General features: G+C 36.9%; 61 protein-coding genes and 2 pseudogenes (2 of these 63 running past the window's edge). 3 read left to right on the forward strand and 60 right to left on the reverse strand.

The annotated features are described in order from the left end of the window. The 13 genes and pseudogenes from murA to QSJ81_RS12430 form a co-directional block, all read right to left on the reverse strand. A protein-coding gene (murA, locus tag QSJ81_RS12370) for a UDP-N-acetylglucosamine 1-carboxyvinyltransferase (protein WP_285717683.1) crosses the window boundary here: on the reverse strand, nucleotides 1–335 show its beginning. The gene continues 919 nt to the left of window position 1, outside the view; the window shows 335 of its 1,254 coding nt (coding positions 1–335); the start codon lies at nucleotides 333–335; its stop codon lies off the left edge, out of view. A gap of 300 nt (nucleotides 336–635) precedes the next feature. Next, on the reverse strand, nucleotides 636–2,015 hold the full coding sequence (gene murC / locus QSJ81_RS12375) for a UDP-N-acetylmuramate--L-alanine ligase (protein WP_285717684.1): 1,380 nt from the start codon (nucleotides 2,013–2,015) through the stop codon (nucleotides 636–638). 98 nt (nucleotides 2,016–2,113) lie between these two features. Next, the gene (murG, locus tag QSJ81_RS12380; protein WP_285717685.1) at nucleotides 2,114–3,229 is read right to left on the reverse strand and encodes an undecaprenyldiphospho-muramoylpentapeptide beta-N-acetylglucosaminyltransferase; all 1,116 of its coding nucleotides are present in this window, start codon (nucleotides 3,227–3,229) and stop codon (nucleotides 2,114–2,116) included. A gap of 89 nt (nucleotides 3,230–3,318) precedes the next feature. After that, nucleotides 3,319–4,422: a stage V sporulation protein E gene (gene spoVE / locus QSJ81_RS12385; RefSeq protein ID WP_285717686.1), complete on the reverse strand. Its 1,104-nt coding sequence runs from the start codon at nucleotides 4,420–4,422 to the stop codon at nucleotides 3,319–3,321. A gap of 44 nt (nucleotides 4,423–4,466) precedes the next feature. Next, a complete protein-coding gene (gene murD / locus QSJ81_RS12390; protein ID WP_285717687.1) occupies nucleotides 4,467–5,822 on the reverse strand; it encodes a UDP-N-acetylmuramoyl-L-alanine--D-glutamate ligase in 1,356 nt (451 codons plus the stop codon). Next, the gene (mraY, locus tag QSJ81_RS12395; protein WP_285717688.1) at nucleotides 5,823–6,797 is read right to left on the reverse strand and encodes a phospho-N-acetylmuramoyl-pentapeptide-transferase; all 975 of its coding nucleotides are present in this window, start codon (nucleotides 6,795–6,797) and stop codon (nucleotides 5,823–5,825) included. 86 nt (nucleotides 6,798–6,883) lie between these two features. Continuing rightward, the gene (locus tag QSJ81_RS12400; RefSeq protein WP_285717689.1) at nucleotides 6,884–8,242 is read right to left on the reverse strand and encodes a UDP-N-acetylmuramoyl-tripeptide--D-alanyl-D-alanine ligase; all 1,359 of its coding nucleotides are present in this window, start codon (nucleotides 8,240–8,242) and stop codon (nucleotides 6,884–6,886) included. After that, entirely contained in the window at nucleotides 8,242–9,735 is a 1,494-nt protein-coding gene (locus QSJ81_RS12405) for a UDP-N-acetylmuramoyl-L-alanyl-D-glutamate--2,6-diaminopimelate ligase (protein WP_285717690.1), read from the reverse strand. The genes QSJ81_RS12400 and QSJ81_RS12405 overlap by 1 nt, the downstream gene beginning before the upstream one ends. Nucleotides 9,736–9,948: 213 nt before the next feature. Then, entirely contained in the window at nucleotides 9,949–12,036 is a 2,088-nt protein-coding gene (locus tag QSJ81_RS12410) for a stage V sporulation protein D (protein ID WP_285717691.1), read from the reverse strand. Nucleotides 12,037–12,057: 21 nt separating this feature from the next. Beyond that, entirely contained in the window at nucleotides 12,058–12,477 is a 420-nt protein-coding gene (gene ftsL / locus QSJ81_RS12415; RefSeq protein ID WP_285717692.1) for a cell division protein FtsL, read from the reverse strand. A gap of 59 nt (nucleotides 12,478–12,536) precedes the next feature. After that, nucleotides 12,537–13,475, reverse strand: a pseudogene (rsmH, locus tag QSJ81_RS12420) (16S rRNA (cytosine(1402)-N(4))-methyltransferase RsmH). A gap of 53 nt (nucleotides 13,476–13,528) precedes the next feature. After that, nucleotides 13,529–13,960, reverse strand: a complete 432-nt coding sequence (gene mraZ / locus QSJ81_RS12425; protein WP_038671262.1) for a division/cell wall cluster transcriptional repressor MraZ — start codon at nucleotides 13,958–13,960, stop codon at nucleotides 13,529–13,531. Nucleotides 13,961–14,127: 167 nt separating this feature from the next. After that, nucleotides 14,128–14,943, reverse strand: coding sequence for a polysaccharide deacetylase family protein (locus tag QSJ81_RS12430; RefSeq protein WP_285717693.1), 816 nt, complete (start codon nucleotides 14,941–14,943; stop codon nucleotides 14,128–14,130). A gap of 281 nt (nucleotides 14,944–15,224) precedes the next feature. Between QSJ81_RS12430 and QSJ81_RS12435 the strand changes: the two genes are divergently transcribed. Further along, nucleotides 15,225–15,428: a DUF1858 domain-containing protein gene (locus QSJ81_RS12435; RefSeq protein WP_285717694.1), complete on the forward strand. Its 204-nt coding sequence runs from the start codon at nucleotides 15,225–15,227 to the stop codon at nucleotides 15,426–15,428. Between the two features lie 93 nt (nucleotides 15,429–15,521). On the opposite strand, the gene QSJ81_RS12440 is transcribed toward QSJ81_RS12435, so the two are convergent. From QSJ81_RS12440 to QSJ81_RS12455, 4 genes are all read right to left on the reverse strand, one after another. Then, nucleotides 15,522–15,755: a FeoA family protein gene (locus QSJ81_RS12440; protein ID WP_285717695.1), complete on the reverse strand. Its 234-nt coding sequence runs from the start codon at nucleotides 15,753–15,755 to the stop codon at nucleotides 15,522–15,524. 41 nt (nucleotides 15,756–15,796) lie between these two features. Next, a complete protein-coding gene (locus QSJ81_RS12445) occupies nucleotides 15,797–16,369 on the reverse strand; it encodes a nucleoside recognition domain-containing protein (RefSeq protein WP_352230891.1) in 573 nt (190 codons plus the stop codon). 209 nt (nucleotides 16,370–16,578) lie between these two features. After that, nucleotides 16,579–16,707, reverse strand: coding sequence for a hypothetical protein (locus QSJ81_RS12450; RefSeq protein WP_285717697.1), 129 nt, complete (start codon nucleotides 16,705–16,707; stop codon nucleotides 16,579–16,581). A 229-nt stretch (nucleotides 16,708–16,936) separates the two neighbouring features. Next, complete coding sequence (locus QSJ81_RS12455) at nucleotides 16,937–17,749, reverse strand: YitT family protein (RefSeq protein ID WP_285717772.1); 813 nt, start codon at nucleotides 17,747–17,749, stop codon at nucleotides 16,937–16,939. Nucleotides 17,750–17,991: 242 nt separating this feature from the next. Here QSJ81_RS12455 and QSJ81_RS12460 point away from each other — a divergent pair, with 242 nt between their 5' ends. Beyond that, nucleotides 17,992–19,443: a recombinase family protein gene (locus QSJ81_RS12460; protein WP_285717698.1), complete on the forward strand. Its 1,452-nt coding sequence runs from the start codon at nucleotides 17,992–17,994 to the stop codon at nucleotides 19,441–19,443. A 4-nt stretch (nucleotides 19,444–19,447) separates the two neighbouring features. Here the strand turns inward: QSJ81_RS12460 and QSJ81_RS12465 are convergent, their stop codons facing one another. The 4 genes from QSJ81_RS12465 to QSJ81_RS12480 form a co-directional block, all read right to left on the reverse strand. Further along, nucleotides 19,448–20,695 carry a FeoB small GTPase domain-containing protein gene (locus QSJ81_RS12465; RefSeq protein ID WP_285717773.1) on the reverse strand — a complete coding sequence of 416 codons (1,248 nt, stop codon included), beginning with the start codon at nucleotides 20,693–20,695 and terminating at the stop codon, nucleotides 19,448–19,450. A gap of 123 nt (nucleotides 20,696–20,818) precedes the next feature. Further along, nucleotides 20,819–21,142, reverse strand: a complete 324-nt coding sequence (gene trxA, locus QSJ81_RS12470; RefSeq protein WP_285717699.1) for a thioredoxin — start codon at nucleotides 21,140–21,142, stop codon at nucleotides 20,819–20,821. Nucleotides 21,143–21,146: 4 nt separating this feature from the next. Beyond that, nucleotides 21,147–21,539, reverse strand: coding sequence for a CoA-binding protein (locus QSJ81_RS12475; protein ID WP_285717700.1), 393 nt, complete (start codon nucleotides 21,537–21,539; stop codon nucleotides 21,147–21,149). A gap of 68 nt (nucleotides 21,540–21,607) precedes the next feature. Then, nucleotides 21,608–22,432 carry an RMD1 family protein gene (locus tag QSJ81_RS12480; RefSeq protein WP_285717701.1) on the reverse strand — a complete coding sequence of 275 codons (825 nt, stop codon included), beginning with the start codon at nucleotides 22,430–22,432 and terminating at the stop codon, nucleotides 21,608–21,610. Between the two features lie 195 nt (nucleotides 22,433–22,627). Between QSJ81_RS12480 and QSJ81_RS12485 the strand changes: the two genes are divergently transcribed. Continuing rightward, nucleotides 22,628–22,966, forward strand: coding sequence for an arsenate reductase family protein (locus QSJ81_RS12485; protein ID WP_285717702.1), 339 nt, complete (start codon nucleotides 22,628–22,630; stop codon nucleotides 22,964–22,966). Between the two features lie 95 nt (nucleotides 22,967–23,061). Here the strand turns inward: QSJ81_RS12485 and QSJ81_RS12490 are convergent, their stop codons facing one another. From QSJ81_RS12490 to QSJ81_RS12680, 39 genes and pseudogenes are all read right to left on the reverse strand, one after another. Beyond that, nucleotides 23,062–24,765, reverse strand: coding sequence for a proline--tRNA ligase (locus tag QSJ81_RS12490; protein WP_285717703.1), 1,704 nt, complete (start codon nucleotides 24,763–24,765; stop codon nucleotides 23,062–23,064). A gap of 4 nt (nucleotides 24,766–24,769) precedes the next feature. Beyond that, nucleotides 24,770–25,837: a flavodoxin-dependent (E)-4-hydroxy-3-methylbut-2-enyl-diphosphate synthase gene (gene ispG / locus QSJ81_RS12495; protein WP_285717704.1), complete on the reverse strand. Its 1,068-nt coding sequence runs from the start codon at nucleotides 25,835–25,837 to the stop codon at nucleotides 24,770–24,772. Between the two features lie 78 nt (nucleotides 25,838–25,915). Further along, nucleotides 25,916–26,947 (reverse strand): RIP metalloprotease RseP, encoded by a 1,032-nt coding sequence (rseP, locus tag QSJ81_RS12500; RefSeq protein WP_038671289.1) that lies wholly within the window; start codon nucleotides 26,945–26,947, stop codon nucleotides 25,916–25,918. 33 nt (nucleotides 26,948–26,980) lie between these two features. Continuing rightward, nucleotides 26,981–28,138: a 1-deoxy-D-xylulose-5-phosphate reductoisomerase gene (locus tag QSJ81_RS12505; RefSeq protein WP_285717705.1), complete on the reverse strand. Its 1,158-nt coding sequence runs from the start codon at nucleotides 28,136–28,138 to the stop codon at nucleotides 26,981–26,983. A 78-nt stretch (nucleotides 28,139–28,216) separates the two neighbouring features. After that, nucleotides 28,217–29,041, reverse strand: a complete 825-nt coding sequence (locus QSJ81_RS12510; protein WP_285717706.1) for a phosphatidate cytidylyltransferase — start codon at nucleotides 29,039–29,041, stop codon at nucleotides 28,217–28,219. An 18-nt stretch (nucleotides 29,042–29,059) separates the two neighbouring features. Beyond that, entirely contained in the window at nucleotides 29,060–29,827 is a 768-nt protein-coding gene (gene uppS / locus QSJ81_RS12515) for an undecaprenyl pyrophosphate synthase (RefSeq protein ID WP_285717707.1), read from the reverse strand. Between the two features lie 224 nt (nucleotides 29,828–30,051). Continuing rightward, complete coding sequence (locus QSJ81_RS12520) at nucleotides 30,052–30,255, reverse strand: hypothetical protein (RefSeq protein ID WP_285717708.1); 204 nt, start codon at nucleotides 30,253–30,255, stop codon at nucleotides 30,052–30,054. Beyond that, complete coding sequence (frr, locus tag QSJ81_RS12525; protein ID WP_285717709.1) at nucleotides 30,252–30,812, reverse strand: ribosome recycling factor; 561 nt, start codon at nucleotides 30,810–30,812, stop codon at nucleotides 30,252–30,254. The genes QSJ81_RS12520 and frr overlap by 4 nt, the downstream gene beginning before the upstream one ends. 3 nt (nucleotides 30,813–30,815) lie before the next feature. Further along, nucleotides 30,816–31,535, reverse strand: coding sequence for a UMP kinase (gene pyrH / locus QSJ81_RS12530; protein ID WP_285717710.1), 720 nt, complete (start codon nucleotides 31,533–31,535; stop codon nucleotides 30,816–30,818). 186 nt (nucleotides 31,536–31,721) lie between these two features. Beyond that, the gene (gene tsf, locus QSJ81_RS12535; RefSeq protein WP_038671303.1) at nucleotides 31,722–32,369 is read right to left on the reverse strand and encodes a translation elongation factor Ts; all 648 of its coding nucleotides are present in this window, start codon (nucleotides 32,367–32,369) and stop codon (nucleotides 31,722–31,724) included. 77 nt (nucleotides 32,370–32,446) lie between these two features. Further along, nucleotides 32,447–33,148 carry a 30S ribosomal protein S2 gene (gene rpsB, locus QSJ81_RS12540; RefSeq protein ID WP_285717711.1) on the reverse strand — a complete coding sequence of 234 codons (702 nt, stop codon included), beginning with the start codon at nucleotides 33,146–33,148 and terminating at the stop codon, nucleotides 32,447–32,449. Between the two features lie 153 nt (nucleotides 33,149–33,301). After that, on the reverse strand, nucleotides 33,302–33,871 hold the full coding sequence (locus QSJ81_RS12545) for a hypothetical protein (RefSeq protein ID WP_285717712.1): 570 nt from the start codon (nucleotides 33,869–33,871) through the stop codon (nucleotides 33,302–33,304). A gap of 35 nt (nucleotides 33,872–33,906) precedes the next feature. Then, nucleotides 33,907–34,242 (reverse strand): hypothetical protein, encoded by a 336-nt coding sequence (locus tag QSJ81_RS12550; RefSeq protein ID WP_285717713.1) that lies wholly within the window; start codon nucleotides 34,240–34,242, stop codon nucleotides 33,907–33,909. A gap of 72 nt (nucleotides 34,243–34,314) precedes the next feature. Beyond that, a complete protein-coding gene (locus tag QSJ81_RS12555) occupies nucleotides 34,315–35,940 on the reverse strand; it encodes a flagellar assembly protein A (RefSeq protein WP_285717714.1) in 1,626 nt (541 codons plus the stop codon). Nucleotides 35,941–35,963: 23 nt separating this feature from the next. After that, the gene (locus QSJ81_RS12560) at nucleotides 35,964–36,722 is read right to left on the reverse strand and encodes a FliA/WhiG family RNA polymerase sigma factor (RefSeq protein WP_285717715.1); all 759 of its coding nucleotides are present in this window, start codon (nucleotides 36,720–36,722) and stop codon (nucleotides 35,964–35,966) included. A gap of 31 nt (nucleotides 36,723–36,753) precedes the next feature. After that, nucleotides 36,754–37,074, reverse strand: a complete 321-nt coding sequence (locus QSJ81_RS12565) for a hypothetical protein (protein ID WP_285717716.1) — start codon at nucleotides 37,072–37,074, stop codon at nucleotides 36,754–36,756. A gap of 17 nt (nucleotides 37,075–37,091) precedes the next feature. After that, entirely contained in the window at nucleotides 37,092–37,577 is a 486-nt protein-coding gene (locus tag QSJ81_RS12570) for a chemotaxis protein CheD (protein WP_285717717.1), read from the reverse strand. After that, nucleotides 37,577–38,197, reverse strand: a complete 621-nt coding sequence (locus QSJ81_RS12575; RefSeq protein ID WP_038671319.1) for a chemotaxis protein CheC — start codon at nucleotides 38,195–38,197, stop codon at nucleotides 37,577–37,579. The genes QSJ81_RS12570 and QSJ81_RS12575 overlap by 1 nt, the downstream gene beginning before the upstream one ends. A gap of 30 nt (nucleotides 38,198–38,227) precedes the next feature. After that, nucleotides 38,228–38,692, reverse strand: a complete 465-nt coding sequence (locus QSJ81_RS12580; RefSeq protein ID WP_285717718.1) for a chemotaxis protein CheW — start codon at nucleotides 38,690–38,692, stop codon at nucleotides 38,228–38,230. A gap of 14 nt (nucleotides 38,693–38,706) precedes the next feature. Next, nucleotides 38,707–40,743 (reverse strand): chemotaxis protein CheW, encoded by a 2,037-nt coding sequence (locus QSJ81_RS12585; RefSeq protein WP_502929653.1) that lies wholly within the window; start codon nucleotides 40,741–40,743, stop codon nucleotides 38,707–38,709. A 14-nt stretch (nucleotides 40,744–40,757) separates the two neighbouring features. Further along, on the reverse strand, nucleotides 40,758–41,798 hold the full coding sequence (locus QSJ81_RS12590; RefSeq protein ID WP_285717774.1) for a protein-glutamate methylesterase/protein-glutamine glutaminase: 1,041 nt from the start codon (nucleotides 41,796–41,798) through the stop codon (nucleotides 40,758–40,760). A gap of 11 nt (nucleotides 41,799–41,809) precedes the next feature. Next, nucleotides 41,810–42,463 carry a flagellar brake protein gene (locus QSJ81_RS12595; protein ID WP_285717720.1) on the reverse strand — a complete coding sequence of 218 codons (654 nt, stop codon included), beginning with the start codon at nucleotides 42,461–42,463 and terminating at the stop codon, nucleotides 41,810–41,812. Nucleotides 42,464–42,496: 33 nt separating this feature from the next. Continuing rightward, nucleotides 42,497–43,384, reverse strand: a complete 888-nt coding sequence (locus QSJ81_RS12600; RefSeq protein ID WP_285717721.1) for a MinD/ParA family protein — start codon at nucleotides 43,382–43,384, stop codon at nucleotides 42,497–42,499. 1 nt (nucleotide 43,385) lies between these two features. Beyond that, nucleotides 43,386–44,480 carry a flagellar biosynthesis GTPase FlhF gene (flhF, locus tag QSJ81_RS12605; RefSeq protein WP_285717722.1) on the reverse strand — a complete coding sequence of 365 codons (1,095 nt, stop codon included), beginning with the start codon at nucleotides 44,478–44,480 and terminating at the stop codon, nucleotides 43,386–43,388. Next, on the reverse strand, nucleotides 44,481–46,553 hold the full coding sequence (gene flhA, locus QSJ81_RS12610) for a flagellar biosynthesis protein FlhA (RefSeq protein ID WP_285717723.1): 2,073 nt from the start codon (nucleotides 46,551–46,553) through the stop codon (nucleotides 44,481–44,483). It lies immediately after the preceding gene. Nucleotides 46,554–46,571: 18 nt separating this feature from the next. Next, nucleotides 46,572–47,719: pseudogene (gene flhB, locus QSJ81_RS12615) on the reverse strand (flagellar biosynthesis protein FlhB). Beyond that, nucleotides 47,673–48,452: a flagellar biosynthetic protein FliR gene (fliR, locus tag QSJ81_RS12620; protein WP_285717724.1), complete on the reverse strand. Its 780-nt coding sequence runs from the start codon at nucleotides 48,450–48,452 to the stop codon at nucleotides 47,673–47,675. The pseudogene flhB and the gene fliR overlap by 47 nt, the downstream one beginning before the upstream one ends. Nucleotides 48,453–48,469: 17 nt before the next feature. Then, complete coding sequence (fliQ, locus tag QSJ81_RS12625) at nucleotides 48,470–48,739, reverse strand: flagellar biosynthesis protein FliQ (RefSeq protein WP_285717725.1); 270 nt, start codon at nucleotides 48,737–48,739, stop codon at nucleotides 48,470–48,472. A gap of 11 nt (nucleotides 48,740–48,750) precedes the next feature. Next, a complete protein-coding gene (gene fliP, locus QSJ81_RS12630; RefSeq protein ID WP_502929654.1) occupies nucleotides 48,751–49,497 on the reverse strand; it encodes a flagellar type III secretion system pore protein FliP in 747 nt (248 codons plus the stop codon). Nucleotides 49,498–49,520: 23 nt separating this feature from the next. Beyond that, nucleotides 49,521–50,087, reverse strand: coding sequence for a flagellar biosynthetic protein FliO (fliO, locus tag QSJ81_RS12635; protein ID WP_285717727.1), 567 nt, complete (start codon nucleotides 50,085–50,087; stop codon nucleotides 49,521–49,523). A 2-nt stretch (nucleotides 50,088–50,089) separates the two neighbouring features. After that, on the reverse strand, nucleotides 50,090–50,452 hold the full coding sequence (locus QSJ81_RS12640; RefSeq protein ID WP_285717728.1) for a response regulator: 363 nt from the start codon (nucleotides 50,450–50,452) through the stop codon (nucleotides 50,090–50,092). 62 nt (nucleotides 50,453–50,514) lie between these two features. Beyond that, entirely contained in the window at nucleotides 50,515–51,621 is a 1,107-nt protein-coding gene (gene fliY, locus QSJ81_RS12645) for a flagellar motor switch phosphatase FliY (RefSeq protein ID WP_285717729.1), read from the reverse strand. Beyond that, a complete protein-coding gene (fliM, locus tag QSJ81_RS12650; protein ID WP_285717730.1) occupies nucleotides 51,614–52,618 on the reverse strand; it encodes a flagellar motor switch protein FliM in 1,005 nt (334 codons plus the stop codon). The genes fliY and fliM overlap by 8 nt, the downstream gene beginning before the upstream one ends. A 60-nt stretch (nucleotides 52,619–52,678) precedes the next feature. Then, nucleotides 52,679–53,152 carry a flagellar basal body-associated FliL family protein gene (locus tag QSJ81_RS12655; protein WP_038675172.1) on the reverse strand — a complete coding sequence of 158 codons (474 nt, stop codon included), beginning with the start codon at nucleotides 53,150–53,152 and terminating at the stop codon, nucleotides 52,679–52,681. Nucleotides 53,153–53,340: 188 nt separating this feature from the next. Further along, nucleotides 53,341–53,535, reverse strand: coding sequence for a flagellar FlbD family protein (locus tag QSJ81_RS12660; RefSeq protein WP_285717732.1), 195 nt, complete (start codon nucleotides 53,533–53,535; stop codon nucleotides 53,341–53,343). Between the two features lie 59 nt (nucleotides 53,536–53,594). Next, on the reverse strand, nucleotides 53,595–55,547 hold the full coding sequence (locus tag QSJ81_RS12665; RefSeq protein ID WP_285717733.1) for a flagellar hook-basal body complex protein: 1,953 nt from the start codon (nucleotides 55,545–55,547) through the stop codon (nucleotides 53,595–53,597). Between the two features lie 78 nt (nucleotides 55,548–55,625). Further along, the gene (locus QSJ81_RS12670; RefSeq protein ID WP_285717734.1) at nucleotides 55,626–56,024 is read right to left on the reverse strand and encodes a TIGR02530 family flagellar biosynthesis protein; all 399 of its coding nucleotides are present in this window, start codon (nucleotides 56,022–56,024) and stop codon (nucleotides 55,626–55,628) included. 24 nt (nucleotides 56,025–56,048) lie between these two features. Beyond that, a complete protein-coding gene (locus tag QSJ81_RS12675) occupies nucleotides 56,049–56,693 on the reverse strand; it encodes a flagellar hook capping FlgD N-terminal domain-containing protein (RefSeq protein ID WP_285717735.1) in 645 nt (214 codons plus the stop codon). A 17-nt stretch (nucleotides 56,694–56,710) separates the two neighbouring features. Further along, nucleotides 56,711–57,671, reverse strand: the 3' portion of a protein-coding gene (locus QSJ81_RS12680) for a flagellar hook-length control protein FliK (protein ID WP_285717736.1). It continues 428 nt past the right edge of the window; the window shows 961 of its 1,389 coding nt (coding positions 429–1,389); its start codon lies off the right edge, out of view — the gene reads right to left on this strand; its stop codon occupies nucleotides 56,711–56,713.

The following is a 57,671-nucleotide window of genomic DNA, read 5'->3' on the forward strand; positions in this document are numbered from 1 at the left end:
TATGACATTCTTACTTTGTGAAATCTACCTAGCATTGGTCCCATTAGAAAGACGGATGCACGCATCTCTCTCATTAAATGTTCTGGAATTTCCGTATCTTGTATAATAGTTGTATCAATTACTAATGTATTCTTTTCTCTAGTAATCTTCGCACCTAGTAATGCTAAGATGTCCTGCATGACTTTAATATCCCGTAAATAGGGAACGTCATGAATAATACTTATTCCGGAACATAAAAGTGTTGCTGCCATAATTGGTAATATGGCATTTTTAGCTCCACTCATTCTAATTGTTCCATTTAATTGTACCTCTCCCTTGACGATAAATTTCTCCATCGCCTACCCCTCCTAGAAAAGTACAATCACCCTATATAACATTGAAAATTAGATATGTCTAAGCCTCAGCAAGACATAACTCTTAGTTATGTAAAAGTTATCAACTTATTTACATAAATTTATATAGTTTATACATCATAGAATCTGTCTCAAAATACCCATTTATGTTCACCATATATTTTTATTCAAATGTAGCTCATACCTAGCCTTTGGGCATGATAACACAGTCTTGTCTTACTAAAAATGCATATTTTTGTACTCTCCAATAGAGAGAATCCTCTTAAGCCATAAAACCTGCTTTTACTGTTCTTGAACTAAATTTTCTATTAGTTCTTCTCCTACACGATAAACATTTCCAGCTCCCATAGTTATAACTAAATCACCAGGTTCAATAATTTCTTTGAGATACCTAGCTATCTTATCTTTATCTGCGATATAAATTACTTTCTTACCTGTTTGGTTCTCAACCTCCTCTTTCAAAACCTCACCAGTAATTCCTGGAATCGGGGTTTCGCCAGCTGCATAAATATCAGTAAGTACTAGTATATCACTAGAGCTAAAGGCACTACCAAACTCATTTTGTAAGAAAGCAGTACGTGAATAACGGTGAGGCTGAAATACGCAAATCAACCTCTTTGGCTCAGTCTGACGCGCTGCTAACAAAGTAGTGGCTATTTCTGTAGGATGATGTGCATAGTCATCTATAATCCAAACTCCATTAATTCTTGCCTTCGTTTGAAAACGACGCTTAGCTCCTTGAAAATAGGACAATCCTTCAACAATTTGTTCAAAGGTTAGGCCAACACGTAAACCAACAACAATTGCAGCTAAAGAATTAGATACGTTATGCTTACCGGGAACATTAATTTTTATATTACCGAGTAACTTATCTTCATGATAGACGTCATATGTTGTCACTGCTCCCTGGGTCCTAAGGTTACGTGCCCTATATTGGGCTTCATGATCAATAGCATAAGAGATATAAGGGCGATCTACATCATTGACTAATCCACGGATATGTGCGTTATCAAAGCACAAAATTCCAAGTCCTGTATCAGATGGTAAGTTACGCAAAAACTTCTTAAACGTATGTAAAACATTATCCATCGTTTTGTAATAATCCATATGATCATTTTCAATATTTGTAACTACAGCAATATGAGGTGAAAACTTTAAGAAAGAGCCATCACTCTCGTCAGCTTCGGCTACTAAATATTCTCCCAGCCCTAATTTTGCGTTGCCATTTAAGTAATCTACTTCACCACCAATTATCACTGTAGGATCCACCCCAGCATGCTCAAGCATAACAGCAATCATAGACGTAGTCGTTGTTTTACCATGGGCACCAGCAACAGCAATCCCCTTGTATTGCAGCATTAAATAGGCAACGATATCGGCCCGATGAAAAATAGGAATCTTTTTTTCTCCTGCCAACTTAACTTCAGGGTTGGTTTCTGGAATAGCTGTTGAAACTACGATAGCTTGGGTATCACAGAGATTTTCACCACTATGCCCTAAAAATACACGAGCCCCCATACTTTCTAATTTATTTGTTGTTTCCGTTTTAGCAAGATCAGATCCGGAAACACTATACCCCATTTCTAACAAAACTTTGGCAATTGCGCTCATACCAGCGCCACCAATACCAACAAAATGAATTTTTTTTATGTCCTTTAGCAAAAAACTTTCTCCCCTTTCTTGGGCACCCTATCTACCTACCAGCTCTTATGCGTGTTTTATTGTATGCAGATACTAACGAGGGTGTTACAGCTTACTATTTAATGTTGTTTAATAAGACTAAGAGCCATATTAGCAATACTTTCAGCGGCCTCTGGACGGCCTATCTTTTTGCTGGCTATCGCCATAGTCTCTAACCTTTCTGGACTGTTTACTACATCATTAATACTTTTAATTAATAAGTCACCATTTAATTCTGTATCACGAATAAGAATAGCAGCCCCTTGCTGCTCCATAACCCTAGCATTAAATTCTTGATGATTTTCAGCAGCATATGGATAAGGAATTAATATAGATGGGATCCCTCTAGACGTTAATTCTGCTAACCCAATGGCACCTGCTCGAAAAATTGCAAGATCCGCTGCTGCTAATGCTTGCGGCATATTGTATAAATATGGTTTGATGATACTATTTCCAGCTGTTGTTGTATCTATACCACATTGGCTAAGATTTCTAACTATGCCATTATACTCGCTTTGCCCGGTAACATGCAAGAGTTGTATCTCTTTGCTGTCGGCAAAATATTGGTGTACTTGTAACATAGCTTGGTTAATGCTGCGGGCCCCTCTACTGCCGCCAGATATTAAAATAGTCCGCTTAGTTTTATCAAGACCAAGAGCAACTATACTTTCCTCACGTTTAAATCGCATCACTTCATCACGTATAGGATTACCGCTAAAAAATGTCTTATTAGGATTAGGAAAATTTTTTTTTGCCTCAGCGTACCCTAAGGCAATCTTATCTACAAAGCGAGATAAAATTTTATTGGTGATTCCTGGAATTACATTTTGTTCTTGAATCATTGTAGGAATTCCCATTAGGCTTGCTGCCAACAAAACAGGTCCACAAACATAACCCCCAGTTCCAATAACCAGATCAGGCTTAAATTTCTGAATGATTTTTCGTGACTGCCAGACACTCCCTATTGTTTTCATGATTGTCTGTATATTTTTCACCGACAGACGCCGTTCAAACCCCGCTACATTAATAAACTGAATCTCCAAACCCTCTTTTGGTATAATGTCAGCTTCCAGTCCATGCTCTGTACCAATAAATAGTACCTCAGAAAAATTCACTTTTTCTTTAATCGCTTTTATTATAGTAATAGCGGGGTAGATGTGACCACCTGTTCCCCCGCCAGACACAATAATTCGCATACCTTACTTGCCCCCTTAAGTCAGAAGAATTAATTTAGGATTGGCTCTAGAGTAATACGGCGGGCCGCTTTACATTACCCTCTATTACTTTACTTGTTCTGCACGTACCTTGATATATTAAGCAATATCCCTACCCCAATAAGTGTAAAAATTAATGCTGAACCGCCAAAACTAATAAATGGTAATGGAATGCCTGTAACTGGCATCGAAGCAGTAACTACTGAGATATTCATCAGTGCTTGCATAACAATCATAGTTGTTAAGCCTGTTGCTAACATGCTACCATAAATATCAGGTGCAGAAATGGCTATCTTAAATCCACGCCATGCAAACAAAAAGAATAATAATATTACCGTTATTGTACCGATGAAGCCCAACTCTTCACCAAGAATTGCAAAAATAAAATCAGTATGAGGCTCAGGTAAATATAGAAATTTTTCACGGCTACGTCCAAGACCTACTCCAAATAAACCACCCGACCCCAAAGCATATAGGGATTGAATAATATGATACCCTGTATTTAATGGGTCAGACCATGGATCACTAAAAGCTAATAGCCTCTTGAGACGATACGGCTCGAGAATTATAGCCGCAATAATACCAACAACACCAACACTGCCTAATGACCCCAAGTGGGATAACTTTGCACCTGCAGTAAATAACAACACAAAAATTGTTCCACCGATTGCCAGAGCAGTTCCAAGATCAGGTTCTTTTAGTATTAAGCCAAATACAACCAACAATATAAATAGCTGAGGAACAAGCCCTTTTAAAAATGCAGTTATCTTCTCTTGGTTCCTTGCTAAACTAGCCGAAGAAAATAACACCATACTTAATTTTGCAATTTCAGATGGCTGTAAATATAATGAACCAAATCCAAGCCATCTACGAGCTCCATTTACGACTTTTCCTAGTCCAGGTATTAATACTAAGATTAAAAGAATGAGTGTGGATATTAATATTGGTGTAGCTAATTTACGCCACACATGATAATCCATATTTAACGTTAATAGCATGGCTATTACACCAAGTGTAACCCAAATGATTTGGCGCTTTAAAAAATAGTAACTATCATTAAAATTAACGTAGGCTGAGACTGCGCTCGAACTATAAACCATTACAACACCAAAAATCAATAATGCTATAACAGCAAAAAACAGAACAAAATCTGGCGACTTAGGTCTTACCGCCAAAAGAGCTCCCCTCCTAACGTAAAATGCTATTTAGCCACTCGATCTTATAATTCATAAACTAATTTCTTAAATAATTTGCCACGTTCTTCATAACTAGCAAACATATCATAACTAGCGCATGCGGGAGAAAGTAAAACAACTTGTGTTTTTTTTGCAATTTGCTGTGCTAATTGCACAGCAGCAGCTAAACTAGTCACACTGTGGATTTGATTAACCCCTTGTGCAATAGCTGCCTCTTCAAACCTTTCTTTAGCTTCACCCAACAAAATTAAATGATCCACTTTTTCCTTTATTAATTGCATAAAAACAGTTAGGTCCGTATTTTTATCCCTTCCCCCAGCAATTAATATAATGTTTTTATCAAAAGCCTCTAACGCTTTAATAGATGACTCAGGGTTCGTAGCTTTAGAATCATTATAATAAGTAACACCATTTATCGTAGATACCATTTCAATACGATGCTCTACCCCAGTAAAATTAATTAAAGTTTTTACCATCGCTGATAAGGAAACTCCTGCAAAAAAAGCAACACCACAAGCGGCTAGTACATTTTCAATATTATGTCCACCTCTTAGCTGTATTTTGCTAACAGGAACTACTGCATAATTCTTCCCTTGCCACTTTATAATGATCATGCCATCTTTAACAAAGATTCCAGACGTTAATTCCGTCTGTCGACTAAAGAAGAATACTTTGGAAGGTACTTTACTAGCCATTTCCCTTACAGTCAGATCATCATAATTTAAAACGATATAATCATCACTTGTTTGATTTGCGAAAATCCGTTCTTTCATGGCGATATAATTCTCCATCGAATGATGACGATCAAGGTGATCAGGAGTAATATTTAAGATAGCAGCCACCCGAGGTCTAAAGTCAATACTTCCTTCTAGTTGAAAACTTGAAATTTCGGCCACTACAATGCCTTTTTCACCAACTTCTGCTACTTCTTGCGATAGGGCCAGACCGATATTCCCGCCAACTACCACATTTCGGTCTGTTGTTTTCACCATTTCACCAATCAATGTAGTAGTAGTAGTCTTACCATTGGTACCAGTAACAGCCAAAATTGGAGCAGGGCATATTTGATATGCTACTTCAATTTCACTCATAACTTTTATATTTCTACTTTTAGCACTTTTAATTAGTGGAATATTAATTGATATCCCTGGTGAGACTACCACCCAGTCTACACCTTCTAATAACCCTTCATCTTGCCTACCTAAAGCTAGTGTTACACCACTTTCATGTATACACGAAAAATCCTTATTTTTTAGTAATTCTTGCGGTTTTGAATCACTTAATGTTACTTGTGCACCACGATTCTGTAATACACAAGCAACGGATATTCCACTAATACCAGCACCAAGAACCAGGACTCTTTTTCCAATGAAATCCACTTATATCCCTCCAGTCTGACTAACAACTAAAATAACTAATGCAATGGCGCTAAAGACAACCCCTGTTAACCAAAATACAGTAACTACTTTCGACTCAGACCAGCCCGCTAGTTCAAAGTGATGATGTATTGGACTCATACGGAATACACGCTTGCCTGTTAATTTAAAGGAGATTACTTGAATGATCACAGACAAGGCCTCAAGTACAAACACGCCACCAACAATAACAAGCAGTAACTCAGTTTTCGTCAGAACAGCTACAGTAGCTAATGCCCCTCCAAGGGCTAATGATCCTGTATCTCCCATAAATATTTTTGCCGGATGAGCATTGTACTTTAAGAAACCAAGGCTTGCACCAGCTAATGCTACACAGAAAATAGCCAAGTTAGTTTTCGCAAAACTCATAGCAATTACGGCATAAGCTACCGCTGCAATCGTAGTAGTACCAGCGGCTAACCCATCGAGACCATCTGTAAGATTTACAGCATTCGTAGTACCCACCAGTACCAAAAATATTAATACATAGTACAGCGGGCCAAAGTCAACTGTAATTCCCAGTAAAGGCACCCATAAATCAGTACCCCGTCCCATATAATTCGTAGCAATGTATGCTAACGCTACAGCCATAATAATCTGACCTAAAAGCTTTTGTTTTGCTTTTAATCCTAAAGAACGCTTTAAGACCACTTTAATAAAATCATCTAAAAAACCAATTAAACCATGACCTAAGGTCACAAACAAAGCTAACCAAATTTCTGAACTCTTCCCCCCAAAGATAACAACTGGTATGATAAGGGCGATTAGAATGATAATCCCCCCCATAGTCGGCGTACCCGCTTTGGCGTAATGACTTTCAGGGCCTTCCTGCCTAATGCTTTGCCCAAATTTCAATCCTCTAAGAACAGGAATTATCATGGGTCCAATTAGTAAAGCTATAATGAATGCCATTGCTGAAGCGTATAACAACTCCTGCATAATCTACCTCCTAAACCATTAAAAAGAAACTTTTTTAATTTTACTGCTCTTTACATCACTAGAGCATACTATTGTCATATAACCTCTTACGAAAACATTTTTATAATATTCTCCATTTTCATACCTCGTGATCCCTTGACTAAAATAGTATCACCAGGCTCAATTAGTTTTTGTAACGCTTCTTGTGCCTCTTTATGGTTAGCACAAGCCACTACCTTTTTTATACCGCATGCACTAGCTCGCCTCGCAATATTAGTCGCCAATTCACCTACCGTTACAACTATATCAACTTGGCAAAAAGCTAACCGATCTCCAATATTTCCATGGGCTTCTATTGCAACCGGACCTAATTCTAACATATCACCAAGTACAGCGACCTTCCTACCCTTAGCTACTTCAACCAATGTGTCAATCGCCGCTACCATTGACATTGGACTCGCATTATAGGCGTCATTAATAACAAGATAGTCGCTAAGTTTTTCAATATGTAGCCGCATAGGACTTGCATTAAAGTTCTTAAATCCAGCGCAAATCTCTTCAACATTCAACCCTAATTCTAACCCGAGAGCGATAGCCGCTAACCCATTATAAACATTATGTTTACCAATTGCAGGAATCTCTACAGGAAATTCATGATGAGCAAAACGACATGAAAACTTCATATTTTGCGTTCCCATCTGAATATTTTCTGCCTTTATATCCCCTTGTTCTAAGCCAAAAAATTGGACACGACTATTCACTTGTTTGGACATTTTTTTTACATAACTATTATCGGCATTCAATAGGGATAAGCCACTTTTAGGAATAAACTCCAGCAATTCAGCTTTAGCTGAAGCAATATTCTCTATTGAGCCTAATAACTCAAGATGAGTTTCACCAATATTCGTGATAATAGCTATTGTAGGCAATGCAATATTCGCTAATTGTCGAATTTGCCCCTTACCCCGCATACCCATTTCTACCACCGCTACTTCATGTTGCTTAGTAAGTTGTAGCAACGTTAACGGCAAGCCAATTTCGTTATTATAATTTGCTTCTGTTTTAAGAACATGAAACTTACTTGATAAAACAGCTGCCGCCATATCCTTTGTAGTCGTCTTGCCATTTGAGCCAGTAATAGCTACAACTGGAATTGTAAAGCGCTGACGATGAAAACGAGCTAAATTTTGCAATGCCAATAAGGTATCTTCGACCTCAATAGCCGTAATTTCTTTAGAAATCAGCATATTTTTACGACTAAATATAACACCACTTGCCCCGTTCTTTATTGCTTGTTCAATGAAATCATGCCCATCAAAATTTTCCCCTACTAAGGGGATAAATAAATCGCCTTGCTTCACAGTACGGGTATCTGTGGAAACACCAGTAAAGTTGACTAGCCTTATAGAATTGACAAGGTTTCCCCCAGTCGCCAAACATATTTCTTCAACTGTAAACTCTGCCATTATTTCATCTCCCTGACGATTGCCGAAGCTACTTCTTTGTCATCGAAGGAAATAGTTTTATCCTTGAGAATTTGATAATTTTCATGGCCCTTACCAGCGATTATCACTATATCATCCAATTCAGCTAAATGTAAGGCACGATCAATCGCTTGGCGCCTATCACTAATTTTTTCATAAATTTTTCCTTCTTTTAAAGATCCCTTTATGCCATTTTCAATCTCAGCGAGAATGATTTCAGGATCTTCCGTTCTAGGGTTATCGGATGTAGCAATTACAATGTCGCCATATTTTGCCGCTAATTCTCCCATAATCGGTCTTTTTGTTTTATCACGATCACCACCACAACCAAATACTACTATGATACGCTTTGTAGCAATTTGCTGTGCAGTCTTTAAAATGTTTTCTAATCCATCTGGTGTATGAGCATAATCTACAATTATACTAAATGGTTGCCCTGCGTCTACTAATTCAAATCGACCAGGTACGCTTTGGAATTCTTCTAAAGCTTCTTTTATGACCTGAATATCTATACCTTCTGCCAAGGTTGCCCCAACTGCAGATAATACATTATATACATTGAATAATCCAGTAATTTTAAGTTCTAATGGCATTATGCCAAAAGAGCCAACAATATCAAACTGAGCACCCGATGCCTTAATATTTGTATTCTGTGCCTTAAGATCAACATTGTTGTCAATCCCATAAGTAATGGTATTACACATCGTTTTTTCTATTATAAAAGAAGCAGCCTTATCATCCGCATTTATAATAGCAGTTTTTCCCTTTTTGTAACTATTCTTTATGCTAAGCAATTCAAAGAGTTTTGTTTTTGCTTCTAGATAATTTTCAAATGACACATGAAAGTCTAAGTGATCCCGTGTCATATTTGTAAAAATACCTACATCAAATTCGCAACCAGCGATTCTATTAAGAGCTAATGCATGAGAAGATACTTCCATCACTACATAATCGATACTAGACGCTACCATCTCATGTAAGAGTTTTTGTAAATCGATTACATCAGGTGTAGTATTCTGAGTAGGTACTATACGGTCGCCAATGCTATTTTGGATGGTGCCGATTACTCCTACTTTAAATCCGGCCTTATTTAATATACTTTTAATTAAATAAGTAGTTGTTGTTTTCCCATTTGTACCTGTAACCCCAATCATACGTAATTTGCGGCTTGGGTATTCAAAAAAATGAGGCGCTATCGTCATCATTGCTGCTCTCGTATCAGTAACCTTTATTACCGTTAAACCCGGAGGAATATTTTCAACATCTTTTTCTACCAATATGGCTACTGCACCTTGGTGAAAAGCCTGCATTATATAATCGTGCCCATCCGTCTTTACTCCAGGCAAACAAATGAATAATGTCCCGGCGACTACTTTACGGGAATCATGAGCTAAATCCATTATCGTAAGTTTTGTTTCACCATGTACTACAGCGTTTGGTAATAAACCTATTAATTCTTGCAATTCCTTTTTCATGTAACTACCTCCTACACTCCAACTATTATTACCATTGTTACCAATATTATCATAACAATGTGTAGATTACCATATCGGGTAACTTGAACAAAAAGAATTCCCCATAAAATCACCTTCAATATAGCGCATCAGTGGACCACAAATCAATCGTGATATGAATCTTTTATCTTTGTGGCCCACTTCACCATCAGAACATAAGTGTTGTCTCTTTAGTTATTCAAAGAATACCGTAATTTCACTTCCTGGCGGCGCCTTACTACCAGCAGCAGGTTGTTGTTTAGTCGCTTTTACACCAACTCCCACTGGCTTAATGCTGAGACCAACTTCTGCCAACATATCAGCTACCTCACGTAATGACTGACCACTACAATCAGGTACTGTAATCTCACCCAAGCCATAACGTGGTGTCATGGTATATAACAAGACACTCGAATCTTTAGGAATACGGCTTCCCGGTTTTGGAATTTGATCTGCAACTCGTTCGCCTGATTCTTCAATTCTAGCATTTAAACCAGCTTTTTTAAGTTCTTGCGCAGCTTCCGTAACTAACAAATTAATCACACTTGGTACCATAATATGAGTTTCTTTATCGTCAGGCGAATGGGATTCTATAACTTTAGGCGCAATTTTTAAGTATTGTAAAACATCTTTCATGATCCCATTAAAAACAGGAGCGGCGATTTGACCACCATAATACAAGCCCACAGGTTCATCAATAATTACAACCATAACGATCTGTGGGTTATCTGCTGGTGCAAATCCAGCAAAAGATGCTACATATTTACCTGGCATATACCCGCCCTCTCCAACTTTTTGTGCCGTTCCCGTCTTACCAGCAATTCGATAGCCCTCAACATAAGCATTTTTACCTGTACCGTTTTCTACAACGCTTTCTAGAATTTCTTTAACTTCTTGTGCTGTTTGCTTATCAACAACTTGGTTTAGTATATCGGGTGTGAATCCTCGAATTACTTCATCATTCTTATCTCTAACCTCTCGAACAATTTGTGGTCTAAGCCGCTGTCCACCATTGGCAACTGCTGCCACTGCGTTTAGTAATTGTAACGGTGTTACCGCGATACTCTGCCCCATAGACATTGTCGCAATATTAATCGGCTTAACCTGTGACTTCGGTATAACAATACCTTTTGCTTCGCCTGGCAAATCTATATTCGTAGGTTTCCCTAAACCAAAAGCAGTAAAATATTTGTAAAAAGAATCAGCTCCCAGTCTAAGTCCAACATTTACAAAACCTACGTTACAAGAATTCTCCACAACCTCCTTAAAAGATTGACTACCATGCCCACCAGCTTTCCAGCAATGAATTGTCCGGCCTTGAACTTCTACTGATCCCGTATCAAAAAAACGTTCATTAGCAGATACTATTTTCTCACCCAGCACTGCAGTCGTCGTGAGAATTTTAAAGGTCGAACCAGGCTCATATGCATTGGATATAGCAATATTACGCCATAACTTTGGATCATAATCTGCAAATTGATTTGGATTATAGGTGGGGCGGTTCGCTAACGCCAGTATTTCACCTGTGTTCGGTTCGATGGCTATAATCGTCGCTGCCTTAGCCTTTGTATCTTGCATTACCTTCTCAAGTTCTCTTTCGATAATTTGTTGTATTACAAGATCAATTGTTAGATAAATATTATATCCGTTAATCGGTTTGACAAATTGATGGGTTGCATGAGGAATTTCCTGCCCCCTTGCATCATACTCAACGACAATACTGCCACTACGACCTTTTAAATAACTGTCAAAGGTTAATTCTACCCCATCTAGCCCTTGACTATCAATACCTGTAAATCCTAATATATGGGCTGCTAGGCTATCATTTGGGTAATAACGCTGATTTTCTTGCGTTAATCCAATCCCTGGCAAATTAAGCAAGTTGACAGATTTGGCTATATCATTATCTACCTTACGCTTTACCCATGTAAAGGCTTGGCGCTTCTTCAATTTGTCAGTTAGTTTCTGTCTATCTAACGCCAAAATAGCAGCCAACTTGGCTGCTGTCTCTTCTACGTCTACTATTTCAGCTGGTATAGCATAAATAGACTCAGTACTCACACTTACACCGAGTTCTTTACCATTGCGATCATATATTGTACCACGCTTAGCTTCGACAGGAATGTCTCGTACGCGCTGATCAATGGCACTTTCTGTTAACCAATTGCTTTTATAAAATTGGAGATACATTAGACGACAACCAAGTGCTACCATAATTACTGCAATCAATAGAAAAAGACAAGTCACCCTTTTCCTAATAGTAACATGCGCAGATGACGCCAATGGCCACTCCCCCATCTAGTTTTATTGTCCTTTGCTTTTTACCATACTAAGCATACCTTTTTCCTTTTCGGCATTCAACTTACTGCTGCTTTCTGAAGCAGTTGCACGGTATATACTTTGAGGCATCACCATCCCAAGTTCTGAAGTAGCAATCGTTTGAATCCGTTGCGGTGATCTTAGTTTCGCAATATCTAACTGTAATAACTCATTTTCCTTTTCCAGTTTTACAACTTGCGACTTCATCTTTACTAATTCATAACCCGATCTAATAATAGCCTCACTACTTACCGTTAAGAAAAAGGCAGCAACGGCTACTATCATAACAGTTGTCAAACACTTAACTCGCAAAGCAATATCGGGTTTCATTAACTTTGTTTTATTAATGGATGGGACTTCTTGTTGTTGATAAATAGTCCAATCTTGTTTTTTATTTACTAACATATATATTCCCCTTCCTTAAATTTAGACCAATGTAATCCCTGATGATATTACAACGCTACCTATAAAGCCACTTTTTCTGCTACACGCAACTTAGCGCTTCGCGCTCGTGGATTCTCTTCTAATTCTACTTCAGATGGAATTCGAGGTTTTCCTAATATCTTAATCTTTGGTTTATTTGTACACATACAAATAGGTAGTTCTTTCGGACAAATGCAACCTTTTGCCATATTTTGCATCGTTTGTTTTGCAATTCAATCTTCTAAGGAATGAAACGTAATGATACACAATCGTCCACCTATTGCAAGTCTCTCAATCGAAGTATTAAATGCCTCTTTTAAGATTCCCAATTCATTATTCACTTCAATCCGAATTGCTTGAAATGTACGTTTTGCAGGATGAGGCCCATCACGCCGCGCTGCAGCAGGAATGGCCCTTTTTATTATATCTACTAATTCGCCAGTTGTTTCTATCGGTTTCACATTACGATGCTCAACTATAAATTTTGCAATTCTCTTTGCCCAACGATCTTCCCCATAATCTATAATAATCTGGGCCAACTGCTCTTCCTCATAATTATTAACAACATCATAAGCGGAAAAGCTGCTATTTGGATTCATGCGCATATCTAGCGGAGCATCTTGCATATAAGAGAACCCCCTTTCAGCAATATCTAGCTGGTGGGATGACACTCCTAAATCAAACAAGATACCATCTACCTTACTAACTTGAAGTTCATCTAAGACACGCCCTATGTTTTGAAAATTATCTTGTACAATATCTATTTGACAACTAGCATTTGCTAGTCTATTTTTACCTGTTTGTATCGCAGCTGGATCCTGGTCAATGCCAATAAATCGACCTGAAGAATGTAATTGATTTATTATTTGCTCAGCATGCCCACTACCACCTAACGTACAATCTACATAAATACCTTCAGGATTTGTTACTAACGCATCTACACTTTCTTTTAGCAGCACACTTACATGATGAAATTCCAAGTCCTTCACCCCATCCATTTTAAACTCTATAGGAAAACTTTTTTTTTTATCGTTTATATACCTAAATCAACTAAACTCTCCGCTATTTTCTCTACTGTTGGAGCGGTTTGCTCGTTGTAATTATCCCACTTAGTCCGGTCCCATATCTCAATACGATTGGACACACCAATCACAACCACATCTTTATCAAGTTGCGCATATTCCCTCAGATTATTCGGTAATAATACCCTTCCTTGTTTATCGCATGAAATCTCTGCTCCACCTGAGAAAAAAAAACGAACAAAAGCTCTAGCTTCAGGTTTTGCTAACGGTAATTGTTTTAACTTACTTTCTAGGATAGCCCACTCTTTTCTATCATATACGAATAAACAATTATCAAGGCCCTTGGTGACAATAAAACTTTCTCCCAGTTCCTCACGAAACTTGGCAGGTAAAATGAGCCTTCCCTTATCGTCAATGCTATGTAGGTACTCGCCCATTAACATAATTTTACCACCACCAAGTTATTTAATCCACCACTTCGCTCCACAATCACCCACTTTTAGTGTTCTATTTTAACAAAAAAAAATCCTTCCTAATTCTTGAAGGATTTTAATTATTTTTAATTAAACGACAAAGGGCCCATCAATAGGGCCCTTTGTCCTGAACCTATTTAACTTTTAATTAGTCCTAACTCTTCTAAGATAGGTGCACCATTTAGGCGAATAAAAAAGCTTCGAAAGGTTTTTTGTCCCTTAAAAATAGGAATACGTTGTAATGAATATAAATCACTATCAGCACCAACTTGACCATATTCAATCGTAAATGCTGCCTTATATTTATTAGCCCTAACCATTTCTTCAATTTCTGCGTTATAGGTACCAGTTGGATATGCAAAATACTTTGGTGGTTTCCCCAATTGACGAGTCAATTCATCTCGAGACTCACTTAGTTCACTCATAATTTGTTCCTTACTAAGGGTCGTAAGAGATTTATGATTTGCAGTGTGAGAACCAAAGACAATACCACTCTTTTGCATCTCTCTAACCTGGTCCCAAGTCATAAATCGATCATCATGATTAATTAAATTCGTTACTAGAAAGATCGTAGCGGTAAAACCATATTTTTTCAAAATTGGATACGCATTTGTATAATTATCAAGATAACCATCATCAAAAGTAATCAAAATAGGTTTATCTGGCAATTCTTTGCAAGACTTTAAATATGCCATTAGCTGATCCGGTGTAATAGTATGGTAACCATTTTTATATAGATATTCCATCTGCTCTTCAAATTCTTGAGGCGAAACAGACAACGCATGATTTAATATGTCTACTTTGTGATAATTCAAAATAGGTATATTCTGAAGATTAATTGGGTTGCTTTCATTATAACTAGCCACAACCGAAGTAGAATCAAATTTTAAAAGTGATATACAGAAAAAAAATAGTATAATTCCCAATGTAATATATGTCTTTCGTTTATTCATAGTAATTCTTTTACCATCTCCTTATACAGGATAATTTTCTTAAAAAATCCATTAATTTACTACAATTTTCTACCTTCCCTCTAAAATAAATACGATTCTAACTTAGTATAACATTTCAGTTTTTGATTACAATAGCTAATAATAATTTCTTCCGTATTTTCTTAACTTTAGCCTTGAATATTGCAAAACGTAGCCAATTGTCCTTCCTTACAAAGAATGACAATTAAGAGCTACTATGCTATAGTAATCGTAGTTACTATAAATAATTAGGAGGTTTTTTGATGCTTATTACTGAAAAAATGAGTATTTTAGAGGTAGTAGAGAAATATCCACAAACTGTTTCTGTATTCCGTAATCATGGTATGGGATGTTTCGGCTGCTCTGCTGCACGATTTGAAAATATCGAACAAGGAGCCTCAGCCCACGGGATCGATATAACTGTACTTATGGCTGCTTTAAATGAAGCAGTAGAATCTAATTCTTAGTCGTCTTACTAATAAGTTACATAAAAAACTTGGCATTTTGCCAAGTTTTTTTATGTAACTCTATACTTAATTTCCGTCGCTACTCCTTAAGCCTTATTCTAATGTCACAATAATATTTTTTGCAATTTCAAAATCTAAAGCAATTTGTGTATATCCTACTTCCAATACAAAAACAGGATAGGTTTGTAAAATCTTAATCAGCACCCCCGGTAAGATTCCAAAGGCAGCCATTTTTCGTAAATGACTATCTTCGCTACTTAGTAAAAGCCTTACAACACGTACCATATTCCCTTTCTTAAGCCTTACAATGGGTACAGGTTTCATCATATCTTCATCTCCTTGCAAATAGCCATTAAAGGCAATTCTTGCTATAAGCTAATTGACCAATAATATAGTAAGTGAGATAGTACGAATCCGCCAATAAAAGCTAAAAAAATGATAGTTAATAGCATTAACATGGAGATAAATACTCCTCTTTCCTTTATCATTACCGCAACTTGCGCTACACATGGTACAAATAATGTTAATGTCGTACTAGCAATCAATAGTTGTTCTTTACTTAGGCGATTCGTAGCACACATCTCATATAGCCCAGCAGCCCCATAGTCTCTTCGGAAAAATCCTAATAAGAACGGCTGCGCGGTTTCTATTGGCAAGCCTAGTAATACCATAATAGGCTCTAGTTGACTTATAATATAAGATAAAACTCCATATCGGTCTCCACACCACATAATAAAACTCGTTATGAGGAAAACTGGCAGTATTTCCACAAAATACCACCACATGCGGATGAACGCCTTGTGAAAAACATTCGATAATTTTGGAAGACGTAGTGGTGGTATTTCCATATAAAAAGCACTACTAGTTCCAGGCATTAACTTCCCAGACAGCCATCCAATACTCGTGAAAATGACTAGCATATAGACTCCCCATATTACCACTGATAAAGAAGAATCAGATAATAGTGCTAAAATAACGCCTAATTGTGCGGAACAGGGTATTGTTAAAGCAAGTAAGAAGGTTGATAGAATTCTTTCGCGGCGTGTTTCCAATGTTCGAGTTACAACACGCGAAAAACAAACGCACCAAGTCTTACTCTTATTACTTGACGCATGATATAAACCTTGTCCACGTTAAGCCGAGTCTGAATTTATTCGCTTTGTTTTTGCGGAATAAAGAATGGCTTTAAAGCATTTAACAAGTCATCAATAAATTCTTTTGGTGTTTCATCTTCGGAATATATCCTTCCATCTATCTCATATTCAAAAATTACTTCCATCTTAATCCCCCCATTACTATATATGCTTAAGATTTGTCCATATTGCTACAAAAAAATAAGCATTCAGTAAATAGGTTATAAAAATTATTTTGTACTATTACCGTTTTGCCGCACTAAGAAAATTTAAATTGCCTACATTATTCCAAAGGAAGACACGGCTCTATCAAATAGAGCCGTGTCTCCTTTTTTATTTAACTTCACGTTTTATGGAACATTCATACTTTTGACATTAATGAATTGACTTCTTTTTGACTCTGCCGCCCATGACATCATGCACATCCGTTACTGTAACAAAAGCAGTTTCATCTTTTTCTTGCACAATCGTTTTGAGTTTGGCTATTTCAAGACGTGTAATGACGGAATAGAGAATTTTTTTAGATTCTCCCGAATAACCGCCTTCACCATGAAAAATAGTTACACCTCTCCCTAAACGAGCCATTAGCGCATCTGCAATTTCGTCAGGAGCTTCTGTAACAATTAGAATTCCTTTCGATTCATCTAACCCTTCAATCGTTATGTCAATCACTTTAAAAGCAATAAAGTACGCTACTAAGGAATACATGGCTTTATCCCAGCTAAAAACGAAACCCGCACTGCACAAAATAAAAAGATTAAAAAACATAACGATTTCACCAATAGAAAATCCTGATTTTTTCCCTAGCAAAATAGCGACTATCTCCGTGCCATCTAAAGATCCCCCATACCTGATAATTATGCCGACACCGATTCCAACGACGATTCCTCCAAAAGTAGCCGATAAAAATAGATCTCTAGTAACTTCTGTAATGGGATGAAATATTGAGACCCAGTAGGATAAAGATAAAATTGAAAAAATAGTTGAAATGGCAAATGTTTTTCCAATTTGCGTATATCCCAAGTATAAAAAAGGTAGGTTTAACAGCACCAAGAACAGACTTAATGGCATGCCAGTCAAATGACTTGCCATAATAGATATTCCTACAATACCGCCATCAATGATTTGGTTAGGAACTAAAAATTCTTCTAGTCCAATGGCAGTAAAAATAGAGCCGATTAAAAGCATTATGTATTTTTTTATCGTGGATATAATTATTTTTTTCTTCTTTTGCAATACGAGACTTCTCCCCCTCCTGCATGAATTTTACTATTCCTTTTAAGTTAAATTCTATAAAAATTTTTTTTCCCCTTTTAATATTTTACATCCGCTCCAAAATAATCCTCATGATGTTCATGAAACTATTTCTAAGAATTTTCGAATTGAATATATTTTATTCATAGATTAACTAACGTTTTATGGAGGATATTATGAATGCTCTTTACTGTCGTGTAAGTACTGACCTTCAGGCAGAAACAGGATATTCAATTGGTGATCAAATACGTACTTGTCGCGAACATGTGCTTGAGCTTGGCCTAGAAACATCTAGAAGTTTTGAATATATTGATGATGGTTATAGTGGAGAGTACTTGGAAAGACCTGCTCTTGACCGTTTAAGGGAAGATCTAAGAGCTAAACTAATACAAGACGTCATAATATATGACCCAGACCGCCTTAGTCGTAACTTAACCAACCAGTTGCTTTTAGCTGATGAGATTGAAAAAGCTGGTGCAGCGCTACACTTTGTAACTGGCAGCTATGATGCTTCGCCTGAGGGACGTCTCTTTTTCTCAATTCGTGGTGCGATCAGCGCCTTCGAAAAAGCCAAGATTCGTGAACGTACGCTACGGGGTAAACGCGCAAAAGCCCGGAATGGTAAAATGATACAAAATGGCCATGCTTACGGATATGATTGGGACGAGGAAAATAGTACCTACATCATTAATCAGAAGGAAGCTGCCATTGTTAAAATGATTTATGATTTATATCTCAGTCGAAAACATACCATAAAAGATATTGCACTTTTTCTTAAACAGCAAAACATTTACAATCGAAAAAATAGCCCTTTTACTCTTTCTATGATTTATCGGATTTTAACTGATGAAAAATATGCGGGTATAAAATGGTCATTTAATATATATGATAAGAAAATTAGTCAATATAGACGTCAAAAAATAGTAAGACCGCAAGAAGAATGGATTCCCATTCCAATTTCTCCAATTATTACATCAGTTGAATATCAAACTGTACGGCAAATTCTATCGGAAAACAAGCGCAAAAGTCCACGTAATACAAAGCAACAGTATCTTTTACGCAATTTTATTCAATGTGCAGTTTGCGGCTATGGTATATCTGCCCATCATAAGAACTACTCTTCTGGTAAAGAATATACTTGGTATAAATGTCATTCTGGAGGAACCGATAAATCATTAACCCCTTGTGGTAACCCTGCTATTTCTGCTTTAGAGCTTGATAATCTAATCTGGAAGCATCTCTGCAGGATTACCTACAGTCAAAAAGAACTTACCTCAATCTTGCGGCAAGAAATAGTCCTCGATAATACAGCACAACTAACTAATCTTAAAGACTATCACAATCAACTTAAAAAGAAACAGACAACTATACTACGTTGGTTTAATGATAATATTTTATCTCCCGACGACGCTGAAAAAGAACTACAGTTTCTAAAAAAAGAACTGCAAACTACCTTTTCTTCTATCAGTAAACTATCTTCTAAAACTAAAAAAGGACTTACTAAAACTCCTGAAGAGATTCTAGCAGCAACATCCTTCGCAGAACGCCGTGCCATTTTCGAAAACTTAGGTTGGAAAGTATTAGTTGATAATCGTCAGAAACCAGTAAGAATACGATTTAAAATATAATCTTTTATCTTTCACGTGTGACCATAACTGCCATTGTTCCACATCCAAGTCCCAATGCAAAAGGAATAACAGCTCGACCATTAAGACTCAATTTCTTAAATATAATATCCATTAACATTGCTAAACGCGGCAAGTATCCACTGTCTTCAAGAATTGCAAATACGAAGAAAAAAGTACTAACAATTGGTAATATGATAATAAATGCATAGCGAAAACCTAACGTGAATAATCCATACTTACCTACTACTAATGACTGCATCCATTCCCAAGGAATGGATTGATATACAAATAACTGTACGAGAGGATTAATATAGGGCACAAAAATACTATTATCAATATAATCCACTAAAAAACCTGCTCCAAACCTTCCGACAAATTGATATATTCCAAAAAATAATACTAAACTTAAAATGGGTAACCCAGTTGCAGGTTCCCTCGTTAAACGCCCCAGTTTTTCACCAGTTCCTTGTTGATATATTCCCCGTTCTTTTAAAACCTTATCACATATACTATCAACGATTTTTTGGCGCTCTATCGCTATTACGTATTCCATGCCATATTGGTAACAATCACCTAATTTCTTTATTTCGGTAATCATCTCACAAAATAAAGGCTCCCTACCAGAAGCTAGTTGGTAAAACACTTTATCTCCCTGTATCAGCAAAAGAGCTACCATACGAGGTGATATGCCATACCCTTCCTTTAATTGATTACTAATTAGCATAATAGATTGTTCAATGGTATTAGTAAATTTCATATGAAAGCACGACTGTACTGGACGATATTGCCCAATTTCTTTTTTTAGGATCTCCAATCCAATGCCATTTATCGCTGACGCTGGGATTACCGGAATTCCTAGTATTCTACTAAGATGCCCAATATCAAGAACAATACCCTTTTTTTCAGCTTCATCCATTAAATTAACAACTACTACCACGGGGAACCCCATATCTAAGAGCTGTATTGTTAGATTTAACATCCTGCGAATATTCTTAGCGTCCATTACGTGCACGACAATATCTGGCTTTTCTTGCAATAATATAGACCTAGTTACTCTTTCTTCATCCGTAATTGTTATGAAGGAGTACATACCTGGAGTATCTATAATTTCATACATTCTACCATTTATTTTACAATATCCAGAAGAAACATCAACAGTGGTTCCCGGATAATTAGATACAGCCACATACTGTCCTGTTAAATAATTAAAGATTACACTTTTACCTACATTAGGTGGACCCACTAACACCACTTTTGCCAATCATCTTCCCTCCACCACTAAAAATTATATTGCTATTTTCCTATTCAAAAAGCAACATAATTAGAACAAAAAAAACAACCATACAACAGCTACGCTGTTATATGGTTGTTTTTCTTATAGCAAAGGTGTAATTTTGTCGCTAATAGCTGATTTTGGCATAAAGCCCATTAGCTTTTCAACCTTTTCACCTTTTTTCATTAGAATCATAGTTGGTAAGCTCATTACACTATACTTTTGTGCCACAGCCTTGTTTTCATCCACACTAATCTTTACGAATTTTACCTTGCTACTCATATCAGCCGCTAACTCATCAAAAACGGGCGCTAACTTAGTACAATGCCCACACCAAGGAGCCCAAAAATCGACTAATACAGGTAAATCAGACTCTACTACTTCCCTTTGAAAATTTTCTTCATTTACTATAGTTACATTCGACATTATGTTATGCCTCCTTTTTTCTAAGCTCTACCATAATACAAGCATGATGTACCACTGTAAGTCCTAATTCCTCGGCAACTTGAATGACCTGCTTTGCATCAGCACCTGGTTGCAGCCAAACATTTTGTATACCAAGTTCAGCACATTCACGCATAATAGCTTCCCCCACTTTTGCTGGCACTACCACATCTACCGCATCTGGTTTTTTAGGTAAGTCCTTTAAAGCAGAATAGCATTTTTGTCCTAATATCTCACTTACACCTGGATTAATAGGATATACCTCTAATCCTGCATCTAACATGACTTTAAAAATTTTATATCCAAATTTTTCTTTATTATCTGTAGCTCCCACAACTGCCCAAGTTTTCAAATTTAACATAGTATCAATAGTGCTCAAGTATGTTCCTCCCTTATATTCACTTTAGTTACATTATATTCCCCTATATATTTTAGGTCAACATTTCATTATAGATTAAAAAACAAAGTAACCAGAGATAGGCAAATTTCAATACCAATTAGAATAATAACCGCCCATTCCAAACGAGTCCCTCTTTTGGCATGAGCTAGTCCTGAAAAGACCTCTGTAATATCCATCAATGTATCTATTTTATGACGAAGTTTCTCATAACGATCTGCCAACTCAAATAAGGTTGCAAGTTCATTAAATAATTCACCCGCTTTTTCATTATTCCAAGTTATCGCAGGTTTATCCAATAACATGATATAGGAAATAGTACTCAATTTGAACTCTAAAATGCTCGCTGACAATTTTGCTAATTTCTCATCGGAAACTGCTAATTCCCCTTTATGCAAACTATTAACAACATCTTCTATTTCATCTAATACACGGGATATTTCCATTTCAATTTTTTCTAATGCTACTGACTTTGCCAATATAGTCGAAACAATGTCAAATTGGTACTCAGCTTGCTCTTCTGTTACCATATAATCATTATTAATAGCATATTCACTATCTGGATTATTTTCTATTTTATACTCATCAACATATTTAAACGGATTTGAGTCATTTATACCAACTTCTATATTTTTCAGGTAATTAATTACGTCCATTATTTCGTGGTGTTGAAAATTTAAAAAGACAATACTACCAAAATGAAAAAGATAAACCCTTTTCTCTTCGATCTCACGAACAATACCTTGTAATTCGCTTCCTTTGAGGATTAAATACTCTTCCCATTTCAATTTACGATTACTGCCAAAATGCTGGGAAATTTTATTCAAGTTCATCTCGTTCCCTAATACAATGGCTTTAAACTCTGTTTCAACCAATTGTTTCACTCTCCATGTAAGCTAATAAAATATCTTTAAGCTCGGCTCATATTAAAAGACTTGGCTAATGCCAAGCACTAGAGGACATTGCTCTCTCTCTAAAAAATTAACATTACTGTTTTTTGCAATTTAATTGCTTTTATCTATCGATTGAGATATTTTATAAGAGATACTACTAGAAAAGAGGGTCACTTTATGAATATTCAAATCTTTGGTACAAAAAAATGTCAAGATACTCGAAAAGCAGAGCGGTACTTCAAAGAAAGAAAAATCCCTTATCAATTCATTGACTTAACAATAAAAGGACTTAGTAAGGGAGAGTTAACCAGTATACAGCGGTTTATTAATATAAGAGAGCTTATTAATACAACAAGTAAGGAGTATCAAGCAAGTAACTTAAAATACATTGTTCACAATACAGAGGACATACTATTAAATAATCCTTTATTATTCAAGACCCCGATTGTCAGAAATGCACCAATAGGCGCAACTGTCGGCTATTGCCCTGACAGCTGGAAACAATGGCAGGATTAATAGATAATAAACTCCCAACCAAATAAAACACCGTTGCTACCTTTACACAAAGGAACTTATCTAAAGCTCCTTTGTGCCTGAAGATAGCTTTTTATTTATAATCTAGCTAATAGATCTTTTATCTCATTTAAATAATTATTTACATCAAAATAGAAGACTTCTCCAGTACGTCGCACTTTAACTTCAATTAGATTTTCATTGATTGTTTTCGGACCGACAGTTACTTTTAAAGGATATCCAATCAGATCAGCATCTTTAAATTTTACTCCGGGGCGCTCGTTGCGATCATCAAAAACAGCTTCAACGCCAGATGCATTTAAATCTTGATATATTTTATTAGATAAAGACATTTGCGCCTCATCTTTAGGACTAATAGGAACTATTACCACATGATATGGTGCAATCGCAACTGGCCAAACAATACCATATTCATCATTATTTTGCTCAATTGTAGCAGCCATAGTACGACTTACTCCAATACCATAGCATCCCATAACCATTGGTTTTTCTCTACCATTTTCATCTAGGTATGTCGCCTTTAAAGCCTCGCTATATTTAGTATGAAGTTTAAACACCTGACCTACTTCAATACCTCTTGCAGTTTTGACAGCTACATCACAATGAGGGCATGGATCATTCTCCTGAATTAAACGAATATCTGTAACTATTGTTGGAGAAAAATCACGTTTCGCATTTACATTACGGTAATGTTGATTAGGAGTATTCGCTCCACATACCCCATTGTATAAATTCATAACAGTAGGATCTGCAACAATAATAGGACATTTTATGCCTACAGGGCCAATAAATCCTGGAGTACTTCCAAGATCCTCAACTATTGTTTTTTCATCTGCCAATTCTATAGTTAAGCAATCAACTATATTTTGCAGTTTAATCTCATTCACTTCGTGATCCCCACGTACCAAGGCCATGACAACGCCTTTGTCCGTATTATATACAAGTGTCTTAATCGTCTTATCTGCAGAAATCCCAAGTAAGGCTGTGACAGACTCTATTGACTTAGTTCCTGGCGTGTCCGTAATGGTTAAACTTTGTAACTCTTCTTCTGGCATTACAATTGGTTTCAATTCTGCTTTTTCAACATTTGCCGCATAATTACAAGATGGACAATATACAATAGCAGCTTCTCCTGAATCTGCTATTACCATAAATTCATGGGTTTTACTGCCACCTATGGCCCCACCGTCTGCTTCTACAGCCCTAAAAGTTAATCCGCAACGACTAAATATGTTACTATAAGCGTCATACATTTGATCATAACTATTAGTAAGCCCCTCTTCATCTTTATCAAAAGAGTATAAATCTTTCATGATAAATTCACGACCACGCATAAGACCAAAACGAGGACGACGTTCATCACGATACTTATTTTGTATTTGATATAATTTTAAAGGTAACTGGCGATAAGATCGAACATCTGACCGGACTAAGGTAGTAATCATTTCTTCGTGAGTAGGCCCCAGACAAAAATTACGATTATGACGATCCTTTAGTCTAAACATCTCATCACCATAGACATCCCAACGTCCAGTTTCCTGCCACATTTCGGCAGGTTGTATAATCGGCATTAATAACTCTTGACCGCCCTTACCATCCATCTCCTGACGCACGATTGTTTCAATCTTTCTAAGTACGCGTAACGCTAGAGGCATATAAGTATATATTCCACCAGCTGCTTTACGAATCATGCCAGCCCGTAACATAAGCTGATGACTGACCACCTCGGCCTCTGCTGGGGTTTCTCTTAATGTTGGAGCATATAATTGTGATACACGCATAGTTTTATTTTTCCTCCTCAATGAGTTTGTCAATTTCTGAAAATAATGCTGTAATTAGTTGATCTTCAGGGACTTTTTTTAGTATTTCGCCTTTGCGAAATACTAAGCCTTGTCCTTTACCACCAGCAATTCCAATATCGGCTTCCTTAGCCTCACCTGGCCCATTCACAACGCATCCCATTACTGCAACTTTAAAGGGTTTACGTACATTACTCAATTTTTGTTCCACTTGTTCCGCAATTGCCGCTAAGTCAATATTACAACGACCACAAGTCGGGCAGGATATCAAGGTTGGACCATACTCTTTTAAGCCTAATGACTTTAAAATTTCATTTGCAACCTTTACTTCTTCTACAGGATCACCTGTTAAAGAAACACGAATAGTATCCCCTATACCTTGTGCTAATAAAGCACCAATTCCTACAGCTGATTTAACAATGCCTGATTTTATGGTTCCCGCCTCTGTAATCCCTAAGTGTAATGGATAATCAACTACTTCAGACATTAATTGATACGCTTTTATCGTAGTTGGAACATCATTTGCTTTTAAAGATATTTTAATATCGCGAAAATCTAACTTTTCTAAAATAGCAATGTGTTGCAGTGCGCTCTTCACCATACCCGCAGGAGTGGGGTGACCACCGCATTCTTCTAAAATGCTTTTTTCTAAAGAGCCTGCATTTACACCAATACGAATTGGAATGCGCCTTTTTTTTGCTTCTTTGACAATAATGGCAACATGCTCTACATCACCAATATTACCAGGATTAATTCGCAACGCGTCTATACCATTTTCGATAGCCGCGACAGCTAAACGATAATCAAAATGAATATCTGCAATTAAAGGCGTTTTTACCTTTGACTTTATCTCTTTGATAGCCATAGCAGCAGCCATATCAGGTACAGCTAACCGTACAATATCACATCCTACAAGCTCTAACCTCTCAATTTGAGCTACCGTAGCAACTATGTTGTCGGTTTTCGTATTGGTCATTGATTGTACCGATATCGGAGCTGAATCTCCAACCAATATATTACCAATTCGTATAAGAGACGTTTTTTTCCGTTGCATTCTTTTCACCCATTTCTCACCAGCAAAAAAAACATCCCATTTTGCTGGTGATATATTTTTACCCACCTTTATTATTACTTAAAATATCTTCAATCGAGAAATATCCTTAAAGGTAGCTACTAAAAATAAAAGCATCAATAAGGCAAAGCCAATCATTTGTATAAGCTGCATATGCTTTTTATCTAAAGGTTTGCCACGCAATCCTTCGATTGCTAGAGTGACAAAATGGCCACCATCAAGCATAGGTACCGGCAATAAATTAATAAGCCCTAAATTAATACTTAAAAATGCCGCAAATTGCAACAACGGCATTAAACCTAATTGTGCTACCTCTCCAGCCATTTGTGCTACACCAATTGGTCCAGCGACCTCTGCTGCAACTTTTCCGGTAACCATTTGTGCTATGCCAACTACCATGCTGCTAGCCACTAGATAGGTCTGCTTAACAGCCAAACCAAACGATTCCACGAAACCTGGATGGTATTTATCAATCTGTGGCATAACACCTATAATGCCTCGATTGGCTTTCTCATCATATTCTGGGACAATTATAGTAGTTTTAATTTCTTCGTTATGCTGATATCGTAACTTTAGTGGATTTCCTGCATTTACTTGTACAATATCAACAAAACCTCGCCATGATGTAATTTCTGTATCATTAACAGATACAATTTTATCTCCAAGAGACAATCCTGCTTGGGCTGCTGGCTTATCAGCAAATACATTTCCAACAATAGGAACATTAGAAGGAGTATCAATACCTGAATTTAGGAATATAGTCATAAATAATAAAACTGGCAATACAAAATTCATCGTTGATCCAGCGACTATCACTAACATTCTAGCGGGAATTGATTTTGCACTAAAAGAGCCTTCATCTTGTTCTTCATCCGGGTCCATACCTGCAATCTTATTAAAGCCACCTAGTGGTATAATTCTCCAAGAATATAATGTTTCACCATGCTTGTAACTAATTATCTTAGGCCCAAAACCAATGGCAAATTCGTCGACTCGCATGCCGGCCATCTTTGCTGTAACAAAATGCCCTAACTCATGAACCAATACCAAAAGACCAAAGACAAAAATGGTAGCAACAGCTGTCATCAACAATAAAATCACTCCTATCTTTTTATTATAAGAAATCTATTCCCTAATCGCCCTTAAAATTTCCTTAGCCTTACTTCGCGCTACCACATCCGTATGATAAATTTCATTCAAATTAGGTGCAGCAACTAAGCTGTGGCTTTGCATTACACTATGTATCACTGTGAAAATGTCAAGATAGCGAAGTTTTCCTTCAAGAAATGCATAAACAGCTTCTTCGTTTGCAGCATTAAATACACAAGGCATTGTTCCACCAGTATATCCTGCATCAAAAGCAAGTTGCAATATAGGAAAAGTAATTTTATCTGGAGGAGAAAAGGTTAATTCTGATAACGCTTTAAAATCAAGTCTGGGATAATCTGTAGCAACCCTTGCTGGATAAGTAAGAGCGTACTGAATAGGTACTCTCATATCGGGCTTTCCTAACTGCGCAATAACAGATCCATCTATAAACTCTACCATGGAGTGAACAATGCTTTGTGGATGTACGACAACCTCAATTTGGGAGTACTCCACCCCAAACAACCAACGAGCTTCAATCACTTCTAACCCTTTATTGGCTAAAGTAGAGGAATCTACGGTAATTTTTTTTCCCATTGACCAATTAGGGTGACGTAAACAATCTTCCACTGTTATATTTTGTAATGCTTCTGTTTTTAATCCTCGAAAAGGACCACCTGATGCCGTCAGAAGAATGCGATTTATATTCTTACTATTTTCGCCTTGCAAACATTGAAAAATAGCACTATGTTCACTATCAACGGGTAAAATTTTAACATTTTTTTCTTTTGCAAGTTGCGTTACCAATTCACCAGCAGCTACCAAAGTCTCTTTATTGGCAAGAGCAATATTTTTACCAGCCTCAATAGCGGCAATCGTCGGCTTTAAACCTGCGAATCCTACTAAAGAAGTTAGTACTGTAGTTACTGCCACATGAGTAGCTGCTGCTATTAAACCTTCTTCGCCTGTCAAAATACGAGTAGGACCTGAGTACCTTCTGACTAGTCTATCCGCTGCTTCCTGATCCACTAGTACAGCAATTTGGGGTCTAAAATATTCAATTTGTTTTTCAAGTAAAATATCATTATGGTAAGCAGCCAAAGCAGTTACAGAAAATTTATCTTGATGAGCTGCAATGACCTCTAAGGCTTGTGTGCCAATCGAACCTGTACTGCCTAATATCGCTATATGTTGCATATAAACTCTCCCTTAACAGACTAGACATCTTATAAATCCCTTGTAAGTATTTAATAAAAATCTCTACAAAAGATATTATTATAGTATAAAAGTATGTATATAGTAGTAAATAACAGGAACTGCAAATAATATGCTATCGAAGCGATCTAAAATGCCTCCGTGCCCCGGCAGTATTTTTCCAGAATCCTTAACGCCTGCAAATCGCTTCAAAGCAGACTCTGCTAAATCACCAATAGGTGCGACGATACCAACTAAAAAACCCATAATTAAACTATGACCGCTAGGTAACTGAAAGAGGTATCCTAGTCCAACAATAGCCACTACACTCCCAAATACACCTCCGAGAGCCCCCTCTACCGTTTTGGCAGGACTAATTCCAGGACATAACTTATGTCTTCCAAACTTAGAGCCAACAAAATAAGCAAAAGTATCATTCGCCCAAGTCCCAACAAAGGCTAACCATACGTAAGCAGCTCCCGCAGACAAGTTCCCTAAAGAAGTAACAATGTGTAAAGAATTATTACTATATCTGAGAAGTAATAAATGGGAAAAGGACAATCCAATATAAGTAATGCCAAATAAAGAAAAGGCCGCATCTACAACCGTAAATTTATTAGCCGAGACTACAATTTTATATAATACAAGCAAAGTACTAAAAAAAAGTGTCATTATAAGTTCTTGTGAATTTCCGAGCCATGCGCACCCTAATATAATTATATTAGCTAAAAAACCTATGTAATATAAGACTTTAATATTCTTATTCTGTAACATAGTATAAAATTCATCCCACGCTAACAATGTAAGAATAAGAATCGCAGCAGCAAATAACCATTCCCCATATTGAACAACAAAAATTGTAATCGGTATACCTAAGGCCGCAGTCAAAACTCGCCTACCAAGCATCAAAACACCCCTGTAGTTTTATTTTTTCAAACCGCCAAATCTTCTCTCTCGCTTCTGATAGTCTATTATAGCCTGAATAAAATGCTCTGGCTTAAAGTCAGGCCAGTTAATATCAGAAAACCAAAACTCCGCATAAGCTGATTGCCATAATAAAAAATTACTTATCCGATAATCCCCACTTGGACGAATAACTAGATCAGGATCAGGTAAATCAGCAGTATATAAATTGTCCCTTATACTTTTCTCAGTAATATCTTGAGAAAGTAATTCACCACTAGCAATTTTCTCACCAATTACCCGAACAGAATGTAGAATCTCTGCTCGTCCGCCATAATTAACGGCCAAGTTAAAGACTAGGCCCGTATTTCTTTTAGTATACGCCTGTGCTTCTTCAACCTTTTTCTGTAATTCAGCAGCCAATTCATCCACATTGCCAATAAAGCGAATTTGTACATTTTTCTTATGAAGTTCATCAATTTCACTATCAAGATATTCAGAGAATAACCTCATTAGTAAATTTACTTCATCTGCTGGTCTTTTCCAGTTTTCAGTAGAAAATGCATAAGTAGTCAATACTTTAAGTTTCATGTTCACAGCAGTCGTGACAATGTCACGCAGGCTCTCTACACCAGCTCTATGACCAAGAGTGCGTGGCAATCCCTTTTTCTTTGCCCACCGGCCATTACCATCCATAATAATTGCAATATGTTGTGGCATATTTTCTTGTTTTACTAGGTCATATGCATCAATTTTAATACTTTTTTTATTAAACCAGTTCTTCCACATGTTATGACCTCCAAATTAATCTGGTAAGAAACTAAACCCCCTCTCGCGAGGGGGTTCCAGTTATGGAGCCAAAATAGCACCAACAGGGCAAACCGCCGCTCAGGCACCGAGATCTACACATTTCCTGAAACTGATAGAAAAACATTCTACTACCAGTATTTCCGTAGTAATTGCTCACAAATACCCGGTCATACTTCATCATTTACATGTATAGCCAATAATTTTTAAGCTTTCCCTTTTACCGCTTTATTAGCAGTTACTAAATGATACATATCACCATCAAATCGTTGCCTTATAACATAAGGGCAATTCTCATCTAAGTTCGTTGCTTGGCGAGTTGGATGTGATATTGTAACTTTATAATTTATCTTTGCTTTATCTAATTGTGTCTTAACCAAAGCAAAGGGTTTAGCTACTGTATCTATCATACTTCCAATACTTCTTTTTCTTTCGCACTCATAATTGCATCAACTTCTTTTACATACTTATCCGTCAGTTTTTGCATTTCATCTTGTGCTTTTTTAACCTCATCTTCGGAAATAGTTTTGTCTTTTTCAAGTTTTTTTATTGCATCATTTGCATCACGTCGAGAATTTCGAATAACAATACGACTATCTTCCGCTTTTTTATGAACAACTTTAACAAGTTCAAGACGTCGTTGTTGAGTAAGTTGAGGTATATTCAAGCGAATTATCGTCCCATCACTATTGGGCGTAAGTCCTAAGTCAGACTTTAAAATTGCTTTTTCAATTTGAGCAATCATTGTCTTTTCCCAAGCTTGTATTGTAATCATCCTTGGTTCTGGCACTGAAATATTAGCAACTTGGTTAATTGGTGTCGGTGTACCATAATAATCCACAACAATCTTATCTAATAGTGCAGGCGTAGCCCTTCCGGCTCGCAGCGTAGATAATTCTCTGCGTAAGGCATCAATTACCTTCTTCATTTTTCCTTCATTACTGTCAAAAATTTCTTTAATTAACATATATTATCCCCCCACAACAGTCCCAATATCTTCTCCAAGGGCAGCTTTCAAAATATTCCCCGGCTCATCAATACTAAACACAATAATGGGAATTTTATTATCCATGCACAGACTAGTAGCAGTTGAATCCATAACACCCAACCCACGTTTTAACACTTCTATGTAAGCAAGTTCTTTAAACTTTATTGCATCAGGATTTAAACGAGGATCAGAATCATATACGCCATCAGTATTTTTCTTGGCCATAAGAATTACATCTGCTTCTATTTCAGCTGCCCTGAGTGCAGCAGTCGTGTCAGTCGAAAAGTAAGGATTGCCGGTACCTGCAGCAAAAATAACCACTCGATTTTTTTCCAAATGACGAACAGCCCGACGCCGTATATATGGCTCCGCTATTTGGCGCATTTCAATTGCGGTCTGTACACGCGTATCCACATCACATTGTTCCAAGGCATCTTGAAGTGCCAGAGAGTTCATTACTGTGGCTAACATTCCCATATAATCCGCAGCAGCCCTATCCATTCCTTTAGCGCTTCCAGATAAACCACGCCAAATATTTCCTCCGCCAACTACCACAGCAACTTGTAAATTAGTATCCCTAATTTCTTTTATTTGACGAGCAATTGAATCTACAATAATTGGATCAATACCATACCCTTGTTGTCCAGCTAACGCTTCTCCACTCAGCTTTAATACCACACGTTTATACTTTGATGCAACCAAGCATACCCCTCCATCCTTCAATTGTTTTCCACAAAATACATATTAAGGCCTGTAATAAACTTAAGAAAAGACAAAGCTATTACCCCCTATCCTTAGATATAGAAATAAGCTTTGTCATTCTTAGTTTGAAATCAAAATCAAGTGTACTTGATTTCCTAGAAAATAAGAGAACACTGCAGTGTTCTCTTATTTTTTAACAGCAGCCATTACTTCAGCAGCAAAATCATTGGCCTTTTTTTCAATACCTTCACCAAGTTGATATCTCGTAAATCTTCTGATGGAAATATTTTCACCAATCTTAGAAATATTTTCATTAATAAGTTGAGTAATCGTCTTGTCTGGATTTTTAATGAAAACTTGCTCCATTAAACATACTTCTTTATAGTATTTTTCAACACGACCTGTAATCATTTTTTCCACAATATTAGCAGGTTTGCCTTCGTTTAATGCTTGCGCTTTAAGAATTTCTTTCTCATGTTCTAACACTTCAGCAGGGACTTCTTCGCGACGTACACAAGTTGGATTCGCAGCAGCAATTTGCATTGCAATATCTCTGGCTAAGCTTTTAAAATTATCCGTTTTAGCTACAAAGTCAGTTTCACAGTTAATTTCAACCATTACACCAATACGTCCGCCACCATGTATGTATGCTTCAATAACCCCTTCAGAGGCAATTCGATCTGCTTTTTTAGCAGCAGCAGCTAATCCCTTTTCACGTAAGTAATCAACAGCTTGATCAAGTTCACCTTTCGTTTCAGTTAAGGCTTTTTTACAATCCATCATTCCTGCACCTGTACGTTGGCGCAATTCTTTTACCATTTCAGCAGTTATCATCTATGTAGTCCTCCTATCTATTGTTAAAGGTAAGGGAAAAAACACTAGTTGTCCCCCTTACCTTTATCTAAATATAATTACTCAGCTTCTTCTACTTGTTCGCCTTGTCTTGCTTCTAAAATAGCATCCGCCATTTTAGCAGTAAGTAATTTAACAGCACGAATTGCATCATCATTACCAGGAATAACATAATCAATTTCATCAGGATCACAATTAGTATCAACAATAGCTACAATTGGTATACCAAGTTTTTTAGCTTCGGCAACAGCAATGCGCTCTTTGCGAGGATCAATTATGAATAATGCTCCAGGTAACTTAGTCATATTTTTAATACCACCAAGGAATTTTTGCAATCTTTCCATTTCATGGCGAAGAGTGATTACTTCCTTTTTGGATAATACTTCAAATAATCCTTTTTCTTCCATTCCTTCTAATTCTTTCAAACGACCAATACGTTTTTGAATCGTTTGGAAATTAGTCAGCATACCGCCAAGCCATCTTTCATTAACAAAATACATGTTAGAACGAATTGCTTCTTCTTTTACAGCATCTTGCGCTTGTTTTTTTGTACCAACAAATAAAATAGTTTCATCTTGTGCAATTTCACGCACAAAATTGTAGGCATCTTCTACTTTTTTGACTGTTTTTTGTAAGTCAATTATGTAGATGCCATTGCGCTCCGTAAAAATATAAGGAGCCATTTTAGGGTTCCACCTTCTAGTTTGATGTCCAAAATGAACACCAGCTTCCAATAGTTGTTTCATAGAAATTACTGACATATTTATACCTCCTGTTAAATTACCGCCGCAATCCGCATCTTTTATTTTCCACCAATGCTGTAACGCCCTGGCACAGTAAATAAAATTAGTTTGCGTGTGGATTTAGAATACGAATCATTATATCATTTTTTTTTAAAGGTAACAAGTATTTTGTTACTTTTTGTTATTTTTTTTATTCAACTGTAATAACAGTATAATTTCGCTTTTACTAATACCTGTAATCTTCGCAATCTCAGTACTACTATGCCCCTGATCAGCCAATGATAATATAGTATCACGTTTATTACTGCGGGCTAATTCTTTATAATTATCTACACCATTTTCTTGTTTCTCATTGATAGGCATAGCCATTTGACTTAACTCTTTAGCTTCTTTTCTCTGATCTTCTTCAAGTTTAATTTCTGAAGGGTTCGATATAAATTCAATTGGGCAATCTACTATGTCTTCAGTTTTTTTCTCCAAAGGTTTGTTTGCAGCTCTAATTTTTTCATCCAATAATACAATACTTGTATCAGCTGTTTCCAATAGTTCTTCTAAATACTTAATTCTTTCTTCAAGTCGCTGAATCACAAGGTCAGCTGTTTTCTCTAATTCTTCTTGTAATTGATTTGCAGAGGATTTCATATTCAGAGAAAATACGTGTAATAACATATTCCTTTTATAAAATATAAAAAGAATTACAAAAATAATCACAAGTATAGAAACCAAAAGACTTGATAACATACTACCACCTCATTAGCCACGCGTACAGCATTACGTCATGTTTTTATATCAACCAAATGACCAAGTATGGGATCTTCATTAGATGCATGGTTCAACGTTTCACACTCTTTGTCATTCTTTTTAGTACCTTTGCAATTTTTCTCATCTCTTGGGTGATTTTTTTCCCTTGGCTCTTTTTCTCGCCCAATCTTACCGCCTTCACTTTTAGCTGTGCCTTGCACTTGTTGTTGGCGATTTGTCGAAATATCTTTCCATTGTTCAGCAAATTGTTGTTGTTGTAAAGTGTCTTGTTGTTTTGCAATCGACTGCGCTTTGCCAACTTCCGTAGCCTTAGGGATCAGTACTTGTAAATCGACTGAGTTAATAGCCATACCCCTCACCACCCCATTACAATATTACAAATGTCTGACTTGCAATAGACTATCAAAACCTAATAATACATGCTATTTAAAATTTCCAACTTTGATTTCTCCATCTTCTGCATATAAGGAGACAAATTTCAAAGTATCCCGTATTGGTTTAACTAGAGTACCAACAACAACCTTTACACCAGGATAAATGGCCTCTGCTACCTTTATACGTCCAGCACGCATTTCTTCAAATTCCCCTTCAATAACTTTCATACGCGTACGCATCGTTTCGGCTTGACCAACGAGATGGAATTGAGCTTTTGTTAATTTTAGAAGCATTTCTCGTTTATCAGCAGGTATGGTATGCTGATCCATTGCTCTTAGAATGCTTAAAGCCTTTTGCGTTTGTTCAAGATTCACTTCTACCTTTTTAATTTCCCGCCGTATATGCTGATATTCTTCCCTAATTGTTGGGTTGACGCCAACTTCCAACTCCGTACTTGTTGACATCTGGGTTCCAACTACTTTTGCACGGATTTCCTCACCCGCCATAATATTCCCACCAACAATCAATCCACGACGTCCTTCGACCTGGACTTTTTTACCTGCAGTAATACGGGAATGCATAACTACATCACTAACTAATATTTCTACCCCCGCATGAACTGTGGCATTTTCAATAAACTTAGCGACTACATTTTCTTTTGCCTTAACATAGCCACGATGCATACCTTGAATACCCATTTTTATTACTACATTTTTTCCTTCAACTGTTCCGCCGCTGACAGAACCAAAAATTTCTACATTACCATCAGCTTTTACCGAAAATCCAGGCATTACTGATCCACGCACTGTAACATTACCGATAAATTCAATATTCCCTGTAGAAACATCTACATCTTCTTTAATTTCAATAATTGGCAATACATTAACTTTATTATTTACAATTAAGAGTTGTCCTGCAATTTCAGCTTTGATTGTATTCGTATCAACAACCTTGACATTTTTCCCCACAGGTAACATTAAATCTTTACCCGGTTTCGCAATAACTGGATGACCCAATACATCAGTTCCTGGAACTCCTGGAGTTGCCAAAATCTTTTCGGCCAATAAATCATCTTGCTGAACTGTAGTAAAGAGATTCATCTTCTTAAAATCTACACTACCATCCTCCAACTCCTGTGGACGGGCCTTATCTGCAATAGTTACGTGGTATTTTATCTGAGCATTCGTTCCATGAATAGGTTGTTGTCCAGTAGCACATACTACACTAGTACCAGGAGAATCATATGCCTTTTTGATAGCTTCTTGGTTCAGACCAAAAACTATACCACTTGCTTTGATTTTCTCGAATACTGTTTCCATACTCAATGGCTTACATTTTGGCGGTAAGATAATTTCGAGAGATGCTTCCATCTTATCACGTGTCACTACAATTTGAATTTCTGGTTCAGGTGGAGGTACTATAACAGGTTTTTCTGCAATTTTTGCTGGCTGGCCATCAGCTGTCTTTATTGTCTGTATGATAGCATTTTTATTAAATTCAGTTATATCCCGCTTATTTAATTGTTCAATTATCGCAATTTCACTTACAGAAGTTTTCCCTTCTGCAGGAGCGTCAATTATTAAATACACACCGCTGCTATTCATTGTAATTGAATAGCCAGCAAATTCAATTTTTTCTCCAGCCTCAACTACTGCGCGCTCATCATCACTCATAGCCACAACCCCCTTAAACTGTATCAAATAAAGCTTGATTTAATACGTGATAGTGCCCCTCTTAATCTAAAAATTGACTTCGTATGAAGTTGAGAAATACGTGCCTCAGACAGTTTCATAATTAGACTAATTTCTTTTAATGTTAAACCTTCATAATAGTATAATGTAACCACTAATTTTTCTTTTTCAGGCAGTTTGTCAATCGCCTTTGCCAGAGCGTGTTTGACTTCTTCCACTTCTATCTGCTCTGAAGGATTTGCTAAATGGGAAGAAGATGTTTCAGTTTTAATAAACTCTTCCAAAGGGACTATAGTACAAGCATTAAGTTGATTTAGTAAGGTATATAACTCATTTAGTGTAATATTAAGTGCTTGAGCTATCTCATTGTCAGTAGCAACGCGGCAGAGTTTGTTTTCGAGTTGAGATACCGTCTGTTCATATTGTTTCGCTTTTTGTCTGACGCTAGTAGGTACCCAATCTTGTGCACGAATCGCATCTAACATAGACCCTCTGATACGAACTACCGCATATGTTTCAAATTTAATAGCCCGCATAGGATCATATTTTTCAATTGCATCAAGTAAGCCAAAAAAGCCATTACTAATTAAATCGTCTTTATCTACATACTGAGGCAAGCTAATTGCAATCCGGCTAGCAACTAACTTAACTAATGGTAAATAACGTTCAATCAATTTTTCTCTTGTTTCGACTTTTCTAGTTTGTTGATACTCTAACCATAATTTCATAATGTCTTCTATTTTAGCCTGGTTATTAACCATCATTTATAATTACCCCCACTAACTCACATATACATCATTCTTTGGGGCGCGATATCTGCTCAAAATTGCCAGAGGTAAATGGGGCAAATTCAGAATCTGTAGATAAATTTTCGAGCGGTTCCTGCTCGTCAATAATCTCTGTTTCCTGCCTACGTCCCATCTCTTTTTCTAACACTCTTTTAAAAAAATTTTCGGCTATAATACCTATACCATAACCAATAAAACCAAACACAGCAATTGAAATAATAATACGATACAAAACAGTTTCTATTCTAGCACCTTGTAATATACCATTTAGGAGTGTCAGAGCGCCAACAATTGATGCCAAACCTAAAGCAATGCGCAACTTAAGCACTCTCTATCCCTCCCTAATTATAATTCTTTCTCGCCCTTAGCAATTGTCCTAACACGATAGATCCCTGTATCTAATTGCAATTCCACTGTTCGTCCATAATTTCCACCCGTATCATCTGCTACAAGTTTAATATCCATCTTTTTAAGCAACATTCGTACTGCTTCTGAGTTACGTTCACCAACACGCATAACATCCGTTGCATTTGCGAAGGTAAACATTTGAGCTCCACCAGCAATCTTTGCCGTGATCCGGGACTTTACTGCTCCTAATTTTATCATTTCATCAAGCATTAAAGGTAAAGCTGTATTCGCAAACTTTGCAGGGTTTTCTGCCGAGCGAGCTTGTGTACTATCTGGAAGCATTATATGAGCCAATCCACCAATTTTACTCACTGGATCGTATAATGCAATACCAACACAAGAACCTAGCCCGTAACTTATCAGACTACTAGGATTTCGACCAACTTTATAATCAGCCATCCCTACTTTTATCAGTTCTGACATTATTCCTTCACCCCTATTGCCGCCAAAATAGTATTTAACGAACCAGGATCAGGAATTAAGAAGAAATGTCCTTTTACACCATCACTCTCAGTTGTAAATTCAGTTTCAATTACTAGAGCATGATCTCCCATTTGACCTAACTGAATTAAGATAACACTTAAAATAGCTCCAGCCATATCCATAGCCAACGCAGGAATAGATGGTAATAATGTCAACTTCGTGAAATGAGATAATGCATTTAAGTATGCACCTGCAAGAATATTACCAATCTCCATCAAGGCTGATTCATCCATTGAGTTTAGCGATGTTGTATGACCTTGTTCTCGCCCCATTAGCATATCTACTAAATAAAAGGCACTATCCCGCGGTAGTAGAAATAAAATACTGCTAGGTGCAGGACCATATACACGTAAATATACGCCTGCAACCATTGCATCTGGGCCACCTACTACATCTGGAACTTCCCCTAATGGCATAATAGCAATTTTAGGAACCGTCATATCTATTTTTCGATTGATAATTTGGGACAAAGCTGTGGCGGAATTACCAGCACCGACATTGCCAATTTCTCTTAATGCATCCAATTGCAAATTTGATAAATTCAATATTTCATCCGACAATATTTCCACCTCATTTATAGTTCAAAATAACTATATCGCTTTTGTTTCCTGTCCAATCCCAATAATTTCTTCTAAATTTAGTAAAATTAATAGTCGATTCTCTAATTTACCCACTCCACTAAGGTAACTAGCTGCTACACTTCCTGCAACAACATCTGGGGAATCGATATTCTCCTGATTGATAGTCATAACTTCAGATACTGCGTCTACAATCATTCCCACGGATAGTTCGTCAACTTTTACAATAATTATACGGGTGTCTTCTGTAATTACTTGCTGAGGCAAATTGAGACGTTTTTTTAAATCAATAACAGGTAAAACACTACCTCTTAAGTTAATTACACCTTTTATGTAATCCGGAGTGTGAGGAACTCTTGTAATATCTGTAATACGCTTAATTTCTTGGACTTGTAAAATACTTACACTATATTCTTCCCGGCCTAGTTTAAAAACAACTAATTGTACTTCACTATTTGAGTAAATTTGCTCTGACATGTGCTGTCCCCCCCTTATTGGATTAATGAACCTATATCTAAAATAAGAGCTACTTGACCATTACCCAAAATAGTCGCACCAGCAATAATCTTTATACCAGCTAATAATTTACCTAAAGATTTAATAACAATTTCTTGCTGACCTATTAAGTTATCAACAATAATCCCTGCACGTTGCTCGCCGATATGTACGATTACAACAAATAATTCTTCTTGTTGCTGTTCTTGCTGTTCCGTTTCAGGTATATTAAGTACATTAGCTAACCTGACGATCGGAATAATCTGACCCCGCAGTAGAATCACTTCTTTATTTTGTACTGTCTTAATTTCTGATGGCATAATGTTAATCGTACTATCAATGGAACCTAATGGAATTGCATAAATTTCTTCAGAAACCTTAACTAATAATGCCTGGATGATTGCTAATGTTAGCGGTAAGCGAATTTTGAACTTACTACCTTCATTTACCTTGGTTTCGACATCAACCATCCCACCAAGGGACTCTATCTTATTTTTTACCGCGTCCATACCTACGCCCCGACCTGATACATCAGTAACAACGGCAGCAGTTGAAAAACCTGGTAAGAAGACTAACCGAACTGCTTCATTCGCGTCCATAGCATCTGCTTCCCCTTGAGAGATAAGTCCCTTCTCAACAGCTTTGCGCTTAATAACATCAGCATTAATCCCTTTGCCATCATCTTCAACCATTATAATTACGTTGTTTCCTTCATGACGAGCAATTAAACGAATCTCACCAATAGGATTTTTGCCCTTTTCTTCTCTTTCATGGGGCTGCTCAATACCATGGTCGATTGAATTACGTAATAGATGAACTAGAGGGTCACCAATTTCATCAATAACAGTGCGATCAAGCTCAGTTTCCTCACCTTGAATAATAAGATTAATTTCTTTATTAAGATCCCGGGATAAATCACGAACCATCCGAGGAAAACGATTAAATACCTGTCCAACTGGAACCATACGCACTTTCATCACTACGGCCTGTAGATCAGTAGTTACCCTGTCCATTTGCTCAATGGTTTCAACTAAATCTGTTAATTTATGCGTCAAACCAATTTGCTCTAATCTGGTCTTATTTATAACCAATTCACCAACAAGATTTAATAAGGTATCTAACTTGTCGATGTCTACACGTACGGATTGACCACTTTTATTCTTTTTTTCTACAACAGGTTGTGAAACTGTTGTAACAGCAGTTTTTTCAACTTCAGACTGTATCTTTGATGGCTGTTCCGTTATTTTTAACGTAGACTCTTGCTTATGTATTTCATCAGGCAATACGCATGGTAAAACATCAGCTTTATCAATTTCAGAAATTGATAGTACGGTTTGCTGAATTTTGTCTGCTTCAGAGCCAGTAACTATAACAACTTGAAAAGAAAGTGTAAAATTTTCTTTTTCTAATTCCTCTACTGCTGGAACACTTTTAATTACATCGCCTATTTCATCTAATGCGTTCATAACCATATAAGACCTAGCCGATTTTAAAAGACAACCTTCACGCAAAGAAACCTGTATTTCATAGGCTTGCATACCTTGTGCCCGAGCCTTTTGAATAATAGCTATTTCCGTATCACTAAGTACTAAGGAAGAAGCTTCAACTACACTTTTAACCTCCGCGTTTGTAACACTCGTCGGAACTGGTTCACCTTTCGCTAGCGCCTTAAGTTTAGTTATAAGTGGTTTACTGTCAACAGAACTTTCACTATTAGTAGCAACACTTTCAACTAATTGTTCCAATGTGTCTACACATTTAAAGATTGTATCAATAATATCATGACTAGCTTTTAATTGCCCTTTACGAAGCAAGTCCAAAATATTTTCCATCTCATGTGTTAATTCAGCAATCGTTGTAAAACCCATTGTCGCTGACATACCCTTGATTGTATGTGCACTACGAAATATTTCACTTAATACGGATAAATTATCAGGATCATTTTCCAAATCCAATACACAACTATTTAGAGTTTGCAAATGTTCGCGCGACTCTTCTAAAAACATTCCCATATATTGATTCGTATCCAAAATTTCCACCTCCATATTTATTTGACAAGAGATTTAATAATTTCTGCAGCAATCGATGAAAGAGGTACAACTTTATCAACTACACCTAATTCAATAGCGGACTTTGGCATACCAAAAACAACTGCTGTAGATTGATCTTCGGCTATAGTATATCCCTGTTGCTGTTTTATCGCTTGTATACCCTTCGCCCCATCATGACCCATTCCGGTAAGTATGACACCTACAGTTCGTCCTCCATAAATCTTTGCCACTGATTCCATCATTGGATCTACTGCTGGCCGGTGCCCTCCAATCGGAGGATCTTGATTCAATTTTACTACTTTGTTATTTCCTTCTCGCTCGACTGTCATGTGGTAATTACCAGGAGCAATGAAAACCATTCCTGGACGTATCACATCATTATGCTCAGCCTCTTTAACTGTCAAAGCGGATAAAGAATTTAAACGCTCAGATAGAGATTTCGTAAAGCCTGGTGGCATATGTTGTACGATCACAACCCCACAAGGCAGATTACCAGGTAACCTAGTAATAACTTCTTGTAACGCTCGCGGCCCACCCGTGGATGTGCCAATCGTTAAAATTTGTTCATTCTTTGATACCACAGGTGATAAAGCAAGATTAGTCATAGATGGTAGATTTACCTTATTTTTACTTAACTGAGGCATATTGGCTTTGCTCGCAGCTCGGCATTTAGACAATATTTCAGTTCCAATGCCCGCAATGCTGGAAATAGCTCCAGCAGTTTTTGCAACAAAATCCACTGCCCCTAATTCTAAGGCAGCTAACGTTGCATCTGCCCCAGCACTAGTTAAGCTACTGAGCATAACGATTGGAGTTGGTTTTTCCCGCATAATAATTTCTAATGCTTGTATTCCATTCATAATTGGCATTTCAACATCCATAGTTACTACGTCTGGCTTAAAGTGTTTCACTTTATCTACAGCATCTTGACCATTACGCGCTGTATCGACTACTAAAAAATCGGGTTCATTAGAAAATAGGTCTGATAATAATTTTCTCATGAAAGCAGAATCGTCAACAATTAATATTCGTATCATCATCCTACCTCCTATAAGTTATAACCCTTTTGACGCAGCTCCAACTGCTTCTTAAATATAAATCGACTAATTTTATCTCTTACACCATCGCGAGCACCAATAAATTTTATACTCGTCCAAAATAATGGCCGATCAATTTGAGGCTTATGGATTCTAATCACTTCACCTTCAACCTGAATTTCATTTTGTTCAGGTAAAGTGATTATCAAATTTACTTTCGTTCCAATTTTAATTTCTTTCTCACATACAGCCTGCAGTCCACCACCGCTAAGATCCTTAGTAACGACATTAAGAGAAATCAAATTCTCCTGATCATTCTCCAATGCATACTCAATTAAAAGTGGCTGTGCAACATCAAAACGAACAAAAGAACGTTGCTGCGTTTTTTCTATATCATAAGGAGGAGTAATAATCCATACCGGCAAAGGGCTCATTCTCTTAGTTAAAAATTTACTTTTAAAAACATAAACTCCAGTTTCATCAAATAGTTTTCCATAAAATCCTCTTCCAGCCTCAAGCAAAATAGGATGTCCCTTCTGCATTGGCATGGCAATCATCACTTGATTAGAGGTTATTTCTTCAACACGACTTGTAAACTTGGGAGAGTTGACATTTTTCGACAACATAATTTCTAAACGTTGATTTATCTTTAAAATATTTTCCAAGCTAATCCCCTTTTCCTCCTTACTGGAATGTTTTTATCGCATTAGTCCTACTAATTTATTAAAAAATCCTTTAATTCCATCTGTTTTTTTTATAGTAGTTCCATATAACAGACGATTAGCAATTTCTTCTATACAACGTGCTGATGAAGAATTAGGAAATGCCAATAATAAAGGCGTTTGCTTTTTTACAGCCCTAACTAAATTAAGATCTTCACAGACAAAACCCAGACTATTGATTGATAATCCTAGAAACTTTAGAGAAACCTTTATTAATTTATCTGCAGTAATGTTACCCTCATTTGGCTCCAACACACGATTAATGACCAGTTTCAACACAGCATCACTAGAATGATTAGCATAAGTTTTCATCATAGCATAGGCATCCGTAATTGCAGTTGGTTCTGGTGTTGTAATTATAATAACCTCATCAGCAGCTACCACAAAATTCATTACACTCTTATTTATGCCTGCTCCTGTATCAATCAAAATAATATCCGCTATATCATCTAATAAAGTAATCTGATTGACAATTCGGTTTAGCTGCGAGTCATTTAAGTTGGCTAAATTATAAATTCCAGAACCACCTGACAAGAATTTTATGCCAAGGGGACCGTCCGCTATAATATCAATTAAAGAAAATCCGCCTTCTAATAAATGCAATAGATTATAAGGGGTTGAGCAACCTAATATAACATCTACATTACCCATGCCTAGGTCAGCATCTAAAATTACAACTCTCTGACCTAATTTAGCTAACGCTAATGCTAAATTCACTGTGAAATTAGTTTTACCAACACCACCCTTACCACTTGTAACAGTAATTACGCGGGTATTAGTATGATTTGCCTTAATCACAGAACTACTAGGTTTAAGAGGAACACTTTGTACCATCTTTCGCAATTTTTCCGCTTGATCCCACATTCTAATCCCTCAAAATCAATGGTGTTAATTTAGTAAAATCGACTAATTCTATATCATCAGGCACATTTTGGCCATTAGTAACATAAGATAAAGATAATGGAAACTGATGCAAAAGATTTATTATTGTACCGATATTTCGAGTCTCATCAATTTTAGTAAAAATAACTTTATCTGGTGAGCAGACAGAAAACTTTTTCACAATATCTAAAGCATCTTTGTACTTTGTAGTAGCACTCAATACTAAATACTTTTCAATCGTTTCATCTATTTGCAAAAGGCTCTGCAATTCTTCTATCTGATCACTATTATGAGGACTTCTACCAGCTGTATCAATTAATATTAGTTGCTTATCCTTATTAGAGTTCAAGACCTTTTTTAATTCTTCCCCATCATATACGATATGAATTGGCATCCCCATAATATCAGAGTAAGTCTTTAATTGTTCAACGGCAGAAATACGATAGGTATCTGCTGTCACCAGAGCAACTTGATATCCGTCTTGAATTGCAAATTTGGCTGCCAATTTTGCAATCGTTGTCGTTTTACCAACCCCAGTTGGTCCAATAAACGCAACAATTTTCCTGCCATCCTTAGGGATTTCAATCCCAGAAGCAGATTCTAAATAAGTTTGAATTTGTGCAATTATCATCTTACGAAGTTCAAAACTTGCAGTATCAAATTTAGATGAATCAACCGGTAAATCCTGTAATATTTTTTCGGCAACCTGAACATCAATATCATTATTGATTAATAGCTCAAGTGCTGGAGAGCTTTTGCCATCCTTGGGAATTTTATGTAGTACCTTTTCTAACAAATTACGCATGCTAGCAAGCTCAAATTGTACTGCAACATCCTTAGATGTTTCTTTACCACTAGGCTCTATTATTTGTTTTTGTATTGAAGGTGCTGACACTGGCGTAGCGACTGGTGTTTCAATCGCTGCCGTGACTTCTACTTTTTCTTTTAAAAAGTAACCAAAAATTCCACCTCTACGAATTTTTCTTGTATGTAATATAATCGCATCACGGCCTAAAACCCCCTTAACTTGCGCCATAGCCTCCTGTATAGTATCAGCAGTAAATACTCTAACTTTCAATTATATTTTCACCATCCCTAACGATTGCACTTCAACATTGGATTCCAGTTCTGCATAAGATAAAACAATTAAATTAGGTATGCTGCGCTCTACTAATTTATAGAAATACGTTCTAACAGCAGGACTTGTAAGAATAATTGGTTGATAACCAATATTTGTAATTCTAGGTAACTCTTTAGACAAGCAAGATATGATTGTTTGAAGGACGGTTGGTTCAAGAGCTACATAAGAACCATTTTCATTGCGTTGTACTGCGCCTGCAATCAAGTTTTCCAACTGTGGATCAACGGTTAAACAAGTTAAAATGTTATTTTGGGCATATTGCCTTGAAATTTGTCTAGCTAATGCATGACGAACATATTCCGTTAAAATATCTGTATCTTTAGTTAGCTGAGCATAGTCAGCTAGGGTTTCAAAAATTGTCACCATATCTCGTATAGAGATCCGCTCACGTAATAATTTAGCTAATACCTTTTGAATATCACCAATTGACAACAAGTTCGGTGTTAATTCTTCTACTACAGTTGCATTATTTTGCTTCACAGATTCAACTAAGGTTTGAACTTCTTGACGTCCCAAAATTTCAAAGGCATGACTCTTAACAACTTCTGTAAGATGAGTCGCTAATACCGATACAGGATCTACCACAGTATACCCTGCTAGTTCCGCCTGTTCTCGATTTGCCTCTTGAATCCATAATGCAGGCAAGCCAAAAGCAGGTTCTACCGTTTCAATACCGCTAACTTCCTCAAACACAGTGCCTGAGTTCATAGCTAAGTAATGATCAAGTAATAATTCGCCCTTAGCAATCTCTATCCCTTTTAATTTTATTACATATATATTAGGTTTTAATTGAATATTATCCCGAATTCGAATAGTAGGAACAATCAACCCTAATTCTAAAGCACATTGACGACGGATCATAACTACACGGTCAAGCAAATCCCCGCCTTGAGAAACATCTACCATAGGTATAAGACTATAACCAATTTCAAGTTCCATCGTATCAATTTGTAATAACGATACGATATTTTCTGGGTTACGTACCTCTTGATTTTCCTTTTCTTCTAAGCTATTTATCTCCGATTGTGCTTCATGTTGCATACTTCTTCTTAACACAAAGCCAATTGCAAAAGCAATGAGAGCAAGAGATAAAAAAGGGATAATTGGCAAGCCAGGAACAAAAGATAACATTGCCAATACGCCAGATACAATAAAAAATACTCGTGGTGTTGTAAAAATTTGTGCCACAAGATCATGACCCAGATTCGAATCAGATGCAGCTCTCGTCACCACGATACCGGTTGCCGTAGAGATTAACAATGCTGGTATTTGATTAACTAAGCCTTCCCCAACAGTCAATAAAGTGTAGCTTTGTAATGCCTGTACTATACCTAAGTTTCGCTGGACCATGCCAATTATAAAACCACCAACAATATTGATAACAATAATAATAATTGCAGCTATTGCATCCCCTTTTACAAACTTACTCGCTCCGTCCATCGCTCCATAAAAATCAGCTTCTCGTTGAATCTTAACGCGACGATGACGTGCTTCAGCATCTGTAATCGCGCCAGAGTTCAAATCAGCATCAATACTCATTTGTTTACCCGGCATAGCATCCAAAGTAAACCTAGCAGCAACTTCCGCGACACGCTCAGAACCTTTGGTAATAACCATAAACTGTATAATAATCAAAATAACAAACATGATAAAACCAATGATAGCATTACCACCAACTACAAAGTTACCGAATGCCATAATGACTTCGCCTGCATAACCATCAAGTAAGATAAGTCGCGTTGACGACACGTTTAGTGCTAACCGAAATAAGGTGGTAATTAACAATAAGGAAGGAAAGATTGAAAACTGCAATGGCTCAACATTATAAACAGCTATCATTATAATAATAAGAGCTAGAGTAATATTTAATGTTAACAATAAATCCAATAAAACAGATGGCAATGGAATTATCATCATGACAACAATCATAATAATTGCAAGACCAACTACAATATCACTATATTTTGTTATTTTAGAAAAACTTGAAACCGGCGCTGTTTGTGTAGCCACTTTTTTCGCTCCTTCTAATTAAGAAAAACGTTTTTTCAATTTATAAACATATGCTAATACTTCTGCTACGGCCTGGTATAATTCTGGTGGTACTGGTTGATTAATCTCAACAGCAGCATATAAGGCACGAGCTAATATTTTATTTTCAACAATAACAACACTATTTTCTTTGGCAATTTCCTTAATTTTTTGCGCTATTAGATCCTGCCCCTTTGCTACGATAACGGGGGCCAACATCTCTTTATCATATTTTAAGGCAACAGCAAAGTGAGTTGGGTTTGTCACAATCACATCAGCCTTTGGGACTTCTTGCATCATACGTTGCATAGACATGGCTCTCTGACGCTGTTTGATTTTGCCCTTTATTTGTGGGTCACCTTCCATTTGTTTAAATTCTTGCTTAATATCATCTTTACTCATTTTTAAGCTTTGTTTATGTTCCCACCACTGATAAAAATAATCAAATGCGGCTAACACCATCATTACAGCACTAATCTGAAAAACCAAGTCTAAAATTAGTGATACCGCTAAATGTAACGAATCGATTAGTTCTGCCCCAACCAAAGCAGGAATTTGTTGTGTCTGTTTTATCATAAAGCGGTAAATAAAATAACCAATAATAACTATTTTCAATATTGATTTTGCCAGTTCCACTATGGATCGTTTAGAAAATAACCGTCCAAACCCTGCAATCGGATTTATTTTACTAAAACTAGGCATAAGAGGTTCCAATGAAAAGATAAAGCCAACCTGAAGAAAATTAATTATCAAAGATATTAACAAAATAACGCACATCATTGGTAAGGCTGTTTTTAAAAACACAACACCAAAACCGAAAAAATCTCCTGTAGAGAATTTATTGTAATGTCTGGTAAAACTAAATTAGAAAAAATTAATTGCATATAACCAATTAATTCATCGTAAATATAAGAACCAATGACTTTGAGTGTAAAGAAAGCTGCTAGAATAACAAATACGGAATTCACTTCCGTGCTTTTAGCAACTTGTCCCTTGTCCCTGGCTTCTCCCTTACGTTTTGCAGTCCCCTCTTCTGTTTTTTCCCCGGCAAATAACTGTAAGTCAAAATCTAATTTATTATAGGAGTGACATAAGCTCACTTTATCCCAAGAGTGCCAAGAGTCGGAAGATATCTTTATACATTCCATTAAACGCCATCTCCAAAAAAATTATATAAAAAGGCAATGCTAAAGATAATACAAAAAGACCAATAAGAATTTTTCCCGGCACACCCACAACAAAAATATTCATTTGTGGCATTGTACGAGCCAATATTCCTAGAGCTATATCTGTTATTATTATCGTGATAAGAATTGGCATACTAATCTTTAGTGCAATAACAAAAGTTCCACTAACCATGTTAATAATAAAGTCTGATAGTGCTGCCTGAACTGTAAACCCAGTTACAGGAACTAATTTAAAGCTAGAAAACAACGCAGATAACAAAACATGATGACCATTTGTAGCTAAAAAAACTAGCAATGCTAAGATATATTTAAAGTTACCAATCAACGGAACCTGAGTACCTGACTGTGGATCAATTATATTAATAACACCAAAACCTATCTGCATATCAAGTAATTGACCTGCCATTTGAACGGAGGAAAAGACTAGAGAACTAACAAACCCTATAATCAAACCAATAACAAGCTCTCCCATAACAAGAAAAAGATATGGAAGAAAATGTTCTGGTATTACGACCCCACTTTGATAAGCCAGCGGAAATAGTATATATGTAATTATGAGCGCTAGGCCTACTTTAATATACTTATTAATGTTCTTACTACCAAAGATAGGCGTCATCATAAATATACCAGTAATACGAACAAATATTAGTAGGAAGAAGGCCACCTGATTTTGCATTAACGCAAAAAAATCCACAAAAATTACTCCTTACATCAACGGACCATATTTGGTAAATTAGTGAAAATTTCACGTGTATAATCAACCATCAAGCTTAACATCCATGGACCAAATACCAATATTGCAACAAAGATGGCAATTATTTTAGGAATAAAAGCTAGTGTTTGTTCTTGGATCTGCGTCGTAGCTTGAAAAACACTAACCATAACACCGACTAATAAGCCAAGTCCTAACATAGGTGCTGCAATAAGTATCACCATTGACAAAGCATCACGACTAATTTGAACTGCCATATCGCCTGACATAAAACCCTCCTTTAGTGGAAACTATGAATCAACGAGAGAACAATCAAGTGCCAACCATCCACTAATATAAATAACAATAATTTAAAAGGTAGTGAAATCATTACGGGTGGTACCATCATCATACCCATTGACATTAAAGTACTTGCCACCACCATATCCACGACAATGAAGGGAATGTAAATTAAAAAACCGATTTGAAAAGCAGTTTTCAGTTCACTAATAATAAAAGAGGGTATCAACGTTGTAGTTGGTACATCCTCTGGGGAATTGGGACGGGGACCTTCTGTCAAATTAACAAATAAGGCCAAGTCATTTTCTCGCGTCTGTTTAAACATAAACTGACGCATCGGCTTTAATACTTCTGTCATAGCCGTCTCCTGAGAAACCGTACCTGCTAAATAAGGTTGAAGGCCATTTTGATTAGCCTGATCCAGATAAGGCGACATTGTAAAGAAAGTTAAGAATAAAGCCAAACCTACCAAAACCTGATTTGGTGGCATCTGCTGTGTAGCAAGAGCACTACGCAAAAAAGATAATACGACAATAATCCTTGTAAAAGATGTCATCATTATTAAAATTGATGGCGCTAAAGTTAACACGGTCATGGTAAGTAAAATCTGCAAACTAAGTGCTACATCCTTAGGTTCGGTAGCAGCCTCCACCCCAATATTTAGATTTGGAATTGGAACTAATGGAGCAGAACTGGCTAATGATGGAGTAACCAATAAGACGGTGAAAGCAATCACACTAAAAAATATGTTTCGATATTTAGACACTTACCTTACCTCTTCTCGCTTTCCTGTTTTTGTTCATTTTGCGTAAATGCGCCAAAAGTACTAGGAAATGTTTGGGAAAGTCGTTGTAGAGAAGCGAGTTGCCTTTGAAAAACCCCCTCAAACTGTTCTTTAGGCACAGAAAGCTGTTCTACTTTTAACTTTTTGATTTCCTCAACATCTGTTATTTCTTGCAAAACACTAATATTTTGATCTGTAACTCCTAATATCAAAAACTTACCTGCAATTTCAACGATGTATACTGCTCGATTAGCCCCTAAAGACAAAGTACCCACTATTTTATTGCTACCAATTGCCGATAAACCTCCCAACTTTTTTCCTAAAAAACGGGAGGCAAAATAAGCAAGTCCAATAACAAGTGCAAAAGTCAGTAATAGAGAAAAAATATAGGAAATGGTAGAAAACCAAGATACAGAGGCAGTGGGCTTTGGTTCTTGATATTGCAAATATTCACCACCAACTTCTGCAGCATAAACTGGGTCAATTGTTAATACTCCGGAGAAGAGTATTAACAATATTACTATAAACATTCCTAGGTAATTCTTATTATTCATTATTAACCAACTGCTTTACGAACAGCTTCCAGCACTCTATCAGGTTGAAAAGGTTTTACAATAAAGTCACGAGCACCAGCTTGAATGGCTTCAACTACCATTGCTTGTTGCCCCATTGCACTGCACATGATGACTTTGGCACTAGGATCAAGTTTTTTAATTTCTTTTACGGCAGTAATACCATCCATTTCGGGCATAGTAATATCCATCGTAGTAAGATCAGGTTTTAGTTCTTGAAATTTTTCAAGTGCCTTCAAACCATTTTCCGCCTCACCAACTATTTCGTATCCATTTTTACTTAAAATATCCTTTACCATCATGCGCATAAACGCAGCATCGTCAACAATTAATACTCTCGTTGCCATTTCTATATCTCCCCCTAATTACTTATAACTTATATTAATCAATCATTAATAAAAAAATAGTCTTACTGCAAATTATAGGTACGTTCTAGTGGACTAATAATGTCAGTAATTCGAACACCAAAATTCTCATCAATAACTACAACTTCACCTTTGGCTATCAATTTTCCATTTACTAATATATCTACGGGTTCTCCAGCTAATTTATCTAGTTCAACAACTGAACCTGGTGCCAACTCTAAAATATCTCGAATCAACTTACGGGTTCGCCCTAACTCCACAGTGACCTGTAACGGGACATCCATTATAAGATCAATATTTGTATCAGTAGCAGGCATAGTTCCTGGCATCAACGGTGCGAACTGCACTGGTTGCACATTCACATGCTGAGCAGATTGTTGTTGTACTGGCATAGCAACTTGCTGCTGGACTTTCGGCGCTTGTGTTTGTGGTGATGAAGCTGCTACTTTAGGCGCTTGAGCAGCAGGTGGTGCATTTACTGGTTCTACAGCATTTATTAAGCTATCAACCATTTCCTTAGCAACATCAATCGGTAAGATTTGCATAATTTCACTATCAATTAAATCTTCTACTTCCATACGGAAAGCAACACGAACAATATCATCATTTGTCCCAACAGCATTTGTAATACTAGAAGCAACAGCAAAATCGATTAGGTTAACACTAGGTGGCGAAATATCTATTTTTTTACGGAACATAGTTGACATGGAGGTAGCAACCCCTCCCATCATCTGGTTCATAGCTTCGCTCACGGCACTCATATATAGCTCATTCAATTCAGTTGGTGGATTTGTTCCATCCCCCCCCATCATCAAATCTGCAATAATTAAAGCATCCTGTTCTCTTATCGCTAGCACATTCGTTCCGAGAATACCATGCGTATATCCAACTTCAATAACTAAATAAGGAAGAGGATACTGACCCTTTATATCTTCTAGATTAGATACAGATACACGTGGTGTAGTAATTGATACTCGTCGACCAAGCAGCACTGATAATGTCGTTGCTGCACTGCCCATAGAAATATTACCAATTTCACCAAGAGCATCTTTTTCTATATCCGATAAGTCAGGGGCTGGAGAGGATGAAGTCGCCTCGCTGCCCTTCAGCAAAGCATCAATCTCATCTTGGGAAAGAAAGCCTTCACTCATTATTTTCATCTCCTTCAGAAATCACTTTTGTAACTTGTAATGCAACTTTGTGCCCAGAAATCCCTGGTTTACCTCTGAATTTTTTATTTTGACCGACCATAACATCTAAATCCTCTTCAACTTTGCTATTTAACTGTAGAACGTCATTCACCGTTAAACCTAGTAGTTCCTGTACGGTTATTGTAGTTTTACCTAACTCAACAAATAGAGGGATAAAAGCTTTCTCTAGTTTACGTTGTATAGCATTAATATGCTCCGGCAATGCCTGTTTTGCTACCGAAGACGCAACCCAATAAGTCGTTGTTAATTTAGACATAATTGGTTCAAGAACTAAATAAGGAATGCAAATATTAACTAATCCTTCAGCTTGACCAATTTTAATATGTAAAGTAATAATAACAACCATATCATTAGGCGGTACAATCTGAGTAAACTGAGGGTTTGACTCCATTATTTCTAATTTTGGTTCTATTGCGACAACCTGCTTCCAAGCTTCTTGAAAACATTCTAAGGTTTTATTAATAACCCTTTTAACAATAGCTTCTTCGATGTCCGTTAAAGAGCGAGTTTTTGTTGGTGGTAAGCCAGGCCCGCCAAATAGTCGATCAATAATAGAGAAGATGACATTAGGATTAAATTCTAAAATTGCATTTCCTTTAAGAGGACGCATTTGGAACACACCAATCACACTTGGATTTGGCAATGAACGAATAAACTCTTCATAGGTCAACTGATCAACAGAAGCTACATCAATATGTACAATTGTCCGAAGATGTGCAGAAAGGTAAGTATTCATAAGTCGAGCAAAATTTTCATGCAACATATACAGTGTACGAATTTGATCTTTAGAAAATTTATCAGGTCTTTTAAAATCATAAGCTTTAATTTTTCGTTGCTTTTGCTCATCCTTAATTTCTTCAGCAGACACTACACCCGTAGATAAGGCAGACAATAGATCATCGATTTCAGATTGTGATAATACATCTGATCCTGCCAATATTCCCCCTCCTTTCCCATCTAATCTATTACTTATTATAATATGACATAATTTTTAAATCTACTGTAAAACAAAATTAGTAATATATACATCGTAGACTCTATCGTCACCAAACGCTTTATTAATTTCATTTTTTAGAAGTTCTTTTAATTGTTCTTGCTTTAAAGGATCAAAATCTTCAATTTTTTGCGATCGTAACACATATACTGCTGTATCAGCCAACTTTACTTCCTCAGGAGAAGTACCTTTTCCTGTAGCCGCTGCACTCTTTTTATCAGGCTTTAATTCTACAATAAGCCCAATTTTTAGATAACGTCCACTATTTGCTCCGCCAATATTAATAATTAATCCATCTTTTGCATCACCTAATTTAACAAAAACCCCTGGATCTCGTTGAGAAGATTTCTTATCTACCGTTCTGTCTGAGACAATTTTAGTAGCAATAAAATAGGAAATCCCTCCCGCTAACAATAAACCAACTACAATCATTCCTACAATCATCATCATAGAAAACTTCTTTTCACCATCAGCCACTGCTACACCTCCAATTTCATCTAAACGTACTACACTGTAAATCGCCATTTTAATAATGTCTTATCTTTAGGATCTCGGAAAAATAAGGCATCTTACATAATACTTTATTCAAATGATAAGATAACAAGGATTTTCTATTTATCATATAATTTTCTTTTTTTAAGACTCATCTCAATAAATTTATTTTTTTATCGAAATTTACCAAAAATAGCTCGCCGGTAATCCATAACTTTGCGCACTACCTCATCCATTGATTCTTCTACGATTATTTTCCTACCACCAGTAAGAGTAATGACCGTATCAGGGGTCTCTTCAATCGTTTCGATTAATTCAGCATTTAAGACAAACTCTTCTTGTGATTTAAGACGCGCCACTTTTATCATATTATATCCTCCAAAGATTAATGTTGATTAGATAAGGGGGATATTATCCCCCTATACTATTAACGTTTAAGGTTTACAAGTTCTTCCAACATAGAATCATCTGTAGTAATGATTTTAGAATTAGCTTGGAATCCACGTTGGGTAACAATCATATCACTAAATTGTTGTGCTAAATCCACATTGGACATTTCTAAACTACCAGGAGTTAAAGTACCACGGCCACCAGTACCAGCCTTACCAACCTGGGCTTGACCTGAGTTACTTGATGAGGTATATAGACTATCACCGGATTTAAGCAAGCCACCTGGGTTATTAAAGGTAGCCATAGCAACTTGTCCTAAGTTCATTTTTTTACCATTAGTAAAAGTACCTACAATCGTACCATCACTAGCAATCGTGATACCGCCTCCAGCAGTTAATGTACCTGCTGTATATCCGTCTGAGCTATCCATCTTAGCGGTTGTATCAGTACCATATTGAGTCATAGTAGAGAAGTCAGGTGTTATCGTAAACGCACCCGCGCCACTATATGGACCACCTGCAGGATTAATTGTAATGGTTGCAGCTGGGTTTGTTTGTAACTTGCCCAACGCATCAAAAGCAAGAGTTATTGGTGCTGAAGTAGTAACATTTGCTACAACTGCACCATTTCCATTTGTTACTGTAGCTGCCGGCGTAAAGGTCCATACGTTAGCTCCAGTCTTCTCAAATGTCCCACTTAACTTGTATGCATTCCCTTGGGTATCATATACATTCAGCGAAGCCGGTTGATCCGAAGATTTGTCATTTGCTGCTTTAACTGCATCTGTAGCTGCTGTTACAGCGTCAGCTGCCGCCTTTGCTGTTACATTTGCCGTTGCTGATAATGCAGCTGAATTTGCAGCCGTTGCCGCTGCATTTGATGCTGCAGTGGATGCCGTTGTTGCTGCTGTTCCTGCGTCTGTTGCTGCTGTTCCTGAAGATAATACTGCTGTTGTTGCTGCACTTTGGGCTGCTGTTGCATTTGCCGCAGTTAATCCCGCTCCAGACAATGCGTTTGCGGCTGCTTGTAATGCTAATGCATCGTTCTTTGCTGCTATTGCATCGTTCTTTGCTAATGTTGCAGATGCTAATGTTGCTGCTGTTGCATTTGTTACTGCTGCTGTTGCGGACAACACTGCAGCGGTTGCCGCTGTAACTGCATTATTCGCAGCTGTTTGGGCTGCTGCTGCGTTTGCCGCCGTTAGCCCCGCTCCAGATAATGCGTTTGCAGCGGTTTGGGCAATGCCAATGAGTGAGCTTACATTAGTTGCGTCTACCTTTGCTTGGGTTGCTGCACTGCTTGCTGCTGCGGCTGCAGTACTTGCTGCAGCATCAGTATTACTTTGATTAGTTGCAGCTAAAGCAGCGGCATCTGCAGCCGTCTTATTTGTATTTGCGGTAGCTAGTGTATTGGCTGCAGCGATTCGTTGAGCTGCTGTTCCATACGGATTCGCACTTGCTGATAAGTTTCCTACCACCGAAAGGGTACTTGACACTTTGGCAGGCATGCTAGAACCAACAGGAACCGTTATCCCTCCTATAGGACCAGTTGTATCAACCACACCGGAACTATTGCCTTGCCACCCCAGAACCTTAACACCATTGCCATTTACGAAATTACCTAATGCATCAAAAGTAAAATTACCAGAGCGAGTATACTGTTGATTTAGGGCATCACCGACAACAAAAAAGCCCTGTCCTGTAATGGCTAGATCAGTTTGTACACCTGTTGATTGGGTACTGCCATCACTAAAATTCGTATTAATCGAAGCTACACTTACACCAAGACCAACCTGCATGGCATTAGTACCACCTGTATTTCCTGAACCACTAGAAGCACCTGATAGCGTTTGGCTTAACATATCCTGAAAGGTAACACTACCAGATTTAAAACCAACTGTATTTACGTTAGCAATGTTATTGCCGATAACATCCATTTTGGTTTGATGATTACGCAAGCCGGAAATAGCAGCGTATAAGGAACGCATCATAATAAATCGACCTCACTTTTTTTTATTAGGACTGTATCAATCATTCAACAGTCAAAGGCTTCCTTTAAAGGTCCAGCCTTATACAATTACCGCACTATCAATATTAGTAAATACATTATCACGGGTATTTGTACCGTCCATAGCAGTAATTACTGTTTTATTTTTTACGCTTACCACTAAAGCCAGATTATTATTACTCATAAATACCAGTGACTCTTTAGCTCCTTTTTGTGCAGCTTTTTCCACTGCGTCATTTAATTTACCTAATTCAGCTTGTCCCAATTTAATATTTCTGCTTTGTAGCCGTTCTAAAGCATGCTGTGAAAAGGTTACACCCGCCATCTCTTTAGTTAAAATCTGATTAAAAGGTGTAGCATTGTTCTTAATTTGACCATTTGCATTACTACTCAAATTACTAGCAAGATTATTTACAGGAATCAGGGGTTGTTGCAAGCGGTAAATACTATTATCTGTCATCTTTCTAACCTCCTGCTAAAGCTACTATTTTGTAACAGTAGTAACTTTACCCATATCCACTGTTGTATTAACAATAAGACTCTTAACTTGTGTGGAACTAAAAGTATTTTGTACTACATTCCCACTTGCATCTTTTACTACATTCCCATCTTTATCAAAAGTTACTGCCGTAGCGGTAAAGCTTTTGCCATCAGCACTCAAAACTGGTGCTGTAAAAATTATACCCGTATGTGATACTTTGCTACTATCAGTCCAACTAACTTGTTTACCGACAAAATCAGCTGCTGCCGTTGGAGTAAATTCCGGATAACTTGCTGCATCGACTTGCGTCACCAAACTAGCTTTCCCGTTAGACAGACTAACCCCACTTACAGCTCCAGTATATGTTTTACTTCCATCATCCGATGTCCATTTTATACTATCGCCAATCATACCACTAGCCTGTACACCATTCATGGAAGTATTTAAATTATTCATTTGTTCCAAACTAGAGAACTGGGCTAGTTGTGCAACAAATTCCGTATTATCCATCGGTTTCGTTGGATCTTGATATTGCATTTGTGTAATCAATAGCTTTAGAAAATCATCTTTACCTAAACCTGATGAAGTCTTTTGCTCAGTGGAAACTGTAGTTGTGCCAGTAGCACTTGTAGTAACAGTAACACTCATAACGTATTCTCCTCCTTTTATATACGATAATCTACGCCTGAACCGTCAGAAGTCGATTCCGTTACACCAGTTGAATCGATTGCTTCAAGAAAATCTTCTTCTATTTTCTTGTTATGTACTTTCACGCTAGGTTGTTGTTGGTTTTCACGCTGTTGTCCATTAGAGAAAAAATCGCCTAAACCTGCATACACACCTACATTTTCAATCTTCAAGCCTTGATTGGACAGATCTTGCTTTAACTGAGGTAGTGATGCCTCAATAATACTGCGAACTTCACTATTATTGGAATGGAAACTTGCGCTAACAACACCGCTATCAACTGTCACTTTTAAAGTTAATTCTCCCAAATGCTCAGGTTTTAGTTGGATGATCATTTCCGTGTTTTTCTGCCCAGTAACTACACGTGCTTGTTCAACAATTTGTGATGCAATATTATACGGATCCTTTACTGGTTGTTGCGGTACTTGCTTTGCATCTGAAACAACAACTTGATTTTCATTTTTTACTACCTGCTGATTCAGCAAGCTAGCAAAAGTATCTGTATCTTTTACTGTTTCGTCTACTAAAGCATTTTCTGCACTTAACTGCGCTTTACCACCTGTCAATATTGTATTTTCTTTGCTATCACTTGTTATTGCATCAACAACATTTACTACTGATTGAGGAGCTGTCACATGTTTTACATCAGCAGTACCAACCAATTCTGCAAGATCTTCCGTCGTAGTTGTTCCTGTAGTTACTCGATCTAGAGCTGTTTTTTTGCTATCAACTTGCGCTGCACTATTACTTTTTACTACTCCGTTACTATTGTCTACAGCAGCAAAAGAAGCTATTGTTCCTAGTAATGTCTTATTGGCAGTCAAATCTACTTTGTTCGCAGAAACATCTGCAGTTTGTGCCTGCCCAAGCAGTTGCTTAACTTGTAATATTCCCTGTAATTGTGCTTGTGTTAGCTCGCCAACTTTATTACTGTCTACA

This window comes from Pelosinus sp. IPA-1, assembly GCF_030269905.1.
GTDB lineage: Bacteria > Bacillota > Negativicutes > DSM-13327 > DSM-13327 > Pelosinus.

What these genes read in the sequence shown, in the direction of transcription:
- QSJ81_RS12670 (WP_285717734.1), bottom strand. Translation starts at nt 56,024, where the DNA reads ATGACAGATAATAGTATTTACCGCTTGCAACAACCCCTGATTCCTGTA.
- QSJ81_RS12675 (WP_285717735.1), bottom strand. Translation starts at nt 56,693, where the DNA reads ATGAGTGTTACTGTTACTACAAGTGCTACTGGCACAACTACAGTTTCC.
- mraY (WP_285717688.1), bottom strand. Translation starts at nt 6,797, where the DNA reads ATGCAGGAGTTGTTATACGCTTCAGCAATGGCATTCATTATAGCTTTA.
- fliY (WP_285717729.1), bottom strand. Translation starts at nt 51,621, where the DNA reads ATGAGTGAAGGCTTTCTTTCCCAAGATGAGATTGATGCTTTGCTGAAG.
- mraZ (WP_038671262.1), bottom strand. Translation starts at nt 13,960, where the DNA reads ATGTTAATGGGCGAGTACCTACATAGCATTGACGATAAGGGAAGGCTC.
- QSJ81_RS12590 (WP_285717774.1), bottom strand. Translation starts at nt 41,798, where the DNA reads ATGATACGAATATTAATTGTTGACGATTCTGCTTTCATGAGAAAATTA.
- QSJ81_RS12490 (WP_285717703.1), bottom strand. Translation starts at nt 24,765, where the DNA reads ATGCGTGTATCACAATTATATGCTCCAACATTAAGAGAAACCCCAGCA.
- QSJ81_RS12450 (WP_285717697.1), bottom strand. Translation starts at nt 16,707, where the DNA reads ATGGAAGTAATTTTTGAATATGAGATAGATGGAAGGATATATTCCGAA.
- QSJ81_RS12485 (WP_285717702.1), top strand. Translation starts at nt 22,628, where the DNA reads ATGAATATTCAAATCTTTGGTACAAAAAAATGTCAAGATACTCGAAAA.
- QSJ81_RS12435 (WP_285717694.1), top strand. Translation starts at nt 15,225, where the DNA reads ATGCTTATTACTGAAAAAATGAGTATTTTAGAGGTAGTAGAGAAATAT.
- QSJ81_RS12400 (WP_285717689.1), bottom strand. Translation starts at nt 8,242, where the DNA reads ATGGCAGAGTTTACAGTTGAAGAAATATGTTTGGCGACTGGGGGAAAC.
- QSJ81_RS12440 (WP_285717695.1), bottom strand. Translation starts at nt 15,755, where the DNA reads ATGATGAAACCTGTACCCATTGTAAGGCTTAAGAAAGGGAATATGGTA.
- QSJ81_RS12505 (WP_285717705.1), bottom strand. Translation starts at nt 28,138, where the DNA reads ATGCAACATATAGCGATATTAGGCAGTACAGGTTCGATTGGCACACAA.
- QSJ81_RS12580 (WP_285717718.1), bottom strand. Translation starts at nt 38,692, where the DNA reads ATGTCAGAGCAAATTTACTCAAATAGTGAAGTACAATTAGTTGTTTTT.
- QSJ81_RS12560 (WP_285717715.1), bottom strand. Translation starts at nt 36,722, where the DNA reads ATGATGGTTAATAACCAGGCTAAAATAGAAGACATTATGAAATTATGG.
- trxA (WP_285717699.1), bottom strand. Translation starts at nt 21,142, where the DNA reads ATGTCGAATGTAACTATAGTAAATGAAGAAAATTTTCAAAGGGAAGTA.
- fliO (WP_285717727.1), bottom strand. Translation starts at nt 50,087, where the DNA reads ATGAATAATAAGAATTACCTAGGAATGTTTATAGTAATATTGTTAATA.
- QSJ81_RS12545 (WP_285717712.1), bottom strand. Translation starts at nt 33,871, where the DNA reads ATGTTATCAAGTCTTTTGGTTTCTATACTTGTGATTATTTTTGTAATT.
- QSJ81_RS12460 (WP_285717698.1), top strand. Translation starts at nt 17,992, where the DNA reads ATGAATGCTCTTTACTGTCGTGTAAGTACTGACCTTCAGGCAGAAACA.
- QSJ81_RS12430 (WP_285717693.1), bottom strand. Translation starts at nt 14,943, where the DNA reads ATGAATAAACGAAAGACATATATTACATTGGGAATTATACTATTTTTT.
- ftsL (WP_285717692.1), bottom strand. Translation starts at nt 12,477, where the DNA reads ATGTTAGTAAATAAAAAACAAGATTGGACTATTTATCAACAACAAGAA.
- murG (WP_285717685.1), bottom strand. Translation starts at nt 3,229, where the DNA reads ATGCGAATTATTGTGTCTGGCGGGGGAACAGGTGGTCACATCTACCCC.
- QSJ81_RS12550 (WP_285717713.1), bottom strand. Translation starts at nt 34,242, where the DNA reads ATGGCTATTAACTCAGTCGATTTACAAGTACTGATCCCTAAGGCTACG.
- uppS (WP_285717707.1), bottom strand. Translation starts at nt 29,827, where the DNA reads ATGTGGAAGAACTGGTTTAATAAAAAAAGTATTAAAATTGATGCATAT.
- QSJ81_RS12455 (WP_285717772.1), bottom strand. Translation starts at nt 17,749, where the DNA reads ATGCTTTTAATCGGCTCTATTTTTACTGCCATTGGACTAGAAGAATTT.
- QSJ81_RS12640 (WP_285717728.1), bottom strand. Translation starts at nt 50,452, where the DNA reads ATGGCAACGAGAGTATTAATTGTTGACGATGCTGCGTTTATGCGCATG.
- rpsB (WP_285717711.1), bottom strand. Translation starts at nt 33,148, where the DNA reads ATGTCAGTAATTTCTATGAAACAACTATTGGAAGCTGGTGTTCATTTT.
- ispG (WP_285717704.1), bottom strand. Translation starts at nt 25,837, where the DNA reads ATGCAACGGAAAAAAACGTCTCTTATACGAATTGGTAATATATTGGTT.
- QSJ81_RS12520 (WP_285717708.1), bottom strand. Translation starts at nt 30,255, where the DNA reads ATGATAGATACAGTAGCTAAACCCTTTGCTTTGGTTAAGACACAATTA.
- QSJ81_RS12405 (WP_285717690.1), bottom strand. Translation starts at nt 9,735, where the DNA reads ATGAAAAAGGAATTGCAAGAATTAATAGGTTTATTACCAAACGCTGTA.
- frr (WP_285717709.1), bottom strand. Translation starts at nt 30,812, where the DNA reads ATGTTAATTAAAGAAATTTTTGACAGTAATGAAGGAAAAATGAAGAAG.
- fliQ (WP_285717725.1), bottom strand. Translation starts at nt 48,739, where the DNA reads ATGTCAGGCGATATGGCAGTTCAAATTAGTCGTGATGCTTTGTCAATG.
- tsf (WP_038671303.1), bottom strand. Translation starts at nt 32,369, where the DNA reads ATGATAACTGCTGAAATGGTAAAAGAATTGCGCCAACGTACAGGTGCA.
- QSJ81_RS12600 (WP_285717721.1), bottom strand. Translation starts at nt 43,384, where the DNA reads ATGTGGGATCAAGCGGAAAAATTGCGAAAGATGGTACAAAGTGTTCCT.
- QSJ81_RS12660 (WP_285717732.1), bottom strand. Translation starts at nt 53,535, where the DNA reads ATGATAAAAGTGGCGCGTCTTAAATCACAAGAAGAGTTTGTCTTAAAT.
- QSJ81_RS12665 (WP_285717733.1), bottom strand. Translation starts at nt 55,547, where the DNA reads ATGATGCGTTCCTTATACGCTGCTATTTCCGGCTTGCGTAATCATCAA.
- QSJ81_RS12555 (WP_285717714.1), bottom strand. Translation starts at nt 35,940, where the DNA reads ATGAGTGATGATGAGCGCGCAGTAGTTGAGGCTGGAGAAAAAATTGAA.
- QSJ81_RS12570 (WP_285717717.1), bottom strand. Translation starts at nt 37,577, where the DNA reads ATGTCAGAACTGATAAAAGTAGGGATGGCTGATTATAAAGTTGGTCGA.
- QSJ81_RS12510 (WP_285717706.1), bottom strand. Translation starts at nt 29,041, where the DNA reads ATGCTTGGTAGGCGAGTTTTGACTGCGGCCTTAGGTATACCGATTACA.